We start from the raw sequence: 41622 nt of genomic DNA, 5'->3' as shown, positions 1-41622 counted from the left end.
TACTTTTATTTTTTATTATATAGTCATTCGGTCTATTTTAATATATAAGGTAATACTTTAAAAATATATACAATGGCGAACAGTACAATTGTACAGTTTTTCACTTTTTTCAAGCAACGAAGCTATCACTATTGGATACATAAATTCCTCACAAACACATCATAAAACTTGAAGGATAATGTTACCTGATCTATTGTAGAGACAGATTATTAGAGAAAATAAAATGTTAAATCAAACACCGCTCTCAATATCATATGAAGAACTCTTAAACTTTTATAAAGAAAGTGGTGCAGATGCTGTCCTCACAGATTCACCTATTAACCGCTTCAATCAAACTGTTTCCTTAGAGAAAAAATCAACACAAGCAGTAAATATTTCTCATAATCAACAAACAGCACCAACCACCAAAGTACCCAAGCATTCACTGTCTAACCTTGCGACAATACAAAGTGAATCTTCAGCTATAGAGAGTGCCAAAAGTGCGAAAACACTTGATGAATTAAAAGCTGCTCTTCTCGCGTTTAATGGCTGTTCATTAAAATTAACAGCGAAAAATACCTGTTTTTCAGATGGAACAGCTGGAAGTCCACTCATGCTCATAGGAGAAGCTCCAGGACGAGAAGAGGATATACAGGGCATTCCTTTTGTGGGAAAAGCGGGAATGTTACTTAATAAGATCCTCGAATCCATTGGCTTAACAAGAAAAAGTGTTTACATCGCCAACACTATTCCTTGGCGCCCTCCAGGAAATCGTACACCAACACCAAGAGAAGTTGCCTTATGCCGCCCCTTTATTGAACGACAAATTTATTTAGCTCGTCCACGTGTTCTTATAGCGCTGGGAGGAGTTGCTATGCAGTTTCTTACGGGGGCTCAAAATGGAATTATACGGACACGAGGCAAATGGTTTACCTATGAAAGCGAAAACAATATAAAAATACCTGTTATGCCAACCTTTCATCCCGCTTACCTTCTCCGAACACCGAGTCAAAAGAAGCTTACATGGATAGATTTTTTAGAAGTCAAAAACCGCTTAGACAGTCTTTTGTAATGCCTTCATCCCACCTTATCACAAAAGATAAAGACTCTTACAATCCGTAATTCTTTAAAAATATTAATAGGAAAAAATGATGCAACAATCAGCTGTCCCCATTTATCGTTTAGAAGACTATCAAGAAACGCCTTATACTATACCAAAAACGTACCTTCACTTTCGTTTAGCACCAACAAAAACCTCTGTTTCAGCAATATTGTCTATTGAACCTCGTCACAATACAAAAGAAACAACACCTCTTGTGCTTGCTGGTGATGATCTTACATTAGTCTCTATTGCTCTCAATGGTCAAAAATTATCTGAAAATGCTTATAAAGTTACTCCTTCACATTTAGAAATTATAGCTCCACCAACGGATCCTTTTACATTACAATTGGTCACGGAACTGAATCCTGAAAGCAACAGTCAACTCATGGGGCTTTATCTTTCAAATGGTGTTTATTGTACACAATGCGAAGCAGAGGGTTTTCGTCGTATTACTTATTTTTACGATCGCCCAGATATTCTTTCTACCTATACGGTAAAAGTTGAAGCGGATTCTCAAACAATTCCTATCTTACTTTCCAATGGTAATCTCATCGAGTCAGGAGCGCTTGAAAATAATCGCCATTTTGCTACTTGGGAAGATCCTTATCCAAAACCATCCTATCTCTTCGCTTTAGTTGGTGGTAATCTTGATAAGCTAGAAGATCATTTTACCACTGTATCTGGTCGACAGGTCAAACTTGGCATCTATGTGGAAAAAGGAAAAACCAAACGTGCAACCTATGCAATGGATGCCCTTAAACGTTCTATGCGTTGGGACGAACAATGTTTCGGTCGTGAATATGACCTTGATGTTTTCAATATTGTTGCTGTTTCTGACTTTAATATAGGGGCAATGGAAAACAAAGGACTTAACATCTTTAATGACAAATATGTTCTTGCAGATCCTGAAACAGCTACCGATCAGGATTATAGAAATATCGAACGTATAATTGCTCATGAATATTTTCACAATTGGACCGGTAATCGTATTACTTGCCGTGATTGGTTTCAACTCTGTTTAAAAGAAGGCTTAACTGTTTACCGTGATCAAGAATTTTCCTCAGATCAAAATGTACGTAGCTTACAGCGAATTGAAAATATAAAAACATTGAAAGCTGCGCAATTTACTGAGGATTCTGGTCCGCTTGCTCATCCTGTACGTCCTCGTCAATATAGCCAAATCAATAACTTTTATACCGCAACCGTTTATGAAAAAGGTGCAGAGGTCGTTCGCATGGTGCGTACTGTTTTAGGTCCCACTCTCTTTCGTAAAGGGATGGATCTTTATTTTCAACGCCATGATGGACAAGCTTGTACAATTGAAGATTTTATCACCTGTTTTGCTGAAGTCTCCGGTCGAGACTTCTCCCAGTTCATGCTGTGGTATGAACAAGCAGGCACACCCAATGTAGAAATCAGCCACCACTATAGCGATGGTGTTCTAACAATTCATGCAAAGCAACATATTCCTGAAACACCGCAACAAACTACAAAAAAGCCTATGCTTATCCCTATCGTTTTTGGACTCCTAGGGCGTAATGGGGAATCTCTTACTTATGAAACTGATGCGGATATTCAGTCAGATGTTATGCTTTTGTCTGAGGAAAACCAAACCTTCATATTAAAGGGACTAAGCGAACAACCTATTTTATCACTGCTTAGAGACTTCTCTGCACCTATTATTCTACAAACTCCCTTCAATGAAAACGAACTCATTTTTCTTGCACAAAATGATAGCAATCAAATTAATCGTTGGCAGTCATTTAACCATTTAATAACACAATCTCTGATTGAAGCCATTCAAGATAAAAGACAAGAAAAAGGGGAGATGCCCTCTACTTTGCTCAAAGTGATTGAAAATATTCTGAACGATGAAAGCCTCGAACCAGAATTTCGCGCATTTTGTTTAACTTTCCCCAGTGAAATTGAACTTGCCCATATAATCGGTAAAAATGTTGATCCAGAACGTATACACCATGTGCGCAATCAGTTTTTAGCTTCACTCGCACATACACATCAAGAGCTTTTCACAAAAGTTTATACGCAAATGCAAATCAATGAACCCTATTCACCAAATACTGCACAAGCTGGAAAACGAGCATTACGCAATATCATGCTAGACTATCTCTCCATCGCCGAAGCCAAACCAAACCGTGCTGCCACACAATATGCAATAGCGGATAATATGACGGATCGCATGGCTAGTATAACCATTTTAGTGCGACGCTTCACCGAAAGTGAGCAAGCGCAAAATGCCTTAAATGATTTTGAAAGCCGTTATCGACATGATCCTTTAGTCATGGATAAATGGTTTTCTATTCAAGCAATAGTGGCTGGAGCATCAACACTGGATCATGTTCAAAAACTCATGCAACATCCGCTTTTTTCAAAAGATAATCCCAATCGTGTACGAGCCTTGATTGGTGTCTTTGCCTCTCACAACCCAACAGGTTTTCATAGAATTGATGGCGCATCCTATCATTTTCTCTGCCAAATTATTTTGGACATTGACAAAAAAAATCCGCAGCTTGCTTCACGGTTATTAACAATGATGCGCTCTTGGCGACAATTAGAACCCATTCGGCAACAAAAATTTGAAACTGCATTAAAAACAATTGCAGAAGCTCCGCAATTGTCAAGCGATGTGGCTGAGATTATCAATCGTCTTCTCGCTTAAAATGAAAAACATTTATAACCACTAGTTTATGATATTTTTATCAAATAAATTCAATGCTCTACGAGATAATAAGAAACCTATAAGCAGGCAGTTTTAACCTGTTTATAGGTCCTATTAAGATTCCTTTTCATTTCCATACTTCACACTTATCAAAGTAAAAGTCTCTTTTCTAAAAAAAAGACTGGACAGAAGACTCCTGTTTTGATTCACTGCACTTTATGGAGTTACTTAAATATCGAAGCAGTTTTTAAAATGTATTATTCCATCATTAAAGGAACTAGAAATGGCTAAATTGGACGCATATAACGCGCCAACGGAGACATATGCTGATTCAAAATCGAGCGCACAAAATCATAAAGCGCAAAAAGAGCGTCTCAATTCTTTTTCTAATTCAGTCTATCAAAAACTCCTTTTTATTGAACCTTGGCTGCGACGTTCACTGCCATTTGTAATTCTTGTATTTCTTGTTGTACTGTCAGCAATTCGTTTCATATCAATCTATGATTGGCGCCATACGATTGATAAAAACACACATTCTACCCTCACTCTTTTAGCTTCTCATATTACAAATACAATTGATCGTGATTTACTTGCTGCTACGCAAAAAGGCAAAGTGGTTACTCTTTCTCATAATCATTTGCAAAATATTCTTACCAATTTTCGCAATCAAGACCTTATTAATTCCAGCACTATCATTGCCATAGTTGATCAACAAGGCATTGTCCTAGCTTCATCAAGCTCCGAGATTATTTTAGGAAAACCTTTACAGGATTTTACTTCTGAAAGCATTGCTTTACAATCTCTAGGGAAACACGCTGGAATTATGAAAATCACAATAGGTAACGATATTCCCGCACTCGCTTCTTTTCAACAAACAGAAAATGGACATTATGGTGTCTTCATCAGCGAAAAAACGCAACATATCTACACAGAATGGCGCAAGATTTTCTCGTTAAATATGACCCTGTTCATAGGAACAAGCGGCATTATTTTAGCTCTCCTCTACGCTTATTACAATCAAATTATAAGAGCACGCAATACAGATTTAATTTCAGAAAAAACTCAAAACCGCATTGATATGGCAATGATGCGTGGGCGCTGTGGTCTATGGGATTGGAATATGGCAAGCGGGAGAGTTTACTGGTCACGGGCAATTTATGAAATGCTCGGTTATGTGCCCCAAGATGCACTGCTGTCAATTTCCCAAATTACCGCCATTATCAATCCAAATGATGCTAATTTTTTTGATCTTGCTCAAGAATTAATGAGTGGTAAGAAAAAACATATCGATATTAATGTCCCCATGCGTCATGCCGATGGTCATTATATATGGATGCGTATTCGTGCTGAAATTACTGATGAAGAAGAACCCCATTTGGTTGGCATTGCCTTTGATATTAGTGAACAGCGCCAACTCGCAGAAGAAACAGCACAAGCCGACCTTCGTATCCGCGATGCAATTGAAAATATTTCGGAATCTTTTGTATTATGGGATTCTGAAGGACGTTTAGTCATGTCCAACAGCAAGTTTTGCGAATATGCAGCTATTCCTAAACAGGTTTTACAATCAGGAATCCAACGTGCAACTGTCGAAGCCATGGCTCGCCCTGCACTCAGTGAATACCCTCTCAAAGATGATGGTAGTGGTAACTTAACGAGTATTCGCCAAACTGCAGACGGTTATTGGCTTAAAATTAATGAACGACGCACTCAAGACGGAGGACTTGTTTGCATTGGTACAGATATTTCTGAACTTAAACAACAACAAGAAAAGTTTGAAGATAGTGAAAGGCGCCTTTTTTCTTTCATTCAAGAACTCAAACGTGCGCGAGGAAATGCGCAACAACGTGCAACAGAAGTTGAAAAACTTAATAGAAGTCTGAAAGCTGAAAAAGAGCGCGCTGAGAGTGCTAACAAAGCTAAATCAGAATTTTTAGCCAATATGTCTCATGAATTGCGCACTCCTCTTAATGCCATTCTCGGCTTTTCAGATATTATGTTGCAATCCACCTTTGGACCTCTTGGCTCGCAACGCTATAAAGAATATATGCGTGATATTTACAATTCAGGAACCCATCTCCTAACCCTTATTAACGATATCCTTGATATGTCAAAAATTGAAGCTGGAAGATTTACTCTTGATTGTAAAAATATCGATCTTGAGCCTATCATCAGTGAGGCGGCTCGAACACTTACACCACAGGCTCAAGAAAAAAATATTTCTGTTACAACAAATATTGCCCCAGAATTGCATGCAGAAGTTGATGTTCGTGCCATGAAACAAATCTTTCTTAACCTCATCTCTAATGCTGTTAAGTTCACACCTGCTGGTGGGAGTATTGATATATGCGCTTTTAAGAAAAAAAATAACCTTATTTGTAGAATTAAAGATACAGGTGTTGGCATTCCCCAATCAGCAATCAAAAAACTCGGACAACCTTTTGAACAAGTTGAAAATCAACTCACCAAGACCCATACGGGTTCAGGTCTTGGGTTAGCCATTTCGCGCTCATTGCTAGAATTACACAAAGGAAAACTTGAAATTATTTCTAAAGAAATGAAAGGTACAACTGTAACCATTACAATGCCAATCAAACAAAGTTAAATTTTTCTTTTTTTCCCGTTGTAGCAAAATCTGTTTTCGCCAAACACCCCAACGATATCCAGAGATAAAACCATCCTTGCGCACAACACGATGGCAAGGAATAATTAATGCCAATTCATTCCGTGCACATGCATTCGCGACTGCACGAAAAGCATTGGGCATACCAATACGTTGCGCTAATACTTCATATGAAATCGTTTCACCACATGGCACTTCACATAATACCGTCCATACTTTTTGTTGAAAAACAGTGCCATTTATATCTAAGGAAAAATCATATTTCCTTGCCAACTTAGGTGTTTCTATCATAGTTACAATATGTGCAACTTCTCTCTTAAACTTATTGTCATCATCCACGTGTTTTACATTACCAAAACGATCTGTAAATTCCTGTAATAATTGTTCTGTAGTATTTCCCAACGCTATATTACAAATACCTTTTTGAGACTTTGCTACCAAAAGCCCTCCTATTGAAACATTTTTTAGGCAAAATATTTTTGGGGAGGAAATCTTCAGCATTTTTACTCTCTTTATATTTTAAAAATTTTGAACACTATCAAGAAAGAATTTTTTTAATTACACTCTCATAAAATAAGGAAAAATCTTAAATCTCTCTTTCTTAGCTATTATTAAAAATTACACTTAAATCATTTTATAAAACCATGAAGAGAATGATAAGAATCTAAATTATCTTTTATACTTAAATCCTAATAACTTTAACAAAGACAAACAATGATGCATTCTAAGATGCACAATTTTATTAGATTAGAGCAAACTCATTTTCTCCTAAAGATACTCTAAATAAAATAACCGCTCTCTTAAAAGAGGATGTTCTATAACTCTGAAAAAACAAGAGCCCCATTTAAAAATGGGACTCTTTTAAAATTCAATGTTGCAATAAATTAAAATTTATATGCGACACCAACACGAAAATCATTCGTTTTGTAGCTCATTTCAATTTTGTCTTGTGCGAATTTTTTCTTACCATAATCTGAATAACGATATTCTGCACGCACAATAACATTATCGGTCATTGCAAAATCAACACCACCTCCAAGGGTATAACCAATCATTGTCTTTTTTTCATCATGCACCAAAGCAGAAAGATTTACTGCCCTCTCTGTTGTATCGGCTGGCATTGCAAAAATATTTCGAAGCTGCGTATAAACAACTCCTCCCGCAACATAAGGCATCATACGATCAATAACAAAACCCACTCGTGCCCTTGTAGCACCAGCCCATTTTTGTTTTAAAGTATATTGCACCGTTACAGGAGGTGCCGTGACAACATCACCTCTTTGCTCTGCAGACCGACTTGTCGCTGCTACTACTTTTTCACTGTGACTTTCTTGCGGTGGCTCAACATCTGTTGAACTGATACTTTTCGTATTCTTTTTATCAGACCAAATCACATCTGTATCAATACCTATGATAAAGCCATTGTCGATATCAACATTGGAACCCGCATAGATACCCCCTACAAAGCCAGAAAGTTTAGGCAAAAGATCCTTTCTCACTGGAATCAATTTTCCTGTATCGTCATCTCCTACATAACTCAAAGTAGTCTTACTGGAAAAATTGCCAAGTTGACCTCCAATGTAAAACCCTGTCCATGAAAATGCTGGAACTGCAATAACAGGTGTTGACTGTTCAGGGACGATAATATCCGCTGCTTGTACTGCAGAAACTAAAGTTAAAGAAAAAATAGAAGTTGTGATTAAGTATTTTATAGTCATAATGCTCCCCTAAAAGCTAATGTGACACAATAATGACTAAATTATTCATATTTTTTTCAAAAAATCTGTAGCAAAAATGATACAGTTATAAAAAAATTAAATATATATTATAAAAACTCAAACAAAATTAAAGAACTATGTTATACTTTTTGAAAGTATTTTGCCTACATTATCTTGTTGTAATCTTTTATTTGCTATATATTTTTTATCACTTCAAAAATACAGACACAGGCGTAATATAAACTTCTAAAGAGTAAATAAAGCTCACTAATCTAGTGAAGAAAACGTCTTATCCCACTTTATTCACTGTATTTCTTTTACGTTTTTGTTAAAAAATAACCTACAGCCTCTATGAGATTTTTCCTAAATTTAAAGATAAGGCCATTTCTTCTGTAAAACCTTTGAATTTATGAAGATGCCTTTTGATATGCATCTCTCTTAAAGAGGCAATATCACTGTTATACACTAACTAAGAAAAAAATTACAAAAAGTATCATCCACTAAAAGGTACAAAAAGCTTATTCGAATTTTCTGTATGACTAATAAACAAATAGAATGAACAGTTTTAGCACAAAAATCCATACCAACCAGCATGAGAAAAAAACATAAATAGCTTTGTCCATCTATCCAACAAAACTCATATTTAAATAAAAAATAAGTATATAAAATAGTAATAATAATGCGTTTTACAAATAAAATTTATTATTTAATAACTGCATATTAAATTATTTTTTATTTTTATTATAATCATATATAATGTAAAATTACAAAAATTACATTGAATACTTCATTATATGTTTAAAAATTGAACACACCGATTGCCCAGTTTCCTCAATTAATTTTTCAACACGAAGTAAATCGGGCTCCCCAACACTTTTTAACAAAAGATCGCTTAATCCAGGTGGCATCTCATGAGAATCGAGAGAAGTATTTAAACAGAGCCGTATAATTTGGCTTAAATTTGTATAGAGGCTATATGCATGATGCAAATCAGAAACAAATGCCTGGTTAAGAAAACTGTTCGGTAACTGTACTAAAATATCCGCTGTCGTTGCTCCAATTTGAAATACAATCATATGCGTAATAAGAGCAAATTGAGCTATAAACTCCAAATCCATAATACCACCAGGCATCGTTTTTAAATCCCAACGATTCTTTGGCGGTTTTTCTTTTTCAATCAAAGTGCGCATTTCACATATTGCTTTTGCTACATCCTTCTTATTACGAGGAAAAGAAATAATTGCATGAACTTCATTTTCTAACTTTTGTAAAAAATCAGAATCCCCTGCAATACCCCGTGCCCGTGTTAAAGCGAGATGTTCCCATATCCATGCTTCTTGGCGATAATATTTCTTAAAAAATTGAAACGAAACCGCAACAGGTCCCTTATTGCCTAATGGCCGCAATCTTAAATCAACGGCATAAAGAACTCCTTGGCTTGTAAGAGTAGATAAAGCAGCAACCAAACGCTGCGTCAAACGCGTATAATATTGAGAGATATAGAGAGGCTTTTCTCCATCAGATATTTCCGCATCCTCATCATGTTCATAAAGCAAAATAAGATCAACATCCGAACCAGCAGTTAACTCACGACTTCCAAGCTTTCCCATACCTAGTATGCCAACACGTCCTCCTTTAATATTGCCATGAAGACGACAAAATTCCTTTTGAACCGCAGAAAAAGTTTTTGCAATCATAAGATCAGCAAGTGCAGTAAATGCAAAGCCTGCTCTTTCTCCTGTAATTGCACCATTTAAAATTCGAATACCAATCAAAAAGCGTTGTTCATCAGCAAAAATCCTTAAATTGTCAAGAATTTCTTCGTAAGAAGTTACACCTTCAAGAAAACATTCAAGCCGTTTTTCTAGGTAAGTTTTCGTTGGCAATTCTGAAAAAATGCTTGGATCTAACATTCCATCAAAAACATGTGGTTTACGTGTAATAATTTCCGCAAGTCGTGGAGCCGCTCCCATGATAAGCACCAACATATCCAAAAGAGAGGGATTAGATTGCAATAAACTAAAAAGCTGAATTCCTGAAGGTAACCCCTGTAAAAAACTATCAAAACACAACATCGCTTCATCAGCCCGTTTTGTCGCGCCAAAAGCCTTCAAAAGTGCTGGTGTCAATTCTGTTAATCTCTCACGTGCCTCTGCAGATTGCGTTGCCTTATAACGCCCACAATGGAGTGTACGCATAATACGACAAATATCACTTGCTCTTTCAAAACCTAAATGACTTAATGTTATTAATGTCTCTGGATCATCTTGTTCACCTGTAAAAACTAAATTGCCAATTTCTAAACCAAGTTCTTGCTCATTCTCAAACAGCGCAGCATAATGTTTTTCAACAATCTGAAGCGTTTTTAATAAATCACGAATAAAGTCGCTCGTTTCTTGATAACCCATCAAATAAGCAACACTGGTAAACTGAGAAATATCATCGGGGAGAAGATGCGTTTGTTCATCTGCAAGCATCTGAATACGATGTTCTACATTTCGTAAAAAAGCATAACTTTTTACAAGACTATCTTTCGTTTTCTCACTGATCCAACCAAGCGTGTGAAGTTCTGCTAACATTGCAACTGTTTGACGTCCACGTAATTGAGGAAAGCGCCCACCAGCAATGAGCTGTTGTGTCTGGACAAAAAACTCAATCTCGCGAATTCCACCTCGGCCTAATTTCACATTATGTCCATAAGCAGCAATTTGACCATAATTTTTATACGCATGAATTTGACGTTTGATGGAATGGATATCAGCAATAGCAGCATAATCTAAATATTTCCTCCACACATAAGGAAAAAGCTCTTTGAGAAAATTAAAGCCCGCTTTCTTATCGCCAGCAACGGGGCGTGCTTTAATCATAGCTGCTCGCTCCCAATTTTGACCACGCCCCTCATAATAACGCAATGCAGTCCTTACTGGTAGAGCCAAAGGCGTTGAACTGGGATCCGGTCGAAGCCGAAAATCAAGACGAAAAACATATCCCTCCGCTGTACGTTCTTGAATGATACGGATCAAGCGGCGTACCATCTTAGAGAATACATCGACACTTTCAGAAAGATTACCAATATGAGGTGACGTTTCATCAATGAAAACAATAAGATCAATATCAGAAGAATAATTAAGTTCTCCTGCCCCCAATTTTCCCATTCCTAAAATGATTAAACCACAGTCTTTTTCAGGATCATCACGACTTGACAAACTTATCTTACCATGATCATGAGCCTCTCTTAAAAGAAAACGGAGAGCTACACCTAATGCGGCTTCTCCCAAACGTGTTAACCAAGCGCATGAAATTTCATAAGTAAAAACACCACTCAAATCAGCTAAAGCAATGAGAACATGTGCTTCTTGTTTTTTTCGCCTTAAAGCAGCCATCAACGAAGCTTCCTGTATAGCTTCATTCTTATCAAGAGCTGCAATATCATCTATAATTTCGCTCAGTCTTGTTTCTATATCAACATTCAATAAAGAGCTGAGATACGATGGATTAGCGATTAAAGCCTCACGCAAAAAAGGAGATAAGGTCATAACCGCACTTATAAACTCAATTTGCTTTTCCCTCTTTGAAATAAAGGAAACCAGAGATTCTAACTTTTCTTTCCTTGCTTGTTCTTCAAGGTCTTTCAGCCTTTGAGAACCACTCTCATCAAGAGGGCATAAAGGGAGAAATCGTGTTTTTAAAAAAGCATCTTTCATCTATATTTCCTTGAAAGGTATTTTACCTTTTTTCTCTTGCATTATACTGCAAGAAAAAACAGTTATAGATATTAAAATAATGAAACAGAAATACTTTTAAGGAAATAATAAAATAGCCCTAAGACCTGGATTCGCATTTTCAAGTAAAAGCTCACCACCATGAAGTTTCATAACAGCTTTTGCTATACTTAAACCAATACCAAAACCGGGCTGTGTACGACTTTCTTCAAGGCGAACAAAGCGTTCTGTTACTTTTTCACGCTTATCCGCTGCAATTCCTGGACCATCATCGCTCACAACAACCAATAAATGTTCATCACGATATTCCATCGATAAGCAAACCTTCGCCTCTCTTCCATCTTTAGAGGCATATTTAATTGCATTATCTATAAGGTTAAAAATTGATTGCGCAACAAGCTCACGATTCAACTTAAGTTCTTTATCAAATGTATCCCCCAACCAAAGAAAAACACCTGATTCTTCAGCAAAAGGCTCATAAAGTTCAACGGCATCTTCAAGGATCAGCTTCATATTCATAACCTCAAGATGCTCAATTGTACTGCTCGCTTCAATGCGTGAAATCATTAAAATAGCATTAAAAGTACGAATAAGTTGATCAGATTCAGTAATGACTCCATCAAGCACTTGACGATATTCAAGCTTTGTCTTTTGCCCCGAAAGCGCTTCTTCAGCACGATTTCTAAGGCGTGTCAGCGGTGTTTTCAGATCATGTGCAATATTGTCAGATACTTGACGCAAACCAATATTTAATTCTTCAATGCGATCTAACATAACATTAAGATTAGCGGACAATCGATCAAACTCATCCCCTACCCCAGAAACAGGCAAACGCTCACTGAAATCACCTTCCATCAAGCGTTGAGATGCAGCTGTAACATGATCAATCCTTTGCAAAGCCCGTCTACCAACAAAAAACCATATGAGTAAAGCCCCTCCAAGCATTGCTGCAAGAGCAATCATGACCGCCTTACGAATAACCACCGCGAAACGTTCTGGTTCATCCAAATCTCGCCCTATAAGAACCTTCATAGCATTGGGCAAATCAAAAACTATTGCCAAAGCACGATGTTCACTGGTTTTGCCATGTTCTCCAAAACGTGAATACAAAAAAGAATTTGCAATAAAACCATTATGATTCAAAAGCCCTAATTCAATATGCGCAACATTACCTGCTAAAATCCTCCCCATAGGATCAGCAACAAGATAAAGAAAAGCCCCTGGTTGTCGTGAACGATAATCAATAGTGCGTATTAATAAAGGAAGCCCACCATAATTATAAGCATCTTCGATATACCTTAATTCTTCATGGAGAGCTTGCTCCGTTTGCTCAGTTAACAACGAAGCAGAAAACGCCGTCATGTAAATAGAAAGCCCCGTTGCAACTAACCCAAACAACAAAATATAAAGTGCTGAGAGCCTTAACGCCGTTGTACGCATTATATTGATGAGACGATTCATCTTTTGTTATCTGGTGCTTTCAACATATATCCAGCTCCACGTACGGTATGGAGAAGTGGGAGATCAAAATCTTTTTCAATTTTTGCTCTTAAACGGGATATATGGACATCAATGACATTTGTTTGCGGATCAAAATGGTAATCCCAAACATTTTCCAAAAGCATAGTGCGTGTAACAACCTGACCAGCATATCGCATCAAATATTCAAGTAAACGAAATTCTCTGGGTTGCAATATAATATTTCTATCACCCCGTTTCACTGTATGTGCTAACCGATCAAGTTCAAGATTGCCTACGCAATAAACAGTTTCTGCCTCTTTAGGATTTTTCCGCCGCTGCAATACTTCAACGCGCGCAAGAAGCTCAGAAAAAGCATAAGGTTTTGTCAGATAGTCATCGCCTCCTGCACGCAAACCCATCACACGATCATTCACTTGCCCTAAAGCTGAAAGAATGAGAACTGGTGTTTTATTGCCTTTAGCACGTAATTCAGAAATAATAGAAAGGCCATCACGATGCAAAAGCATCCGATCAACAACCATAACGTCGTAACTTTCCGTATCAGCTAAGGCATATCCAGTATCTCCATCATACGCAACATCCACTGAATGCCCTGCCTCCGAAAAAGCTTTCTCGAGATAACGACCCGTCTCACGATCATCTTCAATAACGAGTATTTTCATAAAACGTATCTCCGTTATTTTATCAAATCGTGTTGTAGGACAGAGATCTACAAAACCTCTGCCCTACCACAAACGAAATGTTATTTCTTGAAAATTGGAAGAGCAACAAAACGATTTTGACCATTTGTTCTCACTTGTAAGAGTATAGCTTTTCGTCCTAGCTTTTGAGCATTCTTGATTGTATCGGTAATATCAGAAACCTTTTTAACAGACTTATTATTCACTGTTATAATCACATCACCGGGGCGTATACCTTTATCTGCAGCATCTGAATCTGAATCTACATCCGTTACGACCAATCCTACATCATCATCAGAAGGAGCAACAATCAAACCATAATCTTCTAATGTTTCATCTGCATCATTGCGCTTATTTGAATATTTTGAACCCTCTTTCTTTCCTTCATCCTCAGGCATTGAAGCAAGTTTAACTTTTATATTTTCCTCCTTACCAGATCTCCAAACCCCCAACGTTACTGTTTCACCTGGTCTAATATTTGCTATACGCTTCGCCAAATCACGAGCATCATTAATTTTTTCACCATTCACTGAAATAATGACATCCCCTGCTTTTATACCAGCCTTTTCTGCAGGCCCTTTTAATGGATCAGTGACTAAAGCACCTTTGTCCTCTTTCAAACCTATCGAATCAGAAATCTCCTTCGTTACAGGCTGAATCTGAACCCCCAGCCAACCACGCTGAACAGAACCTTTTTCTATAAGTTGCTGCACAACCTGTTTCACTGTCGCTGCGGGAATAGCAAAAGCAATTCCAACATTTCCTCCAGAAGGAGAAAAAATTGCTGTATTAACTCCAACAACCTTTCCATTCAGATCAAAAGTTGGTCCACCAGAGTTTCCTCTATTAACAGCGGCATCAATCTGAATAAAATCATCATAAACACCAGTACCAATATCACGTCCACGCGCCGAAACAATACCAGCTGTTACAGTGCCACCAAGGCCAAACGGATTACCGATAGCAACAACCCAATCACCAACGCGAAGCTTTGAATCATCACCAAAATCAACATATGAAAATTTTCTTTTGTCATTTACTTTCAAAACTGCAAGGTCCGTTCGTTGATCTGATCCAATGAGCTTAGCATTCAATTCTGTACCATCATCAAGAACAACAGAATAACTGGTGCCGTCAGAAATCACATGTTTATTGGTTACAATATAACCATCAGACGAAATAAAAAAGCCCGAACCAAAAGCTATAGGACGAAGTCTGTGTGAATGTGATGGAAACTTATTTTTAGGTTTATCCAAATCATAAAACTCTTTAAAAAATCTTTTCAAAGGATGTTGATCTGGTAATTGGTCAAACCCTGGACCGCTAAAAAAATTGCTAAAGGACCACTCGTCTTTCTTTTTATTGCTCTTTACTTGCACTGAAACAACCGCAGGTTTTACTTGAGAGACAATATCTGCAAATCCCGGCTGTTGCATGAATGAAGTAAATACAGAATTGGCATGAGCCGCTGTCGTCCACAAGCTTGATCCACATCCACTAAAAAACAGTGAACTTTCCAACGCAGCAGAAAAACTTACTGCGATTAATGTTTTAAAGAAAGTTTTTTTAACCATTTGGTATACACTCCTATTCAATCATATTTTTATCTAGATTGCGATCACTTATAAAACAACAGACCTTACCGTTTTCTGTCTAAAATATTAAAGTTTTGTAAGGTTTAGGGTCATAACAACACATCATCACCCATAAAGCTGAATTATCAATTTAAATAACTTGAATTTTTCTTTACAAAACACCTCTTTCCACACAACGATATTTTCGACTGTTTTTCTTCATCTCCATTCAAAATCATTATTTTTTGTGTTTTTGCAGTATCTTATCCTAAAAAATATGGTGCTTGCACCAATAATGAAAATGACCAAAGGCGACAACCATAAAAACCAAGTTGTTTTATTAAATGGTGGTTTCAAGAGAATAAACGCACCATATCGTTCAACAAGAAAATCAATAACTTGCTGATTAGTATGTCCCATTTTCAATCTTTCTCGAATTAAAAATCGTAGATCACGTGCCAGAGAACTTTCTGAATCATCAATGGATTGATTTTGGCAAACTGGACAACGCAAATGTGACGAGATATCTCGCGCACGCGATTCAAGAACTGTATCCTCTAAAATCTCGTCCGGCTCTACTGCTATCACCAACCGCAAAGGAAAAATGACAATTAAAAAAAATGAAATCCAAAGCAATAGGTTTTTCATCTTAATGTTTTTCCAGAAAATTTAAAGCATTCTCTCCTGTTATGCGCTCTCATACGGTACCAATACCCCAAAAGAGAAAGACACCCCCCCATAGCCATCATGAATGCCCCTAACCAAACACATATTACGTAAGGCTTCCACCATATATGTAAAACAAGCCCCTGATCATCTATACGTCCCGGCACAATATATAATTGGGATAAGCCATAATTTTGAATACCAACTTCTGTTGTTGACGTATTTTGACTTGAATAAAATCGTTTTGATGCTGTTACCCTACGCACAGCGCTTTTATTTTCATATACTGTAAAATGAAAATCCATTGTAGAATAATTCGGACCATTGCCATTGCGTACTTCATCCAAACGCAAGGTTTTACCAGCTATCGTGACCCTATCTCCTATGTGCGTAGTGAGAATACGCTCTTGCCCAAAAGTCGCAACACAGACAATACCAAACAATGTAACACCTAATCCCATATGCGCTATTGCTGCACCAAAAACGGACCATGGTAATCCCATAAATCTTTTAACACGCATCAACAAAGCTATCTTGCGGTGTCCACTCTTTTCCCAAAGATCTGCTAAACTGCCTAAAAAAACAAAAACTGAAAGTCCAATTCCTAAAGCAGAAAAAATATCACGAAAAGATGCAGCATAAAATGTTATAAAACAGGCTACACAAACTAACGCAAAAACAAACCACAACCTTTCAAAAACTGCAAAAATATCACCACGTTTCCACGCCATCATTGATCCAAATGGAACAAACAACAACAATAACATCATTAAAGGTCCACAGGTAAGATTAAAAAAAGGAGCACCTACGGAAATTTTCTGTCCAGTGAATACCTCAATAAAATAAGGGTAGAGTGTACCAACCAATACTGTTGCTGTTATTGTTGTAAGTAACAAATTATTTAAAATAATAAAGCCTTCACGTGAAATTGGCTGGAATAATCGCCCTGTTTGCAAAACAGGTACGCGCAAAGCAAACAGAAAAAAAGCCCCTCCCATGAAGAAAGATAAAAGTACAAGGATTGCCCATCCCCGTGCTGGATCAACAGCAAAACTATGAACCGACATTAAAAGGCCGGAACGCACAAGAAAAGTCCCCATCAGAGAAAGAGAAAAAGTCAGAAGAGCTAAAAATAAAGTCCAGCTTTTCAATGTATCCCGCTTTTCAAGAACTATGGTAGAGTGCAAAAGAGCTGTTCCTGAAAGCCATGGCATAAATGAAACATTTTCGACTGGATCCCAAAACCAATAACCACCCCATCCTAACTCATAATAAGCCCAATAGGACCCAACCATGATACCAAGTGTCAAAAAAATCCAAGAAAGGAGAACCCAAGGGCGAACCCAATGTGCCCAAATTTTATCGACATGTCCTGTAATTAAGGCAGCTATTGCAAAAGAAAAACAAATTGAAAAACCAACATAGCCTAAATAAAGAAGCGGTGGATGAATTGCTAGGGCTATATCCTGTAAAAGAGGATTGAGATCATTCCCCTGTAATGCCGGTGGATGAACACGTAAAAATGGATTGGATAAAAAAAGAATAAATAAAAGAAAAGCGCTTGTAATCCAACTTTGGCAAATTAAAATAAGTGCCTTAAACTGTTCTGGCAAATGTTGGCTAAACAATGCCATCAATGTACTAAAAAAAGCAAGACTTAAAACCCATAACAACATCGACCCTTCATGGTTTCCCCAGACACCCGTAATTTTATACAATATTGGTTTTTCTGAATGACTATTCTCAACAACATTTAAAACAGAAAAATCAGATACTAAGTAGGCATGAACAATAATAAAAAAAGATAAAAGCAATAATGTAAAAGTAATATATGTGAGTGGAACAACCATTTGCATCAATGAACGCTCCCCCCATAAAATACCAAAAACTGGTAAAAATGCTTGCAATAAACTCACTGCAAAAGCTGCTGATAAAAAAATATGGCCCAGTTCAACAAGCACAATCGAATTATCTCTCCATACTGTGACGTTTGTTCAAGTAATGAGCTGTTTCTTTAGACATATAAGTCTCATCATGTTTTGCTAAAATACGGGTACCTATAAAAAAACCCTGCTTATTGAAATAACCTTCTACAACAACCCCCTGACCTTCACGAAAAAGATCCGGTAAGATTCCATCAAAAATCACTTTTTCATGTTTTACGTTATCCGTTACGAAAAAAACAACGCCCATCTCTCCAACATATTGAACAGTCCCCTTTTCAACAAAACCACCCAAACGCAAAGAGCGCCCCGTTAGCATATCCTCTCTTGTAATTTCAGATGGTGTTCGAAAAAAACTTACCTTATTACGCATTGCATAGATAAGAAGACTTGCTGCAATCGCTATCACAAAACAACATAATAAAATCATCAGCAATCGCTTTTTTTTTCGTTGCTTTAAAATAGCTCTCAATGAAGGAGAATTATGAAACAATTGACTGTTCATAGACACTCTACGAGAATTTTGTTTATAAACACGTTATAAGAGCTTCGCACATCTTATCTATGCGTGCAACTTTTTAGTCCAATTCAACATTATCTTCCCATTCCTGAAGAACTTCTCAATGCCTTTTATTTCTTTATAAAATAGTTGCTTTTGCTAGAAACTCTACCTTAGCACATTCCTTAATCATTTTTTCGCATCCTTCATTCCTTGGTTTTAGTCTTTTAAATTCTTCGTCACGTATCTTAAACTACCTTAACTACTACTTTACTTACTCTTCTGGATTTTTATATTTCTTCTGATTTAATAGTCTAAACTTTCTATAACTATTACTTTTTTAATATTTAATTTTGTAAATTACGTAACTGAGCTATCATGGCTTCAACACGCAATCGTCCTAAAAAATCTTCAGGCATAGTATCAAGAAAATTTTGTAAAAACCGCACTGCCTGCGCAGACTTACCTGCTTGATGAAACGCTTCAGCTAATAATAAACGAGGATAAAAATCTTTTGGCGCTAAATCCGCTGCTTTTTGAAAAGCATCTTGTGCTTCTTGTGTCATGATTCCACCCTCATAACCAACCAATGCCAACCCATACCCAACAAGCCTTGGAGCGGATTCTCCATTCAAGCGAAGCGCATCTAAATAAATATTGACAGCATCCTGAAAATAACCTTCCTCTAGATATCCTACTGCTAATGCATCTGCGAGCTTGCCATCATGAGGAGCACGAAAAAAAAGCACTTGTAAACGAACAAGTTGTTCATGCTTACTAAGTACCTTTGGATCCTTATCCATTAATTCACTAAAAAAATAACTTTTAACTTCTGGATTACCTGTCAAACTGTAAACACTCCATGTTATACAAAGAACAAATAAAATACTAAGAGCGTTTAAAATATGTCTTTTCTTATAATGCATGCAAGCCTCGTTAGAATTAAACGAATACATACGGCTATAATTATCAATAGATTAATCTTCTTGCTCTTTTTTCTCCATAATTAAAATTAGTAAAAGAAAAAGAACATTCTCCGGAAAATTGTGAAAGAATATTGCCAAAAATGCTCGTATCATTTTGCTACCAATACGAAAAAAACAGGATAACTAATCTATCCCCCCTTATGCACAAAAATTCTGATTTAAAACGATAGAAACCCATTTTCTTGTGGAAAGCACATAAAACTTTATTGTTCATTCTTCTACTTATCAAAAACGCAAAAACAAATCTTTATTTCTATCTTTTAATTATAAACAGATATTCCTGAAAATTCTAAAATTACCTACATACACTGCTTATATTCACGCTGCATATTTAAAAACTTCAATATATAATTTCAGTTAAAGAGAAAATACTTTATGCTCGGCTTTAGGTAATAAAACTTTTGCATATAATCCTCCTAGGTCAGAGCGCGATAAAAAAAGACTTCCGCCATATTCATTGACCATATCTGAAACAATCGCTAACCCTAAACCTGTCCCTGGCTTACTTTCATCAAACCGGCGCCCCCTTTTTAATGCCTCATCAATTTTGTCTTCTGTTAAACCAGAGCCATCATCCTCTACGAGAATACTAAAAGATTCTGTTTCTTTAACATTTTCTTCTAAATGACAGGAGATGAGAACTTTTGTGCGCGACCACTGAGCAGCATTCTCAATCAAATTCCCTACAATTTCTTCTAGATCTTCCTTTTCACCAGAAAAAATAATATCATCAACATCCATAACAAATTGAAACTGCTTTTCGGGATTAAGTTTTTTCATAACTCGTACCAAACGATCAATCACTGTGCGAACAGATGTCTGATAGACAATACTATTACACTGTGCTGCAATTCGGGCACGCTGAAGATAATGATTTATTTGAGCTTGCATTATTTGCATTTGCTCTCTCAACACAAAAGCCTGTTCTCCACACATCTTATCAACCTCATTTATAGTCACTGAGAGAGGTGTTTTCAACGAATGAGCAAGATTACCAACCTGTGTACGAAATCGTTCAATAATACGCTGATTATTCTTGATGAGTGCATTCATTTCTTGTGCTAGTGGCATAACTTCGCTTACTAAATCCGTATTCACATAATCACTTCTGCCTTCGCGAATATCATTCAATGCTCGTTGGATAAGCTTCAACGGTTGAAAACTAAATAAAACAATAGCAATGTTGATAAGAACACTCCCTATACCAAAACTCCAAAGAAAAATTTGTAAAGTTCGCTTAAATCCTTGTACTTGTGCATGTGCTTCATCAATATTCCCAATAAGGCGAAAACGCGCAATATGATTTTGATTATCCAGAACAACGTCACTCTCAATGACTTGTAACTTCTGTCCATTATTGCCCTTTATTCGATAAGAACGAAAAAATTTACTATCAAAAGGTATATCGACATCACTCGGTGCAAATATTTTCCCTGTTCCCAGTGATGGAGATGTCAATCTTCCTTTTAGATTATGTGATAGAGCAACAACTTCCCAATACCATCCCGTTTTTGGATCAGAATAACGAATATCATCAATCCCAACATTTCCTTCCAAATTCCCCTCAGGCGAGACCGTTACTGTCGCAATAAGACTATAAAGTTGAGTAGAAAGGATACGCTCTAGGTTTTGTTCACTTGAACGCTGATAAAATAAAATACTGACTGCAGAAATCGATGAAAGCGAAATAACTACCCATAATGTTGATAAGATCATAACGCGTAAGCTGAGAGATCTACTAACGAAAAAAAATAGCCTCCTAAACCAGTTTTTATTTTTTAAAACATTCATTGATCACCTAGCGTTTTCACGCGATAACCCATTCCTCGAATAGTCTCAATCAAATCTACTCCAAGTTTTTTACGTAACCTTCCTACAAAAACTTCTACCGTATTCGAATCCCTGTCAAAATCTTGATCATAAAGATGTTCAGTAAGCTCTGTTCTTGAAACCACTCTATCACAATGATGCATGAGATATGAAAGAAGCCTGAATTCATAGGATGTCAATTTAATCAATTGATCATTAACAAAAACACGAGAAGTTTTAGTATCCAACAAAACACTCCCACAGCATAATGTGCTTGTCGCATGCCCCGTAGCTCGACGAATTAATGCACGTAACCGCGCCATCACTTCCTCTAAATGAAATGGCTTAACAACATAATCATCAGCACCTGCATCAATACCATGCACCTTATCAGACCAACGATCTCGCGCTGTAAGCATTAAAACAGGCATCGAGTATCCTTCTTGACGCCATTTTTCAACAATATGAATTCCATCTCTATGTGGCAAACCGATATCGAGAATCACAGCATCATAAGACTCTGTAATTCCTAAAAAATAAGCCTCTTCACCATCAAAAGCACTATCGGAAACATACCCTGCGTTTCTTACAGCTTCTGCTAATTGATGATTGAGATTCCGGTCATCTTCAACAATTAAAATACGCATCACAACATATGCCAAGTTCTAATCAGCAGGAACAGCAACCTCAACACGACGTAACTTTTCCCCCTCATGAGCAGGCACTATGAACACAACCACACACATATCTCTTCCCTCCTTAACAACAGGTGTTGAACGCACCAAAACCCCACTTTTTTGGGCAGCAATCCCCCTCCCAATTTCAATACACTCAGAAGCTAGAACAGAAGCCGCATCTAGAAAAACCAATACCATTGCAAAAAAGAATTTTCTCATCATAGATATTTTATACTCTATTCTATCTGAATATAAAATGAATAATGTTTTTTTGAGTTATTCCAAAACCACACATATAAAAACTAACTTTCTCTCTGTGTAATAATATAATGAAGAGATACATTTCTAAAAGTTAATAACTTTAAAAATATTTTTTAAAGAAGAATACAATTATGAGAAAATAAAAAAATATATAAGCATAGAAGATGAATATAAAATTTTGAAAACTAACTTATCGTAAGCCTAAATAAAAATCTTTCTCTGTTATAACTATAGCAAAAATGTCCTTTTACTCTATATAATCATTATAGATTTATTTGGTTGCATCATTTTGTTACGGGCTCTCTTTCAATGTTTAACTTTTTTAAAAAAAAGAAAGCACAACACAATAAACCCTTCCACAGTCCTGCCCTTATTGAAATAGATGCACTTTTCGACACGGCACTTTATCATATCCGCTCTGCTAATAATTTTTTCTGGCGTAAAATCAAAATTATCTCACAATATTTTCATATTCGAGGATGGAAACGCTTTATAGTAGAAATACTTGACGAAACACTCACATTAGGAGTGATTGGTTTTACGTTTTTCACCATTGTTGGAATATCGGTTTTCGAATTGACAAAAAAAGATTGGCATTCTTTCAAAAAATTTTCCATTCTTTTTCTAGATCGATATGGAAATCCCATCGGTCACCGTGGTACATTACCAGCTGTTTCTGTCCCTGTTGAAGAAATGCCCGATTATGTTATTAAAGCGGTTCTTGCAACAGAGGACAGGCGTTTTTTTGATCACTGGGGGATTGATTTACAGGGTCTTACACGAGCAATCTCACAAAACATGCAAGCTAAAAGTGTAGTTCAAGGTGGTTCAACCCTTACACAACAATTGGCTAAAAATTTATTTTTAACAAATGAACGAACAATAACACGCAAAATCAAAGAAGCTTATCTTGCCCTTTGGTTAGAAGCAAACTTCAGCAAAAAACAGATTTTACAACTCTATCTTGACCGAGCCTATATGGGTGGAAACAATTTTGGTATGGCAGCTGCTGCAAAATTTTATTTTGGCAAAAACATACGCAATCTCTCTCTTAGTGAATCTGCTATGTTAGCAGGACTCTTCAAAGCACCAACAAAATACGCTCCTCATAGTCATCTTTTTGCCGCCCAAACACGTGCCAATGTAGTACTCTCTAATCTTGTTAACAGCGGGTTCATGACAGAGAGCCAAGTTATTAACGCTCATCGTCATCCCGCCAAGCCTGTTACAAAAATAAAAAATACGCAACCTGATTATTTTCTTGATTGGGTCTTTGATGAAGTCAAAAAAATGCATGATCAACTCCCCAGCCATAATTTGATCATTCAAACCACTCTTGATCCTTATATTCAAAAAGCAGCAGAAGAAGCAATCGCCTATCATTTACATCAATATGGTCAACAATATCGTGCAACACAAGCCGCCACTGTCATACTTGACAATAATGGAGCTGTTTGTGCAATGGTTGGAGGACTAGATTATAGCAAAAGTCAATTTAACAGAGCAACACAAGGCGGCCGGCAACCTGGTTCTTCATTTAAACCTTATGTTTACGCAGCCGCAATGGAGCATGGACTGTCCCCCTCAACAATAGTCTTAGATGCCCCCATCAATTGGGGAGGTTGGACACCTAAAAATAATTCTGGTCATTATCTTGGTAAAATCGACTTAGCCACTGCTTTAGCCTTTTCCATCAATACAGTCCCTGTCTATCTTACCTATCAATATCTTAACCGCGATACCCAACCCATTATCAATCTCATCAAAAGTATGGGTATTCATGCGCATATTTTATCACACAAAACAATGGTTCTGGGCACATCCAATATGACTCCCATGGATCAAGCAACTGGTTTTAATGTCTTTGCTAATGGAGGCATGGCTGGAAATCGCCACGGTTTTACGCAAATAAGAACAACAGATGGACAGATCGTGTGGGACTTCGAACATAACGGTCATAAACCATATCGGGTTCTCAGTGAACAATCAGCAGCTTATATGAACCAAATGATGGTTGGTGTCACCACACGCGGATCCGGGAAACGTGCTGCTCTCCCCATGACTCTTGTTGCTGGAAAAACTGGAACATCACAATCCTATCGTGATGCGTGGTTTGTTGGCTTTACTGGTAATTACACTGGAGCTGTATGGATGGGCAATGATAATTTTTCACCGATGAATCGTGCTTTTGGTGGTGGTGTCCCTGCTATGATATGGCATAGCATCATGCTCCATGCTCACCAAAATATCATGCTCAAACAACTCTATGGTGTTAAAGATTCTCTCCTCCCTTATCAACCACAAACAACTCCCTCCCAAAAGGATTCCGATCTTGTACCTCAAATACCCTACACACTCTCTCCTGAAACATTGAATATTGTGCGTCTGATTAACAAGGATCTGAAAAAACCATCTCCAATCTCTTTAAAGCTGAAAACTATGGGAGCTTTAACACATTGAATTCGAAATATTCTATAATGTTTGTTTATATTGCTCTTCCCTTGTTTGTCTTAGTTTTTTCCATTTTATGTGGAACACTTAGTGTCGATTATATACTCAATTCCTTTCATAATTCTGGACGCTTCACAATTGGAAAATGGAGCGCTTATCCTCAGGTAGGAACGGCCAACAGCGATCCCTATACTCGTGCACGCACTGCCAAACGAAGTGATATTTCTCTGGGACGCACAGAAGGGCTCATTTTCCAAATTTGGAAAGATAACCATGGGCATCCGCTACACCCCCATTGTCATTACTTACTCAAAGGACACATCCCTGAAGCCCGCCTCTTTACACTTTATACAGCTGACAGATCACTCAAAGCGTATACGTCCCCAAAAGAAATCCCTTTCGAACTCTATACTGACAATATTATCTATGAAAGTGATGGTTCATTCCGCATTAATATCTCACCAATACCACAAATCGGTAATTGGCTTGCAGTGGTTAGTCAAAAAGAATTCGGACTTATTCTGACCTTATACGATACCCCCATCATCTCCGCAACGGCATTGCAAAAACTCACAATGCCAACTTTAGAACAAATCCCATCAGGACAAAAAAACTGTGACTAGATTCATTCACGCGGCACTTCTTGCAGGCATTGGTGCTATCATCGTTCATATTTGCGTTCTCTTTTTGACACCTTATTGGGCGCAAAATAATATATGGACAGAGCTTAAAAAATCAGGACCTCCTTATCAATTTGTTGATTTGGGTGCTCATAATCCTATTCAACGAGCTTCTGATCCGTTCTTTATTCTTAAAGTCTGCAGATTTGATCTTGAAAATGGTCCCGTTCATTTAAAGGCTTTAAAAACAACACAATTTTGGTCACTCACTGCCTATACATACGACGGAAGTATTTTCTATAGCCTTAATGACCGAACAGCCCCTCATGCTACGCTCGATCTTATCATTGGAAAACCAATACAAATCATAGAGCTTAAACAGTCAAAATCTATAAATAATCGCAATTCCGTTTTAGTTGCTAAAAATTTGAATAAAGGTTTTGCACTCTTACGCATTTTTGCCCCTTCTTTACTTGAAAAGAAAAAAAGCGAAGATTTCTTTTCATCTGCCTCCTGTCGCATATTTAATGGATAAAAGCACAGTAATCTCTAATCGTAGAAATGCTTTCTTTGTATAATAGAGTAAAATGGTTATTTTAAACCTCAATCAATCGAATATCAGAATGAGAAAGAAAATTCTAAACATCTCTTTTTGATTGAAATAAAAGGAGACCTTCTGTTGCATATCATTATATCCGATAGAAAAAACCTTCTCATAAAATTAGGCCTATTATCATAAACTATGAGGGAATAATTATTCCTCTCAATGAATTTGCCAAAATAATTATGAGAAATTGATAGAGCATCACGCGTCCTTGACCTCAAAAATAAGTGCTTTACTTTTGTCGTATGACCAGAATTTTTTTGTAAGATATGAAATCTGAAGAGAATTTTGCTTAAGGTCCGTAGTTGAGGGAAAAGAGAACTTCATGAAAAAAAATTATGTTCGGCTAATTTCAAGAGCGGCAGTATGGTCTCCTCGTTTTGGCGGATTGGCATTCTTTATTTTGTTATTTTCAATGCTTTTACAGCGCTTTTCTGTAATTCATATTGTTGATTTTACCATTTTAATAGTCATTTCTGCCTGTTGTGTTGCTATTTCTCTTTTTCTTGCTGTAAAAGCACTTTACAGTTTATGGGTGTTTGGTGCTTTAGGAGGAATGAAAGCTTTAAAAGGGATCATTTATTCTTTGATTACTGCCACACCATTGGTGTTATTTTTTTGGGGATGGTTTACTTTGCCAGCCCTTCATGATGTTTCTACTGATACACAAAATCCACCAGCTTTTTTTCGTACCATACGTCCCAATGATGCTTTGCCGCTTAAAAGTATTTTAAGTGAACAAACCACATTACAGATGTCTGCATGGCCAGAAATGTCGGGCCGTCGTTATGATGGTTCACCTGATCATATTCGCAATTCTGTTCTGAATGTCTTAGCTGCTCATGATTGGCCTATTGTCGCGCAACGGGAATTTAAAGGAAAAGAAGATGAAATTTATATTGAAACAATGGCAAAGACTTTTTACCTTGGTTTTATTTCGGATATTGTCATTCGTTTAACCAGTGAAGGAGATACAACTTTTGTTGATATGCGTTCTGCTTCACGTTATATGCCAAGAGATTTTGGCACGAATGCTGCTTTTATTATTGATTTTATGGATGCCCTTGATACAGAAGTCGCTTTACTCCCTCTTTCTGAAGATGATGAGTAAAGGCTTAAAGGTGAGCATTCTCTTTAATAAACAGCCTATTTCTCAATGAATTTCAATACAAACGAAAGTGAACAGATCAGCTCTCAATTCTCAACACTTAATCTCTATATTGACGAGCTATTGATTACCATTGTTGATAGAAACAGATTTCTGTTTATTGGAGGTCTGTCCACTATCAGTGCGGCTGGTAATGGTAAAATCTCCACCAACACCCATTTTTACAAGGACTCCAGAAATCACTGCCCCTGCCAATGAATATGGCTTTCTTTTGTTGAGCATCCTCATTAAAGCCCTTTCCTTTAGAAAGGAACCTTGTCCATCCTCCTGCACTGCAGATATCTAAACTGTAATCAACATTTTCCGAAGCGTTTTGGGTATGGCTTTTATGGCTTCGTTTGGAGGCACTCTGCTCTGAAATTATCAGCTCTCTTTCTTAATTTCATCCTTATTATTCATGTTTTAGTGCACCTTGTTTTTCTTTACATTATAAAATTTAAGTGTATAGAAACAAATAATAAGCCAAATAATCCAACTAAAACCTACAATCAAAACTGGCCGTGTATCATCAAAAAACCATAACAAAATAAAAATAAAAACCATAAACAAAATAGAAAAAATTGATCCTATGGGCCAAAATGGAATTGGAAACTTTAAACCACACTGCATTTCTTTAGACATTTTAAGTCGCATAAAAACCTGCGAAAGTAAAATCATCAACCAAACGAAAACCGTTGCAAATGTTGCCATTGCTGCAATGAGAAAAAAAAGTCCCTCATGGTAAAAATAATTAAGGACAACACCAAGAAGAAAAATGACAAAGATTAATAAAATCACAAAAATTGGTACACCATTTTTTGATAAATATTGAAACCTCTTTAAAGCATAACCTTCCTGTGATAGCCCGTGTATCATACGACAAGCGCCATACATTCCACTATTCATCGCTGAAATAGCCGCTGTAACAACAACAATGTTTAGAATATTTGCGGCGGATGAAATTCCGAGATTTTCAAAAATTGAAACAAAAGGACTGTCCATAAGGCCTATTTTATTCCAAGGATAAAGTGACATTAAAATAGCTAAAGTCATGATATAAAATAGTAAAATACGAACTGGAGTAGAATTAATTGCCTTTGAGATCGTTTGATGAGGATTTTGTACTTCCATCACTGCCATCCCTATGATCTCTATTCCACCAAATGCAAAGACAACAACGCTAAAACAGGCTAAAAAACCAAACCAGCCATTAGGAAATATACCACCATTTTTCCACAAATTTTGGATACTCACAGTAGAGGAATTTGTACCTGTATCCCAACCCCACAAAATAATTGCTATCCCTAAAACAATCATCGCAACAATCGCAATAATTTTAATAGAAGACAGCCAAAATTCTAGTTCACCATATACTTCTACTGCTGCCAGATTAATTCCAGTAATGATCAGTGTAATGCTAAGTGCCCATATCCAAGGTGCAACATCAGGATACCAAAATCCCATATAAGTCGCAAAAGCTGTGATATCAGCCAAACCTACAAGAATCATCTCGAATACATACGTCCACCCCGTTAAAAAACCAGCTAATGGTGATATATAATTTGCAGCATAACGGGCAAAAGAACCAGGCAATGGATTATGAATAATCATTTCACCCAAAGCCCGCATAACCATAAAAATAGCTAAACCCGCAATACAATACGCAATCAAAACACTTGGACCGGCAAGCTTAATTGCTTGAGCAGAACCGTAAAAAAGACCTGTTCCAATAGCAGAGCCAAGAGCTAAAAAAATAATTTGGCGCTTGCTCATACCTCGCTTCAGTTCATTTGTTCCCATTTCTTTCTTTCTTCACTGAAATGTTGACCAAAACTCATACCTAAACACCAGCTTTATGATCAATAAAGCTTCATGTTTCTCTCACCAATATATTGTAAAAAAGCACTGAACAATGCCTAGGCAGATACTCTACCTTAAGCAATGAAAAAATACTTTTATTGTGAATAATTCAGATTTTTTATAGCCTGCAATCTTGTACCATTTTCTTTAGATCAAATGATAATAAATTTTTTAATCATTGTCATTGAATTCATTTTTATAGTCTCTTTTTTCTACAAAAAAACATATCGGATTTAATGAAATATCAGCCCTTCTGCTTTCTTTCCAGTTCATTGAATAAAAGCTTAAAAATTCGTACTACTATCGCTTAAAAGCAAATGCATTCAATTTTTAGTGACTTGAAAAAACTCTTTCTTCCTTTTTGAGCTCATAACAATCATACAAACTATATATAATGACACATGAATAAACTTCTAAAACTAATTAAAGAATTTATTCAATGATAAAGTGAATCTCGCCAATCTTCAAAAGCTTGAGAAAGTGCAGCCCCTGCCCATCTCTTCAGAACTCTAACCGCCTTTAATGCCAGTCTTCCAAGAAAAAAAGCTATTGCAGAAAAAACAGCCTTTTCAATCTGTTGTCGAATAATAAATCTATAATTTTCACCGGCATTTTGATCTGAAATACTCATAACAGCTCTATTTTTCACCTGAACAAAAATATCTTTCTCTTGTGCTACCACAGCGATAAAAAGATTCTCTTGAGTTCTTCCTTTCCAAAGATTTGCATTCACCTCAACAATTTGTGCAAACAAAAAAACAACGGTTATTAAAATACATAGTATGCTATTTCTAAACATTTTTTTCCCTTTGTTTTGATGTAAAAATATAAAACTAAAAAGTATTTAAGAACAAAAAGAACAAACAATAAATAATTTTATTTTATAAAATTCATATAATGAACTTTTTAATAATAAAATAATAAAATATATTTAAATTATAAACTATAATTTGTTGCTTTATATAGAATAGACTAAAGAGTACAAAATCTATTTCTACAATATTAGCTTTTATAATCTTGTATTGATAAATCAATACCACCATGAAATATAATATTAATAAAATAATTGGGCACATATTTATTTAAATATTCATGTAAATTCTTGATTTCTCTCAATTTTCTATGAAAATCTATGAGAATTCAAGAATCACATGTTTCTTCTTCATTATTGAGCTTAAAACTGTATTATCTTGGTTTTAATTGAGGAAAAATTGTTTCCGGTAATACAGATAATAAATGCCCTTCACGCACAAGAATATGCGCCGTATGAAGATCTGGAGCTAGATAGCGATCTTCCTTAAGAGTATCAATATTTTTGCGTAGACGGCCCATAACAGACTGCAAAAAAGAACTTGTTTTTAAAGGTGCACGATATTCGATCCCTTGTGCTGCAACAAGCGTTTCAATGCCAATGATAGTAAAAAGATTTTCACTCATTGCTAATAACCGACGAGCACCATGACAAGCCATTGAAACGTGATCTTCCTGATTTGCTGAAGTTGGTGTTGAATCAACTGAAGCTGGGTGTGCCATTTGTTTATTCTCAGACATTAAAGCAGCTGCAGTTACTTCAGCAATCATAAAACCTGAATTAAGACCCGCATTTTGTGCTAAAAAAGCTGGAAGTCCATAAGAGACTGCTGGATCAACCATAAGAGCAATACGTCTTTGAGAAATAGAGCCTATTTCACATAAAGCAAGAGCAATCTGATCAGCAGCAAATGCTACAGGTTCAGCATGAAAATTTCCACCTGATACAACCTCACCATCACTTAAAATCAACGGATTATCTGTAACTGCATTCGCTTCAATAATAAGTGTTTTTGCCGCTGCAATAAGGACATCAAAACAGGCACCCATAACCTGTGGTTGGCAACGTATACAGTAAGGATCTTGTACACGATCATCACCACGCAAATGTGCAGCTCGAATTCCTGAATCTTCTAAAAGCTTTTCTAATGTTTGCGATACAGCAATTTGCCCATAATGACCCCGTAAAATATGAATATCAGAATGAAACGGTGCCGTTGACCCCATGATAGCATCTGTTGTTAATGCTCCGGCAAGAAGCCCACCACACAATGCCCGATGGCTTTGGAAAAGACCTGCGAGTGCAAGTGCGGTTGATGTTTGAGTACCATTGATCAGAGCCAGACCTTCTTTTGCTTCTAAAATAATAGGAGACAACCCTGCTTTCTTAAGGGCAGACGCCCCACTCATACGAATGTTTTGAAAAAACGCTTCTCCCTCTCCCATCATAACAGCAGCCATATGAGAAAGTGGTGCAAGATCACCTGATGCACCAACAGATCCCTTTTCAGGAATGATAGGGATAACGCCTTTCGCAAGCATATTTTCTAGCAAATGTATCAATTCTAAACGGACACCGGAAGCCCCTCTCCCTAAAGAAAGAAGTTTTAGGGTCATCATTAAACGCACAATATTTTCGGCTAAAGGCTCCCCCACACCACAACAATGTGACAAAATAAGATTTCTTTGCAAAAGTGCTACATCGTTTGCATCAATTTTAATCGACGCCAATTTGCCAAAACCAGTATTAATGCCATAAACTGGCTTACTTCCAGCAGCAATTTCAGCAATGCGTTCTGCTCCCTTCCTGATAGCTAAATGCGTATCACTATGAAGTTTACTCACTTCACCATTGAAATAAATAGTTTCAAGTTCACTAAGCGTTACCTCACCCGGTTTTAATATAATAGTCATAATTTTCTTTCTTATTTATCGATAAGTATAACGCTTAGCATCCTTAATCTTTTTATAAAATAAAAAAGGTATAGCTAATCTCTAGAAAAGCTTAAAACCTGCTAGATAAACAAATTCTGCCTATTTTTTAATTTTATAAACAGAAAGATCAACTATTTGCCTTTTTAGCATTATTTTATCAGAAAAATCCTTCAATCCTTTCCCAGTTTGAGATAGGGTTTACTTTTTTGTTGTTTGAAAAATCGTTGTGTATTTTTTGTGTCATCCCCCCTTCAAGATACTTGAAATCCTATTAATTAAGTTATTACAAATATAAACATTTTATTTATGCATCATACAAATAATACTTAAAGTATAAGAAAAAATAATAAATTTTAATCAAAAACATATAAATGAAAATTATGTGATCAACAAAAATATAATTTCTTATAGCTATAACCAACTGTTTAATTGGCATACGAAGAATGTAAATCGATACTTTTTACAAATATTTTTATAAAATGTTCTCTTAAGTGTATAATAAAAAAGTTTTTAATCTATTTACACAAAAAAATGAAGATATTAAAATACATTTATTAAATTTTACTCCATTTATAAAGTAATAAAGTAAAATAGCTTTGCATGACAATTCTTCAATTACACATTCTTCTTTATCTAAATGCAAAAAACTTAAATTAAAAGATTACACAAAAAGAAAAAACTTTAATTCTCTAACATCACTTGTTTATCTGTACATAACGAATCAATATCCCCATAACCATTTCACTAAAAATAGATTTGTTTTTCCTAGGTAATATTAACACATGATATAAAATGGAACTAAAAAGGGTGGTGCACCCGACAGAATTCGAATCTGTGACCTCTGCCTTCGGAGGGCAGCGCTCTATCCAGCTGAGCTACGGGTGCTTATAACTGAATGGTAACCTTTTAACTGATCATACTCTCAGCTTCAATGAAGAATTATCATTCTTAAAAAAATACTTGTTTATGGTTTATCACCATACAGTCTTTTCATGCTATCCTGCTATGATACATTATCTTAAACAAATCACTTTTTATACATAAGCTTTTTCTCACAAAAAGAGTTTTTATTACAGCTTCAAAATTCCCCCAAAATGCGCTAAAAACAAGTTATGAATATCAGGATAATTCTTAATGATGACATTACCAAACCGCTTTCATTTTATTTCTGCAGAAACTGAAGAAGCCATTAAAGCTACTCATAAATTAATTTCTGTTTACGGTCATTCTTCTCTGAAAGAAGCTGATGTTGTTGTTGCAATCGGTGGCGATGGAACAATGTTACAAACGGTACGGGACGTTATGAATACCGGAAAACCTATTTACGGTATGAATCAAGGCTCTGTAGGTTTTCTTATGAATGAATTTCATGAAGAAGAATTGCCAACTCGTATTGCTGCCGCACATAAAAAGGAAATCCATCCTCTACGTATGATTGCGGAAGCTGAATGTCAAGGAACCATTGAAGCATTAGCAATCAATGAAGTCTCACTCTTTCGTCAATCTTATCAAGCAGCTAAAATTCGTATTAGCATTGATAATAACGTACGAATGGAACAGTTAAGTTGCGATGGTATCCTTGTTGCTACACCAGCGGGATCTACTGCATATAATTTATCAGCACAAGGGCCTATTTTGCCCCTTATGGCGCCACTTATGGCACTCACTCCCGTTAGTCCTTTTCGCCCACGTCGCTGGCATGGAGCATTGCTTCCCAATACGGCAACGGTCCGCTTTGATATGCTCGAACCGGAAAAACGCCCCGTAAATGCCGCAGCCGATAATGTTGAAGTAAAATCTGTCCATTCAGTTACTATTTCAACAGCACAAGAAGTAACAGCCTCAATCCTTTTTGACTCTAACCATTCATGGGATGAACGGATTTTATCAGAACAATTTCGCTATTAATTATTGTATTATACCTCCTATACGTATATGGCTGTTATAGTTGACTTTTTTGTGAAAGCACCTTAACCCTCTAAAAGAGAGTAACTCCTTAATCTTACGGATAGTTCGGATAGCGAAATTAAAATCACAGAGCAATTGATAAAAAAATGATACCATCTTTAAAGAGTTTTGATGATTTAGGTCTTTCGACAAAGGTTATTAAAGCAGTAAAATCAGCAGGATATACAGTTCCAACGCCTATTCAGAGTGGAACAATTCCCCACGTACTTCAAAGAAAAGATGTTCTAGGAATCGCTCAAACAGGAACGGGAAAAACAGCCTCTTTCGTTTTGCCTATGCTCACACTCCTTGAAAAAGGCCGTGCAAGAGCACGAATGCCTCGGACTCTCATCTTAGAGCCAACACGGGAGCTTGCAGCCCAAGTTGAAGAAAATTTCGATAAATACGGCATAAATCATCGTTTGAATGTTGCTCTTTTGATTGGCGGCGTTTCTTTTGAACAGCAAGATCGCAAACTTGAACGGGGAGCTGATGTTCTTATAGCAACACCAGGACGCCTTCTTGATCATTTCGAACGCGGTAAATTGCTTATGATGGGTGTTGAAATTCTTGTTATTGATGAAGCTGATCGCATGTTGGATATGGGTTTCATTCCTGATATTGAACGCATCTGTAAACTAACTCCCTTTACACGTCAAACTTTGTTCTTTTCCGCAACAATGGCACCAGAAATCAGCAAATTAACAAAGCAATTTTTACATTCTCCTGTCTCAGTTGAAGTTACAAAAGCATCCTCAACTGCAACAACAATTACACAACGTCTTGTAAAATCCGGAAATAATTCATGGGATAAAAGAGCTGTTTTGCGAGAACTTATCCGTAATGAAGGCGACGAACTAAAAAATGCTATTATTTTTTGTAATCGAAAGAAAGATATCTCTGAACTTTTTAGATCACTCATCAGACATAATTTTAGTGTAGGCGCACTTCATGGAGATATGGACCAACATGCGCGCATGAGCACCCTCGCCGATTTTAAAAATAATAAACTCAAGCTTCTTGTTGCTTCTGATGTTGCAGCTCGTGGCCTCGATATTCCAGCTGTAAGCCATGTTTTCAACTATGACGTTCCTACACATGCTGAAGACTATATTCATCGAATTGGTCGTACAGGACGAGCAAACCGTAGTGGAAAAGCTTTTACAATCGTTACAAAAGCTGATCAAAAATATATTAGTGCCATTGAAGAAATGAGCAATGAAAAAATTGAATGGCTCAACGGAGATCTCTCTACTTTAATAACTGATGAACAAGAAGACGGTACCGTTTTAAAGAAAAAATCTCCAAAATCGCTAAAGAAAACTTCTCAAAAAGAGCGTGTTGTTCAAACTAAAAAGTTCTTAAAAGATGATAAAGTAGATTACACTCAAACCGCAAATCATAAAGCAAAACCATCTGAACAACATCATCCTCGAAAAATTAAAGATTCCTCTCCTCTTGGATTTGGCGATGATATCCCAGCATTTATGCTTATAAAAACCCGCCATTAAACTGGAAGTTTATCATCTTTTATAATACGAAAGATGAACAAAATGCTCTGAAAACGCTGCTCTTATCACCCTTGAGCAACCAGTCTTTCTACTATCTTTTCGCGTCCCAAAAGTTGCAAAATTTTTCCCATTTCAGGTCCGTGATCCATTCCTGTAAGAGCCTGACGTAATGGCATAAACAAAGCTTTCCCACTACGACCGGTTTTTTCTTTTAATGCGGTCGTCCAAACTTTCCAACTCTCTTCATTCAATGCACCTTTAGGCAAAAAATCGAGTGACTGACGCACAAAGGCACGATCCTCAAATGCCACTCTATCAAAGTTCTGTTCATCATGAAGCATTTTCCACCATAAAACAGCATCATTCACTTTATCAATATTGCCCCTTATCGCGTTCCAAAAAAGCTCCGCTTTTTCTCCATCAATAGAAAGGTTTTGAAGCCGCGTTTTAACTTCTTGATAGGTTAACTCATGAACAAGATGGCTATTCAAAACAAAAAGATCGGCAATATCAAATTTTGCAACGGATCTTGAGGTATCTTGAAGATTAAAATGCTCTAAAAGCGCTGCTTGATTGGGATAGGGATGCACATTTTGCGATGTCCCAATCAAAACGGCAAGGCATTGAACAGCTATAGATTCAAATCCTTCTTCCCGTAGAGAACGAATAGAAAGATCATTATTACGTTTTGAAAGCCCTTTTCCTAAAACTGTAGACAATAAATTGATATGTCCAAAAACGGGCAATTCTGCATTGAGAGCTTTAAAAAGAGCAATCTGAGTGCCTGTATTTGTAATGTGATCATCCCCACGAATAATATGTGTAATGGCCATATCTATATCATCAACGACAGAGGGCAACGTATAAAGGTAACTTCCATCTTCACGAATTAAAACCGGATCTGAAAGAGAAGCCAAATCAATGACCTGTTTTCCCTTTACTGCATCATTCCAGCAAATTTCCGTTCGATTTGTTTGCAAAGGATTATTTTCAAAATTAGGAAGAAGAAAACGCCAATGCGGTTTACGACCTTGCATTTCAAGTGCTTTTTTATCTTCTAATGTCAATTTCAATGCAGCTCGGTCGTAAACAGGAGGCAATTTGCGTGAAAGCTGAATTTTACGACGCCGATCTAATTCCTCTGCTGTTTCATAACAAGGATAAAGAAGACCACGTTGTTTGAGACTTTCTGTGACTTCATCATATCGACTAAACCGCTTGGATTGATAATAAATTTCATCTGGTTGAATTCCAAGCCATTCAAGATCAACCGCAATAGCATCAATATATTCCTGTTTAGAACGTTCAACATCTGTATCATCATAGCGCAAAATAAATGCCCCATTCTGCGCTTGTGCGTAAAGCCAGTTGAACAAAGCAATACGAATATTACCAATGTGAATATAACCTGTTGGAGAAGGTGCAAAACGAACTTTTATCATAAAATAATGCTCAATTTCTATCGCGAAAACGATTAACAATGGGATAACGACGGTCACGTCCGAAGTTCTTATAACTGATTTTCACGCCGGGCGCAGATTGTCGTCTTTTGTATTCTGCACCATAAAGAAGGTGTTCAATTTTCTCAACTGTTTCCCGCAAATACCCACGTTTAACAATATCACAAACGCTCATGTCATTTTCTACAAGAGATTGCAAGATATCATCGAGAACAGGATAAGGAGGGAGAGAATCTTCGTCTTTTTGATTTTCCCGAAGCTCTGCGGAAGGTGCTTTTTCTATAATATTGGGTGGAATTACAATTCCTTCTGTCCCCCTCAAATTTTGCAAGTGGTTTTTATTGCGCCACTCAGCTAACGCATAAACCTGCATTTTATAAATATCTTTAAGAGGATTAAAGCCTCCATTCATATCACCATAAAGTGTTGCATACCCCACAGCCATTTCCGACTTATTGCCTGTTGTTACCACCATTGAGCCAAATTTATTTGAAAGTGCCATCAAAATAGTGCCGCGTATACGACTTTGAAGATTTTCTTCTGTCACATCAGACGGCAAGCCTGAAAAAAGAGGCGCCATTGTATTCAAAAAAATCTCAACAGGTTGTACAATTGGTATTATTTGATAATCACATCCTAAAAGATATGCACACTCTTTAGCATCTTTCAATGATTCTTGCGAAGTATAATGATAGGGCATCATCACGGTGCGAACTCTCTCAGCGCCAAGAGCATCTACCGCCATTGCTGTACAAAGAGCTGAATCAATTCCTCCTGAAAGTCCAAGAATGACATCATTAAAACCGTTTTTATTAACGTAATCTCTCAAACCCAAAACACATGCTTGATAATCAGCAGCTAATCCATTGAGAAGATTTTCATTTGGACCAGAAATACATTGCCATCCTGTTGTTGTTTGTTGCCAATGACTTACAGCAATATGGCTTTCAAAATGTTTCATTTGAAAGACTATTTTACCCTGCCCATTTAACGCAAAAGACCCTCCATCAAAAACGAGCTCATCTTGACCACCAACTTGGTTTGCATAAATAATGGGCATGCCGGATTGGAGAGCTTGCGCACGAACAACTTCTATACGTTTTAGCGTTTTATTTCGATAATAGGGCGATCCATTAAGGACAAGAATGATCTCAGCTCCTTTATTGCCAAGCTCCGCACACAGAGAAGGATCATTCCAAATATCCTCACAAATCACGATTCCTAGCCTTATCCCATGATAAACGATTGGCTCAGGACGTGGACCAGGAGAAAATAATCGCTTTTCATCAAATTCAGCATAATTAGGTAAATCAAACTTCCAGCTTTCAGCAATTACCCGTCCTTCATCAAGAAGGACAACAGCATTGTAAATATTACCATTACACCTTAGCGGTAAACCAATTACGATCCCTGGCCCCCCTACGGTTATCTTCGCTAATTCCTTAACAGCATCCTCACATGTTTTTATAAAAGCAGACTTAAGAACAAGATCTTCCGGCGGATAAGCACTGATAAAAAGCTCCGTAAATAAAACAAGATCAGCTCCCTCTTCTTTAGCCTTTTGATGTGCCATCACAGCAAGAGAAAAGTTCCCTCCAATATCACCAACAACAGGATTTAATTGGGCAACAACCACCCGAAAATCATTTTTCATGCCTTCATATCATTTCATCAGTTTGGCGACTTAAAAATCTGTTATAATCAACAGAAACATTCTTTTAAAAAACTCTTCTTTTATAAACAGCTAAGATAGAAATGTTATGCAACCTTCTGTCAAGCATTTGCAGCAAGAGCAAATGAATCAGAATTGCGATTTTTTTTAAGGAGTTCCGCAACAAGAAAAGCTAATTCTAACGCTTGATCTGCATTTAATCGTGGATCACACTGCGTATGATAGCGATTAGACAAATCTTCAACAGAAATAGCATGTGCCCCACCTGTACATTCTGTTACATCACGACCAGTCATTTCAATATGAATCCCCCCTGGATAAGTTCCCTCCGCACTGTGCACTGAAAAAAACTTCTCTACTTCTTTTAAAACATAATCAAAAGGGCGCGTTTTATAGCCATTTACAGTAACCGTATTGCCATGCATTGGATCACACGACCATATAACCTTACGCTGCTCGCGTTCAACTGCATGGATCAATTTAGGAAGATATTTTTCAACCTTATCATAACCAAAACGCGTAATGAGCGTCAATCGCCCTAGTTCGTTTTCAGGATTTAGAATGTCAATCAACCTCAAAAGCTCATCAGGCTCAAGAGAAGGCCCACACTTCAACCCTATAGGATTTTTAATACCGCGACAATATTCAACGTGCGCATGATCAATTTGACGTGTGCGATCACCAATCCACAACATATGACCAGATGTTGCATACCAATCCCCAGAAGTCGAATCAATCCGCGTCAAAGCCTCTTCATAGCCAAGCAAAAGTGCCTCATGGCTGGTATAAAAAGATGTTTCACGTAATGAAGAATTCGTTTTAGACGTAATCCCTATGGAACGCATAAAATCAATCGCTTCAGAAATGCGTTCTGCTAATAGCTTATAACGTTCGCCCTGTGGGCTATTAGAAACGAAACTCAACATCCATGCATGAACATTTTCTAAATTGGCGTATCCCCCTTGTGAAAAAGCACGCAACAAATTAAGCGTTGCCGCAGATTGACGATAAGCCATAGACATGCGGTGTGGATCAGGAATACGAGAATCCGTTCCAAACTCAATGCCATTAATAATATCGCCGCGATAAGAAGGAAGTTCAACACCTTCTTTACTCTCCATATCAGAAGAGCGTGGCTTTGCAAACTGGCCAGCAATACGACCAATTTTAACAACTGGTTTAAAACTCCCAAAAGTTAAAACGATCGCCATTTGCAAAAATACACGAAAAAAATCACGAATATTATCTGCTTCATGTTCTGCAAAGCTTTCCGCACAATCCCCACCTTGTAATAAAAAAGCTCGCCCTTGCGCAACTGCTGCTAATTCATTTTTTAAATCACGCGCTTCACCGGCAAAAACTAAAGGAGGATAACTCCGTAGCTTTCCTTCAACATCTGCTAATATAGACTTATCCGGGTAAGTCGGAATTTGCTTCACTGGCCTTACTCTCCAAGAGTTCGGCGTCCACTCTTTTATCATTACACTCTCTCCGAGCTTAAATTCATAGTTTTTCACAGCAAAAGCTTTGTTTCTTACTATCACCTGTGCTGTTTAATTTTCTATTTTTTTCCCGTTTTCATATATATAACTTGGTTTATACATCGTTACTATTTCTTCTGCTATCGTTGGATGCACCGCCATAGTCTCATCAAAGATATCCTTGGTCAGCTTTCCTTTGAGCGATATTCCAATAAGCTGCGCTATCTCACCAGCATTTTCCCCTAAAATATGAGCCCCCACAACAATCCGGCTTTCACCATCAACAATAAGCTTCATAAACATTTTTTCCGAACTTCCAGAAAGAACATTGCGCATAGGACGAAAAACTGTACGATAAATCTCAAGACGCTTATAACGATGTAATGCATCTTCTTCTGAAAGACCAACTGTCCCAATCTCAGGTTGTGAAAAAACCGCTGTGGTGATTAAATCATAATCAGGTGTCGTGGGGATGTTCTCAAATGCAGTCTTAACAAAACACATTGCATCATGAATCGCAACAGGCGTTAATTGAACATGACCTGTTACATCACCAACAGCCCAAATGTGGGGTACATTTGTTGTCATTCTTTCATCAACAACAACTGCACCAAATTCATTTACTTTAACACCTGCTCGCTCAAGTTTTAAACCTGTTGTATTTGGCACACGCCCCGTTGCTAACATAACCTGGTCAGTAGTGATTGTTTGCCCACTTGATAAGATAACGTCATAACAATTTCCACTCGCTTGGATTTTAGAAACTGCCGCCCCATAAATAATGGAAATCCCTTTTTCAACCATTGCATCATGAAGCAACTGTCGTAAATCATAGTCAAAGTTACGAAGAATTAAATCGCCACGATGGAGTAATATTGTTTTCACACCTAATTCATGAAAAATATTCGCAAATTCAACACCAATATACCCGCCCCCAACGATTACTATTGATTTTGGGAGTTTTTCAAGATCAAAAATTTCATTAGAAGTAAGGCACATATCACTGCCTTTTATTGCAGTATTTGGCGCAATTTTTGCCCCCGTTGCAATTAAAATCTTTTCCGCGCTGACCCGTTCGCCTGTTCCTGAAAGCTCTAATGTATGATCATCCACAAAGGACGCACGACTTTCATAGATATGAACATTATTATCTTGCAATCCCTTGCGATAAAGCCCTTCTAATCTTGATATTTCTGTATTTTTTGCTGCAACTAGTTTTTCCCAACTAAAAACTGGATCAGCATATTGCCATCCAAAACCAACGCTCTTCCTGAACTCTTTTGCATATTGTGAGGCATAAACATACAATTTCTTGGGAACACAACCACGAATAACACAAGTTCCCCCTACCCGATATTCTTCTGCTATAGCAACACGCTTCCCAAGACCTCCAGCAAGGCGTGCAGCACGCACTCCACCAGAACCGCTTCCAATAACGAACAAATCAAAGTCAAAAGATCTCACGAACTATTCCTTCTCACACGTCTGCAACAATAGGCTATGGTCATTTATAATAAAATGAAAGTCTTTTTTGTTTCCAAATATTCTTTTTTCTACAAAACGCTCTCCTTTAAAAGTCCTTTTTTTATTAAAAAACGGCGGAAAACCGCCGTTTTTTTTTCTAAATAAACTAAAAATCGCGCATTATTGTTGTGATACCAATCAAACTATTTTTTCTTTTCTGAAGAGCTTGATTTCTTAGGTGTAGCGGAATTGTTTAAATTCA

At 36.9% G+C, this 41622-nt stretch carries 31 protein-coding genes and 1 tRNA gene (1 of these 32 cut by a window edge); 9 read left to right on the top strand and 23 right to left on the bottom strand.

Annotated features, from left to right (window positions below; translation table 11 throughout):
- The first annotated feature begins 223 nt into the window (after window positions 1–223).
- The 3 genes from ME1_RS06375 to ME1_RS06365 all read left to right on the top strand — a co-directional run bounded on the left by ME1_RS06375 (window position 224) and on the right by ME1_RS06365 (window position 6363).
- Window positions 224–1051, top strand: a complete 828-nt coding sequence (locus tag ME1_RS06375) for a uracil-DNA glycosylase (protein ID WP_004864725.1) — start codon at window positions 224–226, stop codon at window positions 1049–1051.
- 79 nt (window positions 1052–1130) lie between these two features.
- Window positions 1131–3758: an aminopeptidase N gene (pepN, locus tag ME1_RS06370; RefSeq protein WP_004864723.1), complete on the top strand. Its 2628-nt coding sequence runs from the start codon at window positions 1131–1133 to the stop codon at window positions 3756–3758.
- Window positions 3759–4041: 283 nt separating this feature from the next.
- Entirely contained in the window at window positions 4042–6363 is a 2322-nt protein-coding gene (locus ME1_RS06365; protein ID WP_004864721.1) for a sensor histidine kinase, read from the top strand.
- Here ME1_RS06365 and ME1_RS06360 read toward each other — a convergent pair.
- From ME1_RS06360 to ME1_RS06300, 13 genes are all read right to left on the bottom strand, one after another.
- Window positions 6280–6882: a methylated-DNA--[protein]-cysteine S-methyltransferase gene (locus ME1_RS06360; protein WP_004864719.1), complete on the bottom strand. Its 603-nt coding sequence runs from the start codon at window positions 6880–6882 to the stop codon at window positions 6280–6282. The two genes, ME1_RS06365 and ME1_RS06360, sit on opposite strands and share 84 nt — an antisense overlap.
- Before the next feature lie 383 nt (window positions 6883–7265).
- Window positions 7266–8099, bottom strand: coding sequence for an outer membrane protein (locus tag ME1_RS06355; protein ID WP_004864717.1), 834 nt, complete (start codon window positions 8097–8099; stop codon window positions 7266–7268).
- A gap of 773 nt (window positions 8100–8872) precedes the next feature.
- Entirely contained in the window at window positions 8873–11803 is a 2931-nt protein-coding gene (locus ME1_RS06350) for a bifunctional [glutamine synthetase] adenylyltransferase/[glutamine synthetase]-adenylyl-L-tyrosine phosphorylase (RefSeq protein ID WP_004864716.1), read from the bottom strand.
- Between the two features lie 96 nt (window positions 11804–11899).
- Window positions 11900–13282: a sensor histidine kinase gene (locus ME1_RS06345; protein ID WP_004864714.1), complete on the bottom strand. Its 1383-nt coding sequence runs from the start codon at window positions 13280–13282 to the stop codon at window positions 11900–11902.
- Window positions 13279–13965 (bottom strand): response regulator transcription factor, encoded by a 687-nt coding sequence (locus ME1_RS06340; RefSeq protein WP_004864712.1) that lies wholly within the window; start codon window positions 13963–13965, stop codon window positions 13279–13281. Before ME1_RS06340 ends, ME1_RS06345 begins: the two co-directional genes overlap by 4 nt.
- Window positions 13966–14045: 80 nt before the next feature.
- Window positions 14046–15557 carry a Do family serine endopeptidase gene (locus tag ME1_RS06335; RefSeq protein WP_004864710.1) on the bottom strand — a complete coding sequence of 504 codons (1512 nt, stop codon included), beginning with the start codon at window positions 15555–15557 and terminating at the stop codon, window positions 14046–14048.
- A gap of 219 nt (window positions 15558–15776) precedes the next feature.
- The gene (locus ME1_RS06330; RefSeq protein WP_004864708.1) at window positions 15777–16205 is read right to left on the bottom strand and encodes a cytochrome c-type biogenesis protein; all 429 of its coding nucleotides are present in this window, start codon (window positions 16203–16205) and stop codon (window positions 15777–15779) included.
- Window positions 16202–18184: a heme lyase CcmF/NrfE family subunit gene (locus tag ME1_RS06325; RefSeq protein WP_004864706.1), complete on the bottom strand. Its 1983-nt coding sequence runs from the start codon at window positions 18182–18184 to the stop codon at window positions 16202–16204. The genes ME1_RS06330 and ME1_RS06325 overlap by 4 nt, the downstream gene beginning before the upstream one ends.
- Window positions 18185–18191: 7 nt before the next feature.
- Window positions 18192–18671, bottom strand: coding sequence for a cytochrome c maturation protein CcmE (gene ccmE, locus ME1_RS06320; RefSeq protein WP_004864704.1), 480 nt, complete (start codon window positions 18669–18671; stop codon window positions 18192–18194).
- Between the two features lie 341 nt (window positions 18672–19012).
- The gene (locus tag ME1_RS06315; protein WP_245256276.1) at window positions 19013–19513 is read right to left on the bottom strand and encodes a tetratricopeptide repeat protein; all 501 of its coding nucleotides are present in this window, start codon (window positions 19511–19513) and stop codon (window positions 19013–19015) included.
- Between the two features lie 495 nt (window positions 19514–20008).
- Window positions 20009–21442, bottom strand: a complete 1434-nt coding sequence (locus ME1_RS06310; protein ID WP_004864700.1) for an ATP-binding protein — start codon at window positions 21440–21442, stop codon at window positions 20009–20011.
- Window positions 21439–22107, bottom strand: a complete 669-nt coding sequence (locus ME1_RS06305; protein WP_004864699.1) for a response regulator transcription factor — start codon at window positions 22105–22107, stop codon at window positions 21439–21441. Before ME1_RS06305 ends, ME1_RS06310 begins: the two co-directional genes overlap by 4 nt.
- A gap of 18 nt (window positions 22108–22125) precedes the next feature.
- Complete coding sequence (locus tag ME1_RS06300; RefSeq protein WP_004864697.1) at window positions 22126–22359, bottom strand: hypothetical protein; 234 nt, start codon at window positions 22357–22359, stop codon at window positions 22126–22128.
- 348 nt (window positions 22360–22707) lie between these two features.
- On the opposite strand from ME1_RS06300, the gene ME1_RS06295 reads away from it, so the two are divergent.
- From ME1_RS06295 to ME1_RS06280, 4 genes are all read left to right on the top strand, one after another.
- Window positions 22708–24858 carry a transglycosylase domain-containing protein gene (locus ME1_RS06295; RefSeq protein ID WP_004864696.1) on the top strand — a complete coding sequence of 717 codons (2151 nt, stop codon included), beginning with the start codon at window positions 22708–22710 and terminating at the stop codon, window positions 24856–24858.
- Window positions 24859–24875: 17 nt separating this feature from the next.
- The gene (locus ME1_RS06290) at window positions 24876–25472 is read left to right on the top strand and encodes a DUF1214 domain-containing protein (RefSeq protein ID WP_035008880.1); all 597 of its coding nucleotides are present in this window, start codon (window positions 24876–24878) and stop codon (window positions 25470–25472) included.
- The gene (locus ME1_RS06285; RefSeq protein WP_004864691.1) at window positions 25465–26004 is read left to right on the top strand and encodes a DUF1254 domain-containing protein; all 540 of its coding nucleotides are present in this window, start codon (window positions 25465–25467) and stop codon (window positions 26002–26004) included. Before ME1_RS06290 ends, ME1_RS06285 begins: the two co-directional genes overlap by 8 nt.
- 394 nt (window positions 26005–26398) lie before the next feature.
- Window positions 26399–27184 carry a DUF1499 domain-containing protein gene (locus ME1_RS06280; protein ID WP_004864688.1) on the top strand — a complete coding sequence of 262 codons (786 nt, stop codon included), beginning with the start codon at window positions 26399–26401 and terminating at the stop codon, window positions 27182–27184.
- A gap of 117 nt (window positions 27185–27301) precedes the next feature.
- Here ME1_RS06280 and ME1_RS07980 read toward each other — a convergent pair whose 3' ends face one another.
- From ME1_RS07980 to ME1_RS06260, 5 genes are all read right to left on the bottom strand, one after another.
- Window positions 27302–27469 (bottom strand): hemagglutinin repeat-containing protein, encoded by a 168-nt coding sequence (locus ME1_RS07980; RefSeq protein WP_004864687.1) that lies wholly within the window; start codon window positions 27467–27469, stop codon window positions 27302–27304.
- A gap of 174 nt (window positions 27470–27643) precedes the next feature.
- Entirely contained in the window at window positions 27644–29020 is a 1377-nt protein-coding gene (locus ME1_RS06275; protein ID WP_004864686.1) for an amino acid permease, read from the bottom strand.
- 496 nt (window positions 29021–29516) lie between these two features.
- On the bottom strand, window positions 29517–29879 hold the full coding sequence (locus tag ME1_RS06270) for a hypothetical protein (RefSeq protein ID WP_004864684.1): 363 nt from the start codon (window positions 29877–29879) through the stop codon (window positions 29517–29519).
- Between the two features lie 386 nt (window positions 29880–30265).
- On the bottom strand, window positions 30266–31804 hold the full coding sequence (gene hutH, locus ME1_RS06265) for a histidine ammonia-lyase (protein ID WP_004864682.1): 1539 nt from the start codon (window positions 31802–31804) through the stop codon (window positions 30266–30268).
- An 829-nt stretch (window positions 31805–32633) separates the two neighbouring features.
- Window positions 32634–32710 (bottom strand) — tRNA-Arg (locus ME1_RS06260).
- Between the two features lie 249 nt (window positions 32711–32959).
- Between ME1_RS06260 and ME1_RS06255 the strand changes: the two genes are divergently transcribed.
- Together ME1_RS06255 and ME1_RS06250 are read left to right on the top strand one after the other, a co-directional pair.
- On the top strand, window positions 32960–33733 hold the full coding sequence (locus ME1_RS06255; protein WP_004864680.1) for an NAD kinase: 774 nt from the start codon (window positions 32960–32962) through the stop codon (window positions 33731–33733).
- Window positions 33734–33879: 146 nt separating this feature from the next.
- Window positions 33880–35283 carry a DEAD/DEAH box helicase gene (locus tag ME1_RS06250; protein ID WP_004864678.1) on the top strand — a complete coding sequence of 468 codons (1404 nt, stop codon included), beginning with the start codon at window positions 33880–33882 and terminating at the stop codon, window positions 35281–35283.
- Between the two features lie 65 nt (window positions 35284–35348).
- On the opposite strand, the gene gltX is transcribed toward ME1_RS06250, so the two are convergent.
- The 5 genes from gltX to ME1_RS06225 form a co-directional block, all read right to left on the bottom strand.
- Entirely contained in the window at window positions 35349–36725 is a 1377-nt protein-coding gene (gene gltX, locus ME1_RS06245; RefSeq protein WP_004864676.1) for a glutamate--tRNA ligase, read from the bottom strand.
- Between the two features lie 10 nt (window positions 36726–36735).
- Window positions 36736–38397 carry an NAD+ synthase gene (locus tag ME1_RS06240; protein WP_004864673.1) on the bottom strand — a complete coding sequence of 554 codons (1662 nt, stop codon included), beginning with the start codon at window positions 38395–38397 and terminating at the stop codon, window positions 36736–36738.
- 119 nt (window positions 38398–38516) lie between these two features.
- Window positions 38517–39896: a class II 3-deoxy-7-phosphoheptulonate synthase gene (locus ME1_RS06235; protein ID WP_004864672.1), complete on the bottom strand. Its 1380-nt coding sequence runs from the start codon at window positions 39894–39896 to the stop codon at window positions 38517–38519.
- Between the two features lie 72 nt (window positions 39897–39968).
- A complete protein-coding gene (gor, locus tag ME1_RS06230) occupies window positions 39969–41360 on the bottom strand; it encodes a glutathione-disulfide reductase (RefSeq protein ID WP_004864670.1) in 1392 nt (463 codons plus the stop codon).
- A 203-nt stretch (window positions 41361–41563) separates the two neighbouring features.
- A protein-coding gene (locus ME1_RS06225; RefSeq protein WP_004864668.1) for a DUF2059 domain-containing protein crosses the window boundary here: on the bottom strand, window positions 41564–41622 show its 3' portion. It continues 499 nt past the right edge of the window; 59 of the gene's 558 nt are visible here — the last part of the coding sequence; its start codon lies beyond the right edge, outside the window — the gene reads right to left on this strand; its stop codon occupies window positions 41564–41566.

Origin of the sequence: Bartonella vinsonii subsp. arupensis OK-94-513 (genome assembly GCF_000278235.1) — a bacterium.
Taxonomy (GTDB): domain Bacteria; phylum Pseudomonadota; class Alphaproteobacteria; order Rhizobiales; family Rhizobiaceae; genus Bartonella; species Bartonella arupensis.
Note: the sequence above shows the minus strand (reverse complement) of the source record. Positions and strands in the feature narration are given on the sequence as shown.

Excerpts from the sequence above, each read along its gene's own strand:
- ME1_RS06330 (WP_004864708.1), bottom strand. The coding sequence starts at position 16,205 with ATGAAAAACCTATTGCTTTGGATTTCATTTTTTTTAATTGTCATTTTT.
- ME1_RS06300 (WP_004864697.1), bottom strand. The coding sequence starts at position 22,359 with ATGATGAGAAAATTCTTTTTTGCAATGGTATTGGTTTTTCTAGATGCG.
- ME1_RS06310 (WP_004864700.1), bottom strand. The coding sequence starts at position 21,442 with ATGAATGTTTTAAAAAATAAAAACTGGTTTAGGAGGCTATTTTTTTTC.
- ME1_RS06345 (WP_004864714.1), bottom strand. The coding sequence starts at position 13,282 with ATGAATCGTCTCATCAATATAATGCGTACAACGGCGTTAAGGCTCTCA.
- ME1_RS06290 (WP_035008880.1), top strand. The coding sequence starts at position 24,876 with ATGTTTGTTTATATTGCTCTTCCCTTGTTTGTCTTAGTTTTTTCCATT.
- ME1_RS06375 (WP_004864725.1), top strand. The coding sequence starts at position 224 with ATGTTAAATCAAACACCGCTCTCAATATCATATGAAGAACTCTTAAAC.
- ME1_RS06255 (WP_004864680.1), top strand. The coding sequence starts at position 32,960 with ATGATGACATTACCAAACCGCTTTCATTTTATTTCTGCAGAAACTGAA.
- ME1_RS06340 (WP_004864712.1), bottom strand. The coding sequence starts at position 13,965 with ATGAAAATACTCGTTATTGAAGATGATCGTGAGACGGGTCGTTATCTC.
- ME1_RS06350 (WP_004864716.1), bottom strand. The coding sequence starts at position 11,803 with ATGAAAGATGCTTTTTTAAAAACACGATTTCTCCCTTTATGCCCTCTT.
- ME1_RS06305 (WP_004864699.1), bottom strand. The coding sequence starts at position 22,107 with ATGCGTATTTTAATTGTTGAAGATGACCGGAATCTCAATCATCAATTA.
- pepN (WP_004864723.1), top strand. The coding sequence starts at position 1,131 with ATGCAACAATCAGCTGTCCCCATTTATCGTTTAGAAGACTATCAAGAA.
- ME1_RS06250 (WP_004864678.1), top strand. The coding sequence starts at position 33,880 with ATGATACCATCTTTAAAGAGTTTTGATGATTTAGGTCTTTCGACAAAG.
- ME1_RS06295 (WP_004864696.1), top strand. The coding sequence starts at position 22,708 with ATGTTTAACTTTTTTAAAAAAAAGAAAGCACAACACAATAAACCCTTC.
- hutH (WP_004864682.1), bottom strand. The coding sequence starts at position 31,804 with ATGACTATTATATTAAAACCGGGTGAGGTAACGCTTAGTGAACTTGAA.
- ME1_RS06270 (WP_004864684.1), bottom strand. The coding sequence starts at position 29,879 with ATGTTTAGAAATAGCATACTATGTATTTTAATAACCGTTGTTTTTTTG.
- gltX (WP_004864676.1), bottom strand. The coding sequence starts at position 36,725 with ATGATAAAAGTTCGTTTTGCACCTTCTCCAACAGGTTATATTCACATT.
- ME1_RS06280 (WP_004864688.1), top strand. The coding sequence starts at position 26,399 with ATGAAAAAAAATTATGTTCGGCTAATTTCAAGAGCGGCAGTATGGTCT.
- ccmE (WP_004864704.1), bottom strand. The coding sequence starts at position 18,671 with ATGAACAGTCAATTGTTTCATAATTCTCCTTCATTGAGAGCTATTTTA.
- ME1_RS06355 (WP_004864717.1), bottom strand. The coding sequence starts at position 8,099 with ATGACTATAAAATACTTAATCACAACTTCTATTTTTTCTTTAACTTTA.
- ME1_RS06365 (WP_004864721.1), top strand. The coding sequence starts at position 4,042 with ATGGCTAAATTGGACGCATATAACGCGCCAACGGAGACATATGCTGAT.
- ME1_RS06335 (WP_004864710.1), bottom strand. The coding sequence starts at position 15,557 with ATGGTTAAAAAAACTTTCTTTAAAACATTAATCGCAGTAAGTTTTTCT.
- ME1_RS07980 (WP_004864687.1), bottom strand. The coding sequence starts at position 27,469 with ATGAGGATGCTCAACAAAAGAAAGCCATATTCATTGGCAGGGGCAGTG.
- ME1_RS06275 (WP_004864686.1), bottom strand. The coding sequence starts at position 29,020 with ATGGGAACAAATGAACTGAAGCGAGGTATGAGCAAGCGCCAAATTATT.
- ME1_RS06360 (WP_004864719.1), bottom strand. The coding sequence starts at position 6,882 with ATGCTGAAGATTTCCTCCCCAAAAATATTTTGCCTAAAAAATGTTTCA.
- ME1_RS06235 (WP_004864672.1), bottom strand. The coding sequence starts at position 39,896 with ATGATAAAAGAGTGGACGCCGAACTCTTGGAGAGTAAGGCCAGTGAAG.
- ME1_RS06240 (WP_004864673.1), bottom strand. The coding sequence starts at position 38,397 with ATGAAAAATGATTTTCGGGTGGTTGTTGCCCAATTAAATCCTGTTGTT.